A 57,671-nucleotide genomic window follows, 5' to 3' on the forward strand; every position below is an offset into this window, starting at 1 on the left:
AGTGGTAATGAGGAAGTAAACAGCAACCATATTACAAATATTCAGTTTCAGCTTCAATATCTTTTAGCAAAAAAGAATTGATTTTAAAGAATGTGGAAATCTTTTAATTATGATAAGAGATTGATTTTTAGTAGATTGATAACTTGAAATTAATTAGTGTTAAAATAATGTTAACCAATTATAGCTTAGCATTTGTTTTTTTTCTACCTTGGGGATGTCAACCAAAATCTAAATCTAAAACTGAATCTAACTTAATGTTTGGTATACCTGTTTTTGGATGAAAAGACTATAATCTGAGGGGGAAGCTAACTTATGAGAAACTCAACTGGAGTTAAATTTAGAGCAATAGCAAATCATTTATTGGCCACTTTTTAGGAAATCAATTGCAAGATTATCATCTGACTTTTCATAACTTTTTTTCTTTTTCAACCACTATCTGACCGTGCACGGGTGCATTTAAGGTCTGGCGATCAGGAACAATTTTTGTTCTGATACTGTTACCTGATTAAATTGCTATTTTAAAAAAGAGGACTTGTTTTAAGTCCTCTTTTCTATTTTTGTACGGCTAAATCATACAATATGGAAAATCAGCACGAAGAACAGCATCAGCTTAATATAGAGTTGAATGAAGAAATTGCAGAAGGGCAATATGCTAACCTGGCTATTATCACTCATTCTAATGCAGAATTTGTGGTAGATTTTGTAAACGTTATGCCTGGTTTACCAAAGGCTAAAGTTAAATCCCGCATTATTCTTACTCCGCAGCATGCTAAGCGCTTTATGAAGGCAATGCTCGATAATATCAAGAAGTTCGAAGCAATACATGGTCCGATACAGGATCAGGACCAGGTTTCAATGCCTCTGAATTTTGGTGGCCCTACTGCTCAAGCTTAATCCTTTTTTCAATGGAAACGATATATTCTTATCATCACCTGCGGGAGTTTACTCACGAAGTATTTATCCGCATGGGTTGTAGTTTGGATCATGCTACATTGGCAACAGAAGTATTGCTCTCTGCAGATTTAAGAGGGATCGACTCACATGGAATAGCCCGATTGTCGGGCTATGTTCGTTTATGGGAGGCTAAGCGAATTAATGCTAAACCGGATATAAAAATTGTACACGAAACGCCAAGTACTGCCGTTATTGATGGTGATGGTGGCTTAGGGCTTGTTGTAGCACCATTTGCAATGGAAGTAGCAATGAAAAAGGCTGCTGAAGTAGGCACCGGTTGGGTAAGTGTCAAAAATTCGAATCACTTCGGGATTGCAGGTTATCATGCAATGATGGCTTTGGATAGAGATATGATTGGTATGGCAATGACAAATGCCAGTCCACTTGTTGCACCCACTTTCGCCACCGAGCGAATGTTGGGTACTAATCCAATTGCAGTTGCCATTCCTGCAAAAGAACAGCCGGCATTTGTAGCAGATTTTGCTACCACCACAGCCGCTAACGGAAAATTGGAGATTTTACAGCGAAAAGGGGAGGAAGCGCCTGTTGGATGGATCCAGGACAAAAATGGGAACCCAAGTACCGATCCGCACGAACTCAAGAGTGGCGGGGCTTTGCTACCTTTGGGAGGCGATCGGGAACACGGAAGTCACAAAGGGTATTGTTTGGGAGCAATTGTTGATATATTTTCGGCCGTTCTTTCGGGCGCAAATTATGGACCTTGGGCTCCTCCTTTTGTAAGTTTTCTACCTTTAGCCCCCGATCCGGTGGGTGAAGGACTGGGCCACTTTTTAGGAGCAATGAGAGTAGATGCTTTCAGACCAGCTGATGAGTTTAAAGCCAACATGGATACCTGGATCAGCCGGTTCCGAGCTGCTAAGGCCGTTCCTGGTAAGGAAGTGCTTATTCCGGGCGATCCGGAAAGAGAAACATATCACCGCCGGCTGGAAGATGGAATTCCGGTAGTAGATTCTGTAGTGAAAGACTTACAGGAGCTGGCAGTGAAATTTGATTTGAACTTTTAAACCACAACATTCATAAAAAATACCAGGAAAAGAGCCAGCGCTTAATTTCGGGTTTGCTAAAAGTAAAAACAGATATATTCAGATGAAAGTCTTAAAATTTGGTGGAACCTCTGTGGGAAAACCAGAGCGTATGCAGTCAATTGGCCAACTAATCACTGCTGATAATGATCAGAAAATAGTGGTATTGTCTGCACTCTCAGGCACAACAAACTCCCTTGTTGAAATCAGCCAGTCGCTGTCTGAGGGTAAGAGGGATCAGGCAAAACAGCAGATAGATAAGCTGGAGCAACATTATCGTTCTTTTTGCCTCGATTTAGTGAAGCAGGATTCCGGTCGTGCCAAGACTAAGGCAATCGTGGATGAACATTTTGAGTTCCTGAATATCATTCTAAAAATCTCTTTCAACGAAGCGCTGAATAAAGATATTCTTGCACAAGGAGAATTACTTTCTACCCGCCTTTTCTGCGTTTACCTGGAAGAAGCAGGCATTTCTGCAGTTTTACTTCCGGCATTGGATTTCATGAGCATCGACGAGTTCGAAGAGCCTGAAATTCCAAAGATTAAAATCAAATTGAGTAACCTGATTAATCAACATAGCAACGAGAAAATCTTCGTTACTCAAGGTTACATCTGCCGCAATGCTAAAGGAGAAGTAGATAACCTGAAACGTGGGGGTAGCGATTATTCTGCATCTCTGATCGGTGCCGCAATCCAGGCTTCTGAAGTGCAAATCTGGACAGACATCGATGGTATGCACAATAACGATCCTCGTGTTGTGAAGAAAACCTTCCCTATTGTACAATTATCATTTGATGAAGCTGCCGAATTAGCTTACTTCGGTGCTAAGATCCTTCACCCGGCTTCTATCTGGCCTGCACAGCATTTCAACATTCCTGTGAAATTGCTGAACACTATGCAACCAGAGGCTAAAGGTACTATCATCACAGAATTGCCTAATGGTAATGGTGCTAAAGCGATAGCGGCCAAAGACGGTATCATTGCTATTAAGATTAAATCCAGCCGTATGTTGCTGGCTTATGGATTCTTACGTAAGATCTTCGAAGTGTTTGAAAAATACCGTACTCCGATCGATATGATCACTACTTCCGAAGTAGCTGTTTCTTTAACTATCGATAGCTCTCAGTATCTCGATCAAATCCTGAAAGAACTGCAACCATTCGGATCTGTAGAACTGGATCACCACCAGACTATTGTTTCTATTGTGGGTAATGAAGTTGCTGCTACGCCTTCTATCATCACCAAATTATTCGATTCTTTGGAAGAAATTCCATTGAGAATGATTTCTTATGGAGGTAGCCGCCACAATATTTCTATTCTCATCAATGGCCAATACAAGGAAAAAACTCTTCAGGCTCTGAATAAAGGATTATTCGGATTGGAATAGTTGCAGATAAACGTAAATTGAAAAGAGGCTGTTTCTTTTACAGGAAACAGCCTCTTTTTCGTATATATGCAGCATTCATAACTTACTTCCTCGAAATATTTTTCTCTCCAGGCAGCAACCGCTGATCAAATACAAAGGGTTGTGTATTCTTTATGGTAATCTGCTCTGCATCGGGATGTAGTGGATTGATAAGGTAATTATGTTCTTCTGCAATAATTACTGAAGGAACTCTAAGTACAGCATATTTTGCGGTTTCGGACCATTCATCTCCAATGTCTTGAAGAAAAGGGGCAGGGGTAAGAGATTGCCAGCCTTTGGGAAGATCTTCTTTCGTTAATACCTTGATAGCAATAGTATCGGGAATATGAATGCTGGCAATACAGAAATCCTGTATAATATTCTTTAATGGTATATGCACCAGTACTTCCAATGCGGCAAGTGCACGGCTTCCTGCTGTATATACGATAGCATGACCCGGACTATTCCAACGCCCGCCATAAAGCCTGGCGCCTGTTCCGGCAAGATCGTCTATATACGCGCATTTGCTAATCCTGTATACTTCCATGCAGTTGTTTTAAGCAAAGATGCCATGTTCGATACGACCTAATTCGTCCTGAATTAATTGGAAGCCGAATGTTGTATCAAGTAATGAAATAGGTGTTTGATAGTTAAAGGCTGGTAGTGGAGTTCTCATCCACTCTTTAAAATCGGCCAGGTGGCCAAATACTTCGGTGCCTCTTTGGTATAATTGCGATAATAAAATAGCTCTTTCAGAGGTATCTGCAGAAAGCTTGGCATCATCCGAATAACGTTGCAAAGTCCTTTCTGATACATGCAATACCTGAGATAATTCGGCCAGGGAGAAAGAAATCTGCTTCCCCAGATTGATCAGTGCCCTTTTAATTATTCCACTTCTGGAAAGTTGTATGAAATCAAAGTAGCCATTCCCCACCACATAGGTGCCTGATGGATCTTCTACGATCATCAACGCATTCTCCTGTACACTATATCCTTTGAGATGTTTCATATACTCTGACATTTGTCACAAAAATACAACATTTTGTCGTAATTAGGAAGTCTGACCTTCAAAATATCCAATCTTCTGCATCTTATTGATATCTAATGATAAAACATCATAATCCGAGATGACTTTGCCTTCCAGGATATAAAAACCACTCTTTTGAAGGGGGTATTTCTTCAGGCTATCCGGAAAATGAACAGTGTCTATATATGAGCCTTCTCTATCTAAAAAAGTACCAAAACACATAGGTTCACCTTTATTGCTACGGAGATATTTGATAGTCACCAGGTATCCAAGCGTGATAATGGGTTTGTTGATATACTGATGAAATAACCGGGCCGGTATATATTGTTCCTGTTCGTGTTGCAGCACCTCGAAAGGTGATTGAAGGGGAAATCCTAATAAATCTATTTCATCAAATGCATCTTCATGTGAGTGATACGCGAGTTTTGGCAGATCACAATTTACAGTTGGGGTACCAAACAGGGGTAGAGTATGTGTTGGGATGGCTTCCCGGTTTCGGACCAGCAAACTGCTTTTCCATAGTAATTCTTTCTTGGTAAAACCTGTGAATTTAAAACAACCGATACGTATAAGAATTTCGAGTTGCTCAGGGCCGGGAGCAATTCGACTGGTAAAATCTTCCAGGTGCAGAAAAGGTCCATTCTGTTCCCTGTTTGATAAAATACTTGCAGCTAATGCTTCTTCCAGTCCTTCTATATGTATCATTCCTACGAATACATCATTGCCTTTAATATTCGTATAGTAATCACTGTTATTAATACAGGGGGGATGAATATCTACTCCGGTTTTTTTCAACTCCCTGAAATAAAGTTCACGGCTATAGAATCCACCGAAATTATTGATTACAGCCACCATAAATTCAGCAGGGAAGTAGGTTTTCAGATACAGACTTTGATAGCTCTCTACGGCAAAACTTGCAGAATGGGCTTTGGAAAAGGAATAGTTGGCGAAACTGGCGATCTGTCGCCATAACTCTGCAGAAACGTCCTGTGGGCGCCCCAGGCGTTTACAGTTATCAAAGAACTGGTCTTCAATTTTTTTTAAATTATTTGCTCCTCTGTATTTCCCTGCCATAGCCCGGCGGAGGGTATCAGCATCTGCAAGCGGGAGATCTGCAAAGTAGTGAGCTACTTTAATTACGTCTTCCTGGTAAACCATGATTCCGAATGTTTCATGCAGTAGCTCCTCAATAACGGGATGCAGATATGTTACCTGGTCGGGGTTTCGAAAGCGATGTATATATTGTTTCATCATGCCCGATTGAGCAACACCTGGTCTTATAATTGAGCTGGCAGCCACCAGCGACAGGTAGTCGCTGCAGCGGAGTTTCAGCAGCAACTGGCGCATAGCTGGCGATTCGATATAAAAACAGCCAATAGTATTCACTGTTTCCAGGTTCTTCTTTACTCTGCTATCTAATTGAAATGCTTTTACATTGTGAATATCTATATCTATATGTTTATTTTTTTTGATGATTTCGATAGCATCCTTGATATGTCCTAATCCTCTTTGAGACAGGATATCGAACTTATACAGACCAATTTTCTCGGCCTGCCACATATCCATCTGTGCAGTAATAAAACCTTTGGGAGGGAGGTAAGTAGTACAGCAATAATGAATAGGATTTTCACTGATGAGAATACCACCGGCATGTATACTCATGTGATTGGGATACGATTTTTCTGTAGCCATCATCTGGCTGTAATAGATGATTTTCCGATGAATGCTGTCATTCTCCAATTGCAGCTTGAAACCATTTTCCAGGATAGTATCAATTTCTTTTTTCGGCAAGCCATATACTTTGCCTAATTCCCTGATGATGGCATTGGTTTGAAAAGTGGTAACTGTTCCCAATAAGGCTGTATGTTCTTTCCCATATTTGTTGAAGATGTATTCGATGATAGTGTCGCGGTCGCGCCAGGAGAAATCCAGATCAAAGTCGGGCGGTGAACTGCGATAGGGGTTGAGAAACCGTTCGAAGTAAAGATCGAGCTCAATGGGGTCTACATCCGTAATAGCCAGACAATAGGCTACTATTGAGTTGGCGCCGCTACCTCTTCCTACATAGAAGAAGCCTTGTTGCCGGGCATAGCGTATTATATCCCAGGTAATGAGGAAATAGGATTCAAAATCCAGTTGTGTAATAATGGCGAGTTCTTTTTCAATTCTTGCCAGTGCAACGGTATTATCTTCGCCATATCTGTATTGCATGCCTTCAAGAGCCAGCCCTCTTAGTTTTTTTTGGTCTTCTTCTTTGCTGCCGGCAAAAAATAGTTTGTTTCTGGGAACATTAAAATCGATCTCTATTCCGCATGCTTCCATGATTTTTAATGTATTTCTGACAATATGCGGATAGTTGGCGTATCGTTCTATCAGTTGGGCGGGAGAAACGAATTGTTCATCCGTTCTGGCTGTGGTGTCGGGCGATAATTGAGTGATGAGAATATTTTGATCGATGGCCCGAAGCAGGCGATGTAATTCGAAGTGTTCATTATCCTGAAAGGTAACGGGATGAAGAATAACCAGTTTATGTTGCAGGGCAATAGTATCTGTTCTGAATAATTTATTCAGTTCCCAGTATTTGACGCCTATTAGTTCATTAGGCAGAAGTTGAGCAGGGGCAATACTTCCCCAGTTATATATCGCGAATGTATGGGGAAGTACAGGAGCCCGATCGGGGAAGGAAGTTGCTTCTTCAAGATGTGTAGATAGGAAATGGTTGATATGGTACCAGCCTTCAATATTTTTTGCGAGCAGGATGTATTTGAGATCATTATTGTTACGGCATTCGATGCCGAGGATAGGTTTTATATCTTTTTGCTGGCAGTAATCAACAAATTCCCAGGCGTCGGCAGTCAGGTTGATATTGGTAAGCGCGAGGGTGCGAATACCTAGCTCAAAGGCTTTATCAACCAATGTGGCTACGGGCATGGTGCCGTATCTGAGGCTGAAGAATGTTTTACAATTCAGGAACATCAGTTATAAATTTCTTTGGGAAGATTCCGGTATTCTTTTGAGTTTTATTTAGATAGATCATCATCGGTTATAAATTTCTTTGGGAAGATTCCGGTATTCTTTTGAATTTTTATATAGATAGATCATCACCCATTATAAATTTCCTTCGAAAGAATCTGTATGCCCCTGAAGTGTTTTAGATAGATTATCATCTGTTATACATTTTTCTTTCAGGTGGAGTTACATTAGTTCCTTTCATGAGATATTGCCAGCCGAAGCGATTTTTTATATGATCGATGGCCTGGTAGAGTGCAATCATTTCCTGGCTGTCGTCGAATAGATTAATCTGATAGTTACCCTGAACGAGGTGACTAAACCGTACTCCGATTAATCTGACTAATAAGCGGCGATCATAAAGTTTCTGAAAGAGGTCTTTTACTTTTTCGAGTAATACATGATCTGAGCAACTATAGGGGATGGTAGCTTGTTTGGTAACGGTTTGAAAATCGGAGTACCTGATTTTTACGGTAATGCAACCGGTAAGTTTATTTTGTTGGCGTAGCTCAAATGCAATTTTTTCTGTCATGCGTACTAGTTCGGCGTGTAATAGTGCGATATCAATAGTATCGGCAGGAAAAGTATTTTCTGTGGAGATAGATTTTTGTTCGTAGTAAGGCACCACTGGTGATTCATCTATACCATTGGCTTTTTTCCAAAGGGCAATTCCGTTTTTTCCCATCCATGCTTCCAGCAGGGAGATAGGCACTTCGCTGAGTGTTTTCACGGTTTCTACGCCACGGCGCCTCAGTTGGGCACCGGTTTCACGGCCAACCATAGGTATTTTTTCTACGGCCAGTGGTGCCAGGAAAGATTTTTCTTCTCCAAAGTGGATTTCCAGTTGTCCGTTAGGTTTAGCTTCATCTGTAGCTACTTTGGATACTAGTTTATTAGATGCTAATCCGAAAGAAATGGGTAATCCTGATTCTTTGATAATCTTTTTCCGAAGTTCTGTTGTCCATTTTAATGACCCGAAAAATTTATCCATTCCTGAAATATCCAGGTAGAATTCATCGATGGATGATTTCTCATACAGGGGGGCCTGATCGGCAATAACAGCCGTTACTTCCCTCGATTTTTCACTGTAACGTTCTATATCCCCACTTCTTACGATAGCGTGCGGACATAAGCGTAATGCTGTTTTCATGGGCATGGCAGAATGAATACCAAATTTTCTGGCTTCATAACTACAGGCCGATACAACAGCCCGATCGCTACTTCCGCCGATCAGCAGCGGTTTACCGCGTAAGCTATCATCCTGCAAACACTCTACGGATACAAAAAAACAATCCAGATCAAAATGCACAATAGTACGTTGTTGTAAGGCGATCATTTTAATACAGTTAAAGGGTAAATAAAAAAGGACAGAACAAGTTAACAACCTGAATAAAAAGCGATACGGATGGCGGACCGGGCAGAGGGGAAGATAGTAGTGCAACTGGCCTGCCAGCCGGAATCACTTTTTCTGGTTTCAGGACTGCTAAGTTACTAAATATTTTAGTAATGCTAAATAATTTAGTAAAAAAATATTAAGATTTTTCTAAGAAGCATTTTTCGTAACTTTAGTATGTACATAACTGAGAGCCAATAGATAACAAGTAATCAGATAAACGAAAGGAGCACAAGCAACGCAGATAGTTTTACCTTTAAACTTATCTTCATGAAACCCAAGGATCTTCCTAAAGAATTACTTATCCTGGCTTTGTTATTATTACCGATGGTTTACCTCGCCATCATCTGGAATCATTTACCTCAGAATATTCCCAGCAGTTTTAATCCTTCGGGTGAGGGTGGAAAAAGCGATTTCCTGCTTTTAATGATCTTTCTGTTTTTTACCAATGGATTGATTTATATTCTATTCAGGTATTTGCCAGATACAAATACAATGACTACCACTGTGGCGGAGCATAAGGAGTACTATAGGATTCGCTTTATTATTCATATTTATCAGTCAATATTTACCTGCCTCATTATTTTCATGGTAAGTCAGGGGCAACCATTCATAATGGAAAGATGGGTATTCGTGGGAGATGGAGTGCTGATTACCGGAATTGGTATTTACCTGCGGAAGCTGAAACCCAATTATTATGTGGGAGTAAGAACAGCTTATACTTTAAAAAGCCCTGAGATTTGGAACCAGACTCACCGTATGGCCAGTACGTTGTGGATAACTGCGGGGATAGTGATTATTATTTCAGGTTTCTTCCTGTCATTAATCACAGGCGTGTTCATTATTTTCTTCGTGGCGCTTGTGCTGGCTGCATTGCCTTATATTTATTCGTTCAGACTGTATTATAAGGATAAGGGCTAATTACAATTATCTGAAAACTATAAAAAAATAAAGCGGGTAATTTACCCGCTTTATTTTTTAGAACCAACCTTTACCTAAAGCCTCACGGAAAGGCCATGGGATCAGTGCCAATATCAGAATGAAGGCCAGACCGAAAAAGATAAGACCTAATTTATGTTTTTGAGCATCTGTTGCTGCTTTCTTAATTTTTGATTTGCCAATATGTACTAATGCAATAGCAACAATGGCCAAAATTTCGTGTTCTACAGTAAAGAAACGCAATACAGGGTCTTTCATCGCAGCGCCCATATCAGCCAATCCGGCTTTGGAAAGTGGACTTACAAAGAAATACAGGATCAGGCCTACCAGCAATTGAAGATCACAAGCAATCATAAAGAAGAGCCCAGCCTTCTTATCTGCAGGTGTAAACGGCGTTTTGCCGGTAACACCTTTTAATGAACGGATAACAGCCCAGAGTCCGGCCAGCACTATCGCCCATCGTAAAAATGAGTGTAGATGTAACATATCTGATTGAATTTTACCGGACAAAAATAAGAGAAGCACTCGAATATATTTGGTTATTTATAAAAATATTTGCTAATTTTGTTAGCATGGTACTAAATTATTTAGATTATGTCCATCGTCTGCCGCAACTTAAAATACCTGCGTAAACAAAAATCCTGGACGCAGCAGGAGTTTGCCGATAAGCTTGGCATCAAACGTTCCTTATTGGGTGCTTACGAAGAAGAACGTGCAGAGCCCCGCACAGAAGTACTGGAACAAGTGAGTGATATGTTTCGTGTATCCATCGATGATCTGTTACGTCGCGATCTTGGCTCCCAGAAAGATAACTTCCTGGAAAAACGCCGGCAGCTTAAGCTGGGGAATTCCAGACAGGCTATCCAGTTTGTGCCGGTTAAAGCTGCTGCAGGTTATCTCGCCGGCTATAATGATGAAGAATTCATCGAAGAACTGAATACCTTCACATTGCCGATGTTAGGTGCTGGTGATTACAGAGCTTTTGAAATTGCAGGGGATTCCATGCTTCCTGTTACCTCAGGATCCGTAATCGTTTGTCATAAGGTGGATGGCTGGGAAGAAATTAAAAATAATGAAACCTATGTGGTCATCACCGCAAGGGAAGGAATTGTTTTTAAACGTATTCTTAAAAGCAACCGATCCAAATCAAAAATTACCCTGGCTTCAGATAATCCGCAATTCGAGCCTTATGGCGTAGAAATGGAAGATGTACTGGAACTCTGGCAATCGGATGCCGTAATAAGCAAAGCCGGTCAGCAAAGCAGAATGAGCGTAAATCACCTGGCCGATATGGTAAATCACCTCCAGGATCAGGTTAGCTTGCTGAAAAAGAAGTTGAAAGACTAATTCTCAGAATTTTATTACCTTTAACTACGTTAATCCCTGATTCACTGCGGTTTTCAGGCAGCTTTAACTGCTTAAACCACTGGAAACAAGGAATTTCATAACAATTTTGTTTTTTCTGAAATCTTATTGTATCTTTGCGTTCCTAAAAATAATGAGGCAAAATTATGTTGATAATTGATTCTAAAGACTGCGAAAACATAGACAAGGCGCTTAAAAAATATAAGAAAAAATTTGAGAAAGCACGCATCCTGCTGCAACTCAGAACACGCCAGTCTTTCACCAAACCATCTGTTAAACGTCGTAACGAAGTGCTGAAGGCAGTTTACAAACAACAGTTGGCTTCTGGTAAATTCGACGCTTAATTTATTATTGTATCAGTGCTGAACTGATTACAACTCAAAATATTTGATGATTGTGAGGTTATTTTAATAACTTTACAATCATCAATCTTTTTGTGTTGAACGAAGCCTTACAATCCATATCAGAGCGGTTCTTATCCTACATTGCGCTCGAAAAGCGATACTCGGCACATACAGCCACCGCCTATCGCAACGATTTACTTCAATTATTCGATTATATAACTATTCACTACGGAGAAACATCCGTAGAAGATATTAGTCATGTTATGATCCGAAGCTGGCTGGCTCAACTCATGGAAGACGCCATTACCGCCAGAAGTGTAAATCGCAAAATCTCTACTCTCAAATCATTTTTTAAATACTGTATACGCCAGGGAATGCTCAAGCAGTCTCCGATGACTAAAGTAATTGCTCCTAAAGTCAGGAAGCGATTACCCGGTTATATCGAAGAAAAGGGGATGAGGGCGCTGGAAGATAACGTTAGCCCGGTTTCCGTTACCAGTTTACATATCTTCTCAGACGATCTGGAAGGACATACTCACCAGCTGATATTTGAAATATTTTATCAGACAGGCATTCGTTTGTCGGAATTAATAGGATTAGAGGAGTTTAAAGTCGATAAAGGGAATCAGACTATCAAAGTATTGGGGAAGGGGAATAAAGAGCGGATAATACCCGTAAGTGAGCGGTTATTGCAGCAGATAGCAGCTTATATGGATGAAAAGCGGGGAGCTTTAGAATATATAGAGCCTTTGGTATTATTGGTACATCCTGTAACAGGGAAGAAATTATATCCCAAATACGTTTACCTGATGGTTAGGAAGTATTTGACAGAGCATCAGATTACTACATTAAAGAAAAAAAGTCCCCATGTATTACGACATACGTTTGCAACACATCTAACGAATAACGGAGCAAAACTAAATGCGGTGAAAGAGTTGTTAGGGCATGCAAACCTTTCAGCGACGCAGGTTTATACGCATAATAGCATTGAGAAATTAAAGAAGGTTTACAATCAGGCGCACCCGAAAGCATAACGGTTTAACAAAAAATTATGCGATATATCTGCATTTCTATTTAAAAGTGATTATATTAGTAGTAGTTCTTTCACACTTAAAAGAGAATGCCTATGACCATAGTTTACTAACTAGAATCTAGATTGTTAAATATTTAAAAAATTAGTGCTATGAACGTACAAATTCAAACTGTGCATTTTGATGCTGACTCAAAATTAATTGACCATGTGAACAAGAAGATTCAAAAATTGAACACTTTTTACGATCGAATTGTGAGTGTGGATGTTTTTCTTAAGTTGGATAATTTTGCTCATCAAATTAAAGATAAGACCGCTGAGATTAGAGTACGAATACCGCGCCAGGACTTGTTTGTCAAGCACGAGTCCAAGTCTTTCGAAGAGTCATTTGATCTAGCATTTGACTCCCTTGTAAACCAGGTAAAAAGGAAAAAGGAAAAGAAATTTCAATAATTTTCTAAAATAATTTTGGAAATATTAATCTCTTTGCTACCTTTGCCATCCCGATTCAAAAAAGAGGGTTGGGAAAGGTAGCAAAGTTCTTTATAGCAGGGCGTTTTCAGGGAAGTAGATAAATTTTTAAATATTTATAAGAAACTGAAAAAAAGATTTTGAGAATTGAAAAAAACTCTTAATTTTGCGCTCTCTTTCAACGAGTTACCAACTACTTGAAAGAATGTTTTTTGAAAGATGCCAGCATAGCTCAGTTGGCCAGAGCTACTGATTTGTAATCAGTGGGTCGGGGGTTCGAATCCCTCTGCTGGCTCATCGATTTGAATTTTTAATGTCAGATTTTAGATTTCTTTTCGGATTTAAATTCAGGTTTAAAAATTACAAACAAGAAAAATGTTAGGGCAGGTTCCAGAGCGGCCAAATGGGGCGGACTGTAAATCCGCTGACTACGTCTTCATAGGTTCGAATCCTATCCTGCCCACTACAACAGCGTATTCCGCTTTTGCCCTTCGCAGAGGCGGAATTTAGTTGTGGATGTAGATGAGTAATTCTGACGAAAAGGACTATTCACTTGATACACCCGGTTACAACAGCTTAAAAGCTCTTTTTTTATATTCTATAATTCTTTAAGTGGAAAGTTGCAATGTAGTTTTCCGAATGCTTAGTGAATTAAAAATGCGGGAGTAGCTCAGTTGGTAGAGCGACAGCCTTCCAAGCTGTAGGTCGCGGGTTCGAGCCTCGTCTCCCGCTCGTATTTTTTGATGCAATTTTCAAGCTGTTGTAGCTCAGGGGTAGAGCACTTCCTTGGTAAGGAAGAGGTCGAGAGTTCAATTCTCTTCAACAGCTCATTGAATTTTAGAAGAAGAGTTGTAGTGACTTTTTAATCGCCTCAACAGACTCCATAAAATTCGAATTTCGGGATTCGAATTTATAAATTCCCACTCCGAAATTAAAACTTAGCGTTGTAGCTCAATGGAAGAGCAACCCATTATTATTTAAGGGAAGGCCATGAGTTCAATTCTCATCAACGGTACAAGTTTGTAAAACCGTTTTTGTTAAAAACAACTATCAATACAATCTTTACAAACCATCTAAAAAGAAAATACAATGGCAAAAGAAACCTTCAAGCGGGATAAACCCCACGTAAACATTGGTACCATCGGCCACGTGGATCATGGTAAAACTACTTTGACTGCTGCCATTACCACAATTTTGGCAAACAAAGGTCTGGCAGAGAAGAGAGGTTATGATGAGATCGATGCTGCTCCTGAAGAAAAAGAAAGAGGTATTACTATCAATACAGCTCACGTTGAGTATCAAACAACTGCTCGTCACTATGCGCACGTTGACTGTCCAGGTCACGCTGACTATGTGAAGAACATGATTACCGGTGCGGCTCAAATGGACGGTGCTATCCTCGTGGTGGCAGCTACAGATGGTCCTATGCCTCAAACAAGAGAGCACATCCTCCTGGCTCGTCAGGTAGGTGTTCCTCGTATCGTTGTGTTCATGAATAAGGTTGATCTGGTTGATGACGCTGAGTTATTAGAACTGGTTGAAATCGAAATTCGTGATCTGTTATCTTCTAACGGTTTCGATGGTGATAACGTTCCTGTTATCCAAGGTTCTGCTACTGGCGCTTTAGCTGGTGATGCTAACTGGGTAGCTAAGATCGAAGAACTGATGGATGCAGTAGATTCTTACATTCCTCTGCCTCCACGTCCAGTTGACCAACCATTCCTGATGTCAGTTGAAGACGTATTCTCTATCACCGGTCGTGGTACTGTTGCTACTGGTCGTATCGAAAGAGGTCGTATCAAAGTTGGCGAAAACGTGGAAATCGTAGGTCTGCAAGAAGAACCACTGAAATCTACTTGTACTGGCGTTGAAATGTTCAAAAAATTATTGGACGAAGGTGAAGCTGGTGACAACGCAGGTCTGTTACTCCGCGGTATTGAGAAAACTCAAATCCGTCGTGGTATGGTTATCTGCCAACCTGGTACCATCACTCCACACACCGAATTCAAATGCGAAGTTTACGTACTGAGCAAAGAAGAAGGTGGCCGTCACACTCCGTTCTTCAACAAATACCGCCCTCAGTTCTACTTCCGTACTACTGACGTAACCGGTGAAGTTGAATTACCTGCAGGTGTTGAAATGGTTATGCCTGGTGATAACGTTAGCCTGACTGTAAAACTGATCCAACCAATCGCGATGGACAAAGGTCTGAAATTCGCGATCCGTGAAGGTGGTCGTACAGTAGGTGCTGGTCAGGTTACTGAAATCCTGAAGTAATCACTGAAAAATATCAAAAAGCCATTAGCTTTGGCTTAAAAATCAACTTTTATTATTATATTTGTTGATACCTAAAGCTAAGCTAATGGCTTTATACACGGGTATGGTGCAACGGTAGCATACGGGTCTCCAAAACCTTTGATCTGGGTTCGAATCCTAGTACCCGTGCAGACTAATAAAAATATTTAAATGGTTGAATTGTTATTATTCAAAATATGACAAGTCAACCATTTTTTAGGCTTTAATCAATTGTCCTTAATTCGTTAACTTTATATAATGAATAAGATCAGAAATTATTTCCGCGAGTCTTATCATGAATTGGTTTATAAAGTGTCTTGGCCTACTTGGCAAGAGCTCCAATCCTCTACCATGATCGTTTTGATCGCAACTATTTTCGTTACCGCTATGGTATGGGGTATGGACGCCGCTTCCAATTTTGTGTTAACTCACTATTATGAAATTTTCAAAAGATAATTAAATGGATGCAGCCAATATTCCTGCTCAGGAAACAAAGTGGTATGTACTCCGCGTTGTTAGTGGCAAGGAAAAAAAAGTGAAGGAATACCTGGATATTGAAGTACGCCGCTCCGATTGGGGTAACGTTATCACCCAGATCTTCCTCCCGGTAGAAAAAGTTTATAAAGTGCAGGCCGGTAAAAAGGTGATGCGCGAAAAAAACTTCTACCCAGGTTATGTGATGATCGAAGCTGTGGACGGTAAAATGACCGATGAGGTTATCCAAGCCATCCGCAACGTATCTGGCGTTATTCATTTTCTCGGAAAAGAAAAACCTATCGCTCTCCGTAAAGCCGAAGTAAACAAAATGTTAGGTAAAGTCGATGAACTCAGCGACCAAGGCCTGACAATGAGTGAACCTTTCATCGTAGGAGAAACTATCAAAATCATCGATGGTCCGTTCAACGACTTCAATGGTGTTATCGAAGAAGTAATCGAAGACAAAAAGAAACTAAAAGTAACTGTGAAAATCTTCGGTCGCGCTACCCCTGTAGAACTCAATTTCATGCAGGTAGAAAAATTAGCTTAATTCAACTTCTTTATATCTGAAACCGTCTCTACCCCGTAGAGACGGTTTTTTTTTACCCAAATCAACTATGCATCGCTTATTCCTGATCCTTTTCTGCTGCTGTAGCCTGTCGGCTCTCGCTCAACAACCTACAACAGGGAACTTCGACCCAATACCCGATAGCGTTACCTCTTCCCCTTCCTCAATCGCCAAATGGCTGGTAAACCACCATCAGGGAAATCAAACTAACATCCTTAAATCAATATATGGCTGGATGGCAGGTAATGTTAAATACGATATGGTCAATACCTTCCTGCCCGATTACTACAAGGATACCTCCGATGCTATCAATAAAACCTTAAAAACCCGGATCGCCGTCTGCCAGGGATACGCCGCCCTCTTCATGGAAATCGCCCGCCAGGCCCACATCCCCGCTCAGATAATTGCCGGCTACACGTTTACTCAGGGCAAACAGGATAATAGCAGCCATGCATGGACTGCCGTATACGTAAATAATTCCTGGAAATTAGTTGATCCAACCTGGGGTAGCGGTGGAATTATAAATGGTAAATACACTCAACAACTGAATTGGAACTACTTCCTCGTAGAGCCGGAGAAATTTATTAAAACTCATGTGCCCTTCGATCCGCTCTTCCAATTCCTCGACATCCCCTGGAGTCATCCCGATATTGCTAACGGCACCAGAACAGATAAACCGGTTTTCAAATACCAGGATACACTCGCTAAGTACAATAGATTTTCTGCCTATGAAAAAGCCGAAAATGCAGCAACACGAATAGCTGATTATGGTGTTACTAATCAGTTAATTGGAGTGGAATTGCAACATTTACGAAATGTTATAGCTGTTGGAAAGCAAAATGTGTTAGTTGATGAACATAATCTGCAAGTAAATAAAGTCAATAAACTTGGCAGTCAATATAACGAAGTAGTAGCATCATTCAACGAATATGTAGAGTTTAAAAATCATCAATTCACTCCTTCTAAACCTGATCAGGAAATCAAAGACTGGATCGATGGCCTTTATACTAAACTAACCGAACAGCAGCAACAATTAGCCGCTATTCAACCTGCCAACAATACCATTGCTACAAACATCGGAGAACTGAAAGCTGCTGTTACTGAATTAAGAAAGAAAGTAATTGAAGAACAAGCTTTTGTAACTAAGTATATTAAGACTTCTAAGTTATTCAGGAAAACAATGTTTTATAAGATTGGAAGATAAATTGAAGTGATGAGGCTTAGCAACAGAGACTTTCAAAATCGAATACTATGTACCAATAAAAAAATGATGAGTAAGTGCCTCAATATTGAGAGCAAGGATGTTTCCCGGATATAAGGTGATAATGGAATGATTTTGTAAAAAAATACCTGCAAACACCGGAAGCATTCAGAAAGAATTTCTTTTCAAAATAGCTATAGTATAAACGAAGAGGATTTTTTATATTTAGATAGAGTTAGCACAGTTGATTATTTCCCTATATCTTAATTAATAATGAAACGATTGTTTTCCTTAGTAGCAGGAGTATTATTTTTCTTTGAATCTGTTGGTCAGACTACTATTCCACAAATACCGGCAAGCGAAGCTACTTCAGCTGCCTCTATGGCAAAGTGGTTAAAAGCGCATACCACAAATAGCACGGCTTTTCAGAAAGCATTATTTAGCTGGATAGCTAATAATATCGAATATGATGCGCCTAATATGAACAGGCCGAATAGTTATAAGGATACCACAGCGGCCATTGCACGGACTTTGCAAACCAAGCTGGGGTTATGTACCGATTATGCAGTTTTGTATGCGCAGGTCTGTAAAGCGGCCGGAATTAATGCTATTGTTGTTACGGGGTATACTATTCAGGAAAAAACCATGCTTCCGATAGGGTCGCATGATTGGATAGTGGTACCGGATGCAGGAAAATGGACGATAGTAGATCCTACCTGGGGAGCAGGAGTGGTGGAAAATGGAAAATTTACGAAACGACTTAATTGGAAATGGTTTCAAATCTATCCGTATGAGGCAAATAAAACCCATGTACCATATGATCCTATTTGGCAGCTATCTACCGCTCCGATGGGGCATGATGATATAGTAGAATTATCTAAAATAATCAGGTCAAATAAGGGGGCTGTGGATATAGCATCTAAAGGAAAGCCATTTGCATTTAATGATAGTATCAGGGTTTGGATGAAGCAAACGAGGATACAGCGGTTACGGTCTTCAGCCTCCAGGATCAGAAGTTATGGAGGAGCGGCCAATCCGTTTATTATGAGTGAGTTGGATTGGATGGACCAGACAATTAAGGTATTGGCAGCGAACCAGGAGGTAGAGCAGGATAATCGTCAGATTGATGCCTTTAATGCAATTAACAGGGATTATACGGAAGTGGTGAAGATGTATAATGAGTATGTAAGGTTTAAGAATAGCCAGTTTACTCCGGAAATGGCAGATGCGGGGATTAAGAAGATGATGGATGGAATTGTGGCTAAATTGGGAGGAGTGAAGAAGTCTTTATCCGGGATGATGGCGATAGAAAGTATTAAACAAAATGCTAATGAATTGAATGATGCGGTGGTTGAGATGGATGGAAGGGTAAAAACGGAGCAGTTATTTGTGAATAAATATATAAAGACGGTGAAGGGGAAGCGGCGGGAATTATTTTTTGAATAAGAAGTTGTACTTTTGCGGCTTCGAATTATAAGGAATATTTTTCTGGAATGCAATAGTTTTGTAAAAAAAATCCTTTTCCTTGCAAAAAGGATGCCCAAATTCAAATACTTTTGGACAATTTCATATTAATATATACCTTTGCATCCCCTTTAAAAGGTTTTTTTTAGTTCCTTTTAGTTTTGGGAGCACTCCGAAAATCGGGGCGCGTTAAACCAAATTAAATCAATAAACATGGCAAAAGAGATTTCAACGTATGTGAAATTGCAGGTGAAAGGCGGCCAGGCCAATCCTGCACCTCCAATTGGACCTGCACTGGGTTCCAAAGGTGTGAACATCATGGAGTTCTGCAAACAATTCAATGCTCGTACCCAGGATAAAATGGGTAAAGTATTGCCTGTGTTGCTGACAGTTTACACTGACAAATCTTTCGACTTCGTAATTAAGACTCCTCCGGCTCCGGTTCAGCTGTTGGAAGCTGCCAAAATTCAAGGTGGTTCTAAAGAGCCTAACCGTAATAAGGTTGGTAAAGTTACCTGGGCTCAGGTTGAAGCAATTGCACAGGATAAAATGCCTGATCTGAACTGCTTCACGCTGCAAAGTGCAATGAGCATGGTTGCTGGTACTGCACGTAGCATGGGTATTACTGTAGAAGGTAAAGCTCCTTGGGAAAACTAATCTTGTTTCACCCTGTTAAGGCAGGATCTTAAAATCATTTTGACAAATGGCAACTAAAAAGAGAAAAGTAGCTGATACGAAGGTTGACAAAAACAAGTCATACAGCCTGAAAGAGGCGTCTACTTTGGTTAAAGACATTAACTGTACTAAATTCGACAGCTCTGTCGATTTACATATCCGCTTAGGCGTTGATCCTAAGAAAGCAGACCAGGCAATCCGTGGTTCCGTTACGCTTCCTCACGGTACTGGTAAAACTAAGAAGGTTTTGGTGCTTTGCACCCCTGATAAAGAAGCTGCTGCTAAAGAAGCAGGTGCTGACTTCGTAGGTTTGGATGAGTTCATTCAAAAGATCGAAGCTGGTTGGACTGACGTAGATGTAATCGTAGCTACTCCTGCTGTAATGCCGAAAATCGGTAAACTGGGTAAGATTTTAGGTCCTCGTAACCTGATGCCTAACCCTAAGACCGGTACTGTTACAAACGACGTTGCAGCCGCTGTAAACGATGTTAAAGGTGGTAAAATTACCTTTAAGGTAGATAAAGCTGGTATTATCCATGCTTCTATCGGTCGTGTATCTTTTGCTGCTGATAAAATTGAGCAGAACTCTCAGGAGCTGATCAACGCTATCATTAAGCTGAAACCAGCTACTGCTAAAGGTACTTACCTGAAAGGTTTGTCTATGGCAAGCACTATGAGTCCTGGTATTGTTATCGATACTAAATCTGTTCAAAACTAATTGATCACGAGTGTGTAGCCATTATCTGAAAGGATGGAGGCTTGCTACAAACGTTTAAACATGAATAAAGATCAAAAACAAGAAGTGATCGAACTGCTGAAAGGTAAGTTCTCTCAATACAGCAACTTTTACGTTACCAACACTGAGTCTCTGACTGTAGATCAGGTGAATAAACTGAGGAAGACTTGCTTCGATAAGCAAGTGGAAATGAAGGTAGCTAAAAACACATTGATTCGTAAGGCTTTAGAATCATTAGATAGCGAAAAATATGCACCGGTTTTCGATAGCCTGCATGGAGTAACTGCTTTGATGTTCTCTGACAGCCCTAAAGAACCAGCTGTTATTATTTCTTCTTTCCGTAAAGCTAACGGTAAATTAGAAAAACCAGTATTGAAAGCTGCTTTCGTAGGTGATGAACTGTATGTTGGCGATAACCAATTGGATACGTTAACTAAGATCAAAACCAAAAACGAACTCATCGGCGACGTTATTGGTCTGTTGCAATCTCCTGCAAAGCGCGTTATCGCTGCTTTACTGGAAAAAGGCAAGAAAGAAGGTGCTGCAGTGGAAGAAGCTCCGGCAGCAGAATAATTGGAATAACTGGTTTATTCCATATAAAATTGGCTTCCAAGTCACAATATAGATTTAACAACACATTACAAAAATTTATTAAAACATAATAAAATGGCAGACGTAAAAGCATTAGCTGAACAATTAGTAGGTTTAACTGTTAAGGAAGTTCAGGAATTAGCAGATGTATTGAAAAATGAATACGGTATCGAACCAGCTGCTGCTGCTGTAGTAGTTGCTTCTAACGACGGTGGCGCTGCTGCTGCTGAAGAAAAAACTGCATTCAACGTTATCCTGAAATCTGCAGGTGCTTCTAAACTGAACGTTGTTAAGGTTGTAAAAGACCTGACTGGCCTTGGTCTGAAAGAAGCGAAAGAACTGGTTGACGGCGCTCCAAAATCCTTGAAAGAAGGAGTAAGCAAAGCTGAGGCTGAAGACCTGAAAGCTAAGCTGACTGAAGCTGGAGCTGAAGTTGAAATTCAGTAATTCTTTGCTTAAGTATACATCTTTTAAGGTCAAAAGTGCCAAAATGCACTTTTGGCCTTATTCCCTTTGGGAAAGTGTCTTTTTCAGAGAGTCAAAATAGGGAATCACTAAGAAGTGACTTTGACAATGTGCAGAAGGCAAAAATATTAGGATGGTATTTGACAAAGAAAGTCTTAATTTCCCTAATTCTTACAAGTCATATAACTGCTAACTTCGAATATGTCTCTAAAAAAAGCCCAAACAAACGAAAGAGTAAATTTTGGAAAGATCAAACAAATTACTGAGACACCGGATCTGTTGGCTATCCAAATCCAATCTTTCAAGGATTTCTTCCAATTAGAAACCACACCAGACAAGCGAAACAATGAAGGACTCTTTAAGGTATTTAAAGAGAACTTCCCGATTACTGATACCAGAAATATCTTTAATCTGGAGTTCCTCGACTACTTTGTGGACCCCCCACGGTACACGATTGAGGAATGTATTGAGCGTGGGCTTACCTATTCGGTTCCGTTAAAGGCGAAACTTCGTCTGAGCTGTAACGATGAGGAGCACGTGGATTTCCAGACCATCGTTCAGGATGTATTCCTCGGAAACATCCCGTACATGACTCCGAGAGGAACTTTCGTTATCAATGGTGCCGAGCGCGTTGTGGTTTCCCAACTACATCGTTCTCCTGGTGTTTTCTTTGGTCAATCCGTACATCCGAACGGTACTAAGATCTACTCGGCAAGAGTAATCCCGTTCAAGGGCGCGTGGATGGAGTTTGCAACCGACATCAACAACGTGATGTACGCGTACATCGACCGTAAGAAGAAATTCCCGGTTACCACCCTGTTGCGTGCTATTGGGTACGAAACAGATAAGGATATTCTTCAGCTGTTCGGAATGGCTGATGAAGTAAAAGCAGACAAAAAGAGTCTGGATAAATATGCCGGTAAAAAGCTGGCTGCCCGCGTTTTAAGAAGCTGGGTGGAAGACTTTGTGGATGAAGATACCGGTGAGGTGGTAAGTATCGAGCGTAACGAAATCATGCTCGAACGTGATAGCATCCTGGATGAAGCAAACATCGAAACCATAGTTGATATGGGTCTGAAGAGTGTTTTCGTTCAGAAGGAAGAGGTAAGTGGTGACTTCTCCATCATCTACAATACATTAAATAAGGATACATCTAACTCCGAACTGGAAGCCGTTCAGCACATCTACCGCCAATTACGCGGTGCCGATGCGCCAGACGATGAAACAGCAAGGGGTATCATTGATAAATTATTCTTCTCCGATAAACGTTACGATCTCGGAGATGTTGGTCGTTATAAGATCAACAGAAAATTAGGCCTGACTACACCTTTAGATATGAAGGTGTTGACTAAGGACGATATCATTTCTATCATCAAGTACCTGGTACAACTGACTAACGCTAAAGCGGAGATCGATGATATCGATCACCTCTCTAACCGTCGTGTTCGTACCGTAGGTGAGCAGCTATATGCTCAATTTGGTGTAGGTCTTGCTCGTATGGCTCGTACCATCCGTGAAAGAATGAACGTTCGTGATAATGAGGTATTTACCCCGGTAGATCTGATCAACGCCAGAACCCTGTCGTCTGTAATCAACTCCTTCTTCGGTACTTCCCAGTTATCTCAGTTCCTGGATCAGACTAACCCACTGTCTGAAATCACACACAAACGTCGTATCTCCGCCCTCGGACCCGGTGGTCTTAGCCGTGAAAGAGCAGGCTTCGAGGTACGTGACGTTCACTATAGCCACTATGGCCGTTTGTGTACTATCGAAACACCAGAAGGTCCGAACATCGGTCTGATCTCTACTCTTTGCGTTCACGCGAAAGTAAATGAGATGGGCTTTATCGAAACTCCATACCGCAAAGTGGAAGATGGAAAAGTAGATATGAATAAAGTGAAATTCCTCAGTGCTGAAGAAGAAGATTCTGTGAAAATCGCACAGGCGAATGCTCCACTCGATGAAAAAGGACATTTCGTAAATGATAAAGTTAAATCACGCGAAACCGGTGACTTCCCGATTCTCGACAGAGAAGAGGTAGAATACATGGACGTAGCACCTAACCAGATCGTAGGTTTGAGCGCCTCTCTGATTCCGTTCCTGGAACATGATGATGCCAACCGTGCGTTGATGGGATCAAACATGCAACGTCAGGCCGTGCCACTGCTAAATCCGGAAGTACCTATCGTAGGTACCGGTCTGGAAGGCAAGGCAGCCCGCGACTCTCGTCTGCAAATCACTGCTAACGGAAACGGAGTAGTTGAATTCGTAGATGCTAACGAAATCCATGTTCGTTATGAGCGCGATGAAATGCAAAAACTGGTGAGCTTTGAAGACGATTTGATGGTGTATACACTCACCAAATTCGTTAAAACCAACCAAAGCACCTGTATTAACCTCAGACCTTGCGTTAAGAAAGGTCAACGCGTTGTGGATGGCGACTTCCTGACCGAAGGTTATGCAACCCGCGGTGGTGAACTGGCTCTCGGACGTAACCTGAAAGTTGCGTTCATGCCTTGGAAAGGTTACAACTTTGAGGATGCGATCGTGATCTCTGAACGTGTTGCACGTGAAGATTTGTTCACTTCTATCCACATCGATGAATATGAATTGGAAGTTCGTGATACTAAACTGGGTGAAGAAGAACTGACTCCAGATATTCCTAACGTAAGTGAAGAGGCAACTAAAGACCTCGACCAAAACGGTATTATCCGCGTTGGTGCTCACATTAAAGAAGGTGATATCCTGATCGGTAAAATTACTCCTCGTGGTGAATCCGATCCTTCTCCTGAAGAAAAACTCCTGAGAGCTATCTTTGGTGATAAGGCTTCCGATGCGAAAGACGCTTCTCTGAAAGCACCTCCATCAACTGAAGGTGTGGTTATTGACAAGAAGTTGTTCAGCCGCGCGAAAAAAGATAAAAACTCTAAGACTCGCGAAAAAGCAGCGATTGAGAAACTGGAAAAAATTCACCAGAAGAACGCTGAAGACCTGTTGGAAGTGCTGATGAGCAAATTATTGGTATTACTGAAAGATAAAACTTCTCAGGGCGTTACCAATACATACGGTGAAGTATTGATCTCCAAAGGCTCTAAGTTCTCTCAAAAGAACCTGGTGAATATTGATTTCATGAACGTAAATCCACTCGGCTGGACTACAGACGAGCAGACAAACGATCAGATCAATACGCTGTTGCACAACTATAACATCAAGTTCAACGAAGAGCTTGGCCGTTACAAACGTGAGAAATTCAATATCTCTATTGGTGATGAATTACCAGCAGGTGTATTGAAACTGGCGAAAGTTTACCTGGCTAGCAAACGTAAGTTGAAAGTTGGTGATAAGATGGCGGGTCGTCACGGTAATAAGGGTATTGTTGCGAAGATTGTAAGAGATGAAGACATGCCATTCTTACCAGACGGAACTCCACTGGATATCGTGTTGAACCCACTTGGGGTACCTTCACGTATGAACCTCGGACAGATCTACGAAACCGTATTAGGTTGGGCAGGTCTGAAATTGGGAGTACGTTTTGCAACACCGATCTTCGATGGTGCTACTACTGAAGAAATTGCTTCTTATATCGATGAAGCTGGTTTACCAAGCTTTGGTCACGCTTACTTACATGACGGTGAAACCGGCGAACGTTTCCACCAGAAAGCAACCGTAGGTGTTATCTATATGCTGAAACTTAGCCACATGGTGGATGATAAGATGCACGCCCGTTCTATCGGACCGTACAGCCTCATTACCCAACAACCATTGGGTGGTAAAGCACAGTTTGGTGGTCAGCGTTTTGGTGAGATGGAGGTATGGGCATTGGAAGCATACGGTGCATCCAACATCCTGCAAGAGCTGCTTACAATTAAATCCGATGATATCGTGGGTCGTGCCAAAGCATATGAATCAATTGTGAAGGGAGATAATATACCGAAAGCCGGTGTACCTGAATCCTTCAACGTATTGATCCATGAATTGCGTGGTCTGGGTCTGGATCTGAAATTTGATTAATTTATTTGCTATCCGTTCCTTAAGGAGCGGATAGCTTACTCAATTTTCAGTAAACCAATTTTGCCACTAGCTAACAACTAACGGCTAACCGCTTAAAGCTAATTACAGATGGCTATCAAAAAAGAAAATCGTCCTAAATCAAATTTTAACAGCATTACCATTAGTCTGGCCTCTCCTGATACCATTCTGGAGCGTTCATACGGTGAGGTGCTGAAACCTGAAACTATCAACTACCGTACTTACAAACCGGAACGCGATGGTTTGTTCTGCGAAAGAATTTTTGGTCCTGTTAAGGATTACGAATGCTATTGCGGAAAATACAAACGTATCCGTTATAAAGGCATTGTGTGCGATCGTTGCGGTGTTGAAGTAACAGAAAAGAAAGTACGTCGTGAAAGAATGGGCCACATTCGTTTAGTGGTTCCTGTTGTTCACATCTGGTACTTTAAATCACTCCCTAACAAAATTGGTTACTTACTTGGTATGTCTTCCAAGAAATTGGAAACAATCATCTACTACGAAAGATATGTAGTGATCCAACCAGGTATGAAACAGGAGAAAGGGTTGAACTACGGTGACCTGCTCACTGAAGAAGAATACCTGGATATCCTGGATACTTTACCAAAAGACAATCAACTGTTACCGGATGAAGATCCTAACAAGTTCATTGCCAGAATGGGTGCTGAAGCAGTTGAAATGATGCTGGCTCGTATTGATCTTGACAGTCTTTCTTATCAACTGCGTAACCAGGCTGCTACTGAAACTTCCCAACAACGTAAAGCTGAAGCGTTGAAACGTTTGAGCGTTGTGGAAGCTTTCCGTGAAGCTAATGGCCGCGTAGAAAACCGTCCTGAATGGATGGTTATGCAATATATCCCTGTTGTTCCACCAGAACTGCGTCCGTTGGTTCCTTTGGATGGTGGTCGTTTTGCTTCTTCTGATCTGAACGATCTTTACCGCAGGGTGATTATCCGTAACAACCGTCTGAAACGTCTGATCGAAATTAAGGCGCCTGAGGTGATCCTCCGTAACGAAAAACGTATGTTACAGGAAGCGGTGGATTCATTGTTCGACAACTCCCGTAAATCTAACGCTGTTAAAGCGGAAGGTGGTCGTGCATTGAAATCGCTCTCAGATGTACTGAAAGGTAAACAAGGACGTTTCCGTCAAAACCTCCTCGGTAAACGTGTTGACTATTCTGGTCGTTCTGTTATCGTGGTAGGTCCTGAACTGAAATTACACGAATGTGGTTTGCCAAAAGATATGGCTGCAGAGCTGTTCAAACCATTTATCATTCGTAAACTGATAGAAAGAGGTATCGTTAAAACTGTAAAATCAGCTAAGAAACTGGTTGATCGTAAAGAAGCAGTTGTTTGGGATATCCTTGAAAACGTATTGAAAGGTCACCCGGTTATGTTAAACCGTGCTCCGACCCTTCACCGTTTGTCTATCCAGGCTTTCCAACCTAAACTGGTAGAAGGTAAAGCGATTCAGTTGCACCCTCTCGTATGTTCTGCGTTCAACGCGGATTTCGATGGTGACCAGATGGCGGTACACGTGCCTTTGAGCAACGCTGCAATTCTGGAAGCCCAACTGTTGATGCTGTCTTCTCACAACATTCTTAACCCACAAAATGGTACACCTATTACCCTTCCTTCACAGGACATGGTACTCGGTCTGTATTATATCACCAAGGGTAGAAAAACTCAGGGAGATGTGGTAGTAAGAGGAGAAGGTAAAGCTTTCTATTCTGCTGAGGAAGTAACAATCGCACTGAATGAAGATCGTATCGATCTGCATGCTCACATCCGTGTTAAAACCAATGTGCGTAATGCAAACGGTCAGTTAGAATCCAAACTGATTGAAACTACCGTAGGTCGCGTATTGTTCAACCAATTCGTACCAAAAGAAGCCGGTTATGTAAACGCATTGCTGACTAAAAAGTCACTTCGTGAAATCATCGGTGATATCATTAAATATACTGACATCCCTAAAACTGCGAAGTTCCTGGATGACATCAAACAATTAGGTTTCCGCATGGCGTTCCGCGGTGGTCTGTCGTTCAACATCAACGACCTGATCATCCCAGAAGTTAAGCAGGAAATGATTGATGCAGCAGCTGGTGAAGTTGATGAGGTTTGGGATAACTATAACATGGGTCTGATCACCAACAACGAACGTTATAACCAGATTATCGATATCTGGAGCCGCGTGGATACTAAGGTGACAGAAACATTGATTCGTGAACTGGCAGCCGATAAACAAGGGTTCAACTCTGTATACATGATGTTGGATTCCGGTGCGCGTGGTTCCAAACAACAGATCAAACAGCTGGCTGGTATCAGAGGTCTGATGGCTAAGCCTCGTAAGAGTGGATCTACTGGTTCTGAGATCATTGAGAACCCGGTATTGTCTAACTTTAAGGATGGTCTGAACGTATTGGAGTACTTCATTTCTACGCACGGTGCCCGTAAAGGTCTTGCGGATACGGCGTTGAAAACTGCGGATGCGGGTTATCTGACTCGTAGGCTCGTAGACGTTGCCCAGGACGTTGTTATCAATGAAGAAGATTGTGGTACACTCCGTGGTATTGCAACATCTGCATTGAAAGATAATGAAGAAGTGATTGAAACACTGTACGACAGAATTCTCGGCCGTACTTCTCTGCACGATGTATTTGATCCTCAAACGGATGAACTGCTCGTGTCTGCTGGTGAAGAAATCAACGAAGATATTGCTCACAGAATCGAAAACAGCGCTATTGAAACCGTTGAAATCCGTTCTGTATTGACTTGCGAAAGCCGTAGAGGTGTGTGCGTGAAATGTTATGGTAAAAACCTGGCGAGCGGTTACACTGCTCAAAGAGGTGATGCTGTAGGTATTATCGCTGCACAGTCGATCGGTGAGCCTGGTACACAGTTGACATTGCGTACCTTCCACGTGGGTGGTGTTGCCGGTTCTACTTCAGTTGAGTCTGGCCTCGCTGCTAAATTCGATGGTACTGTTCAATTCGATGGCTTACGTACAACTACCTACGAAAACAACGAAGGTGAGAAAGTACAGGTGGTTATCGGACGTACCGGTGAATTACGTATCATGGATGTGAAAAATGACCGCTTACTGGTTACTAACAACATCCCTTACGGTTCTACCTTGCTGGTGAAAGACGGACAAAAGGTTGCGAAAGGCGAAATGCTCTGCACATGGGATCCATTCAACGCCGTTATCGTATCTGAAATCCCTGGTTCTATCCGGTTCGATAGCATCATTGAAGGTATCACCTTCCGTGAAGAAGCGGATGAGCAAACCGGTCACCGCGAGAAAGTGGTTATCGAAACAAAAGATAAAAACAAGATCCCGTCTATTTATGTAGATGGTAATAAAGAGGTTAAATCTTACAACTTACCAGTAGGTTCTCACATCGTTATCTCTGAAGGTGATAATGTAAGAGCTGGTCAGGTTATCGTTAAGATCCCTCGCGTTATCGGTAAGCTCCGAGATATCACGGGTGGTTTGCCACGTGTAACTGAGCTCTTTGAAGCACGTAACCCAAGCAACCCTGCTATCGTTTCGGAAATCGACGGTGTGGTAGCATTTGGTAACATCAAACGTGGTAACCGCGAAATCATTATCGAAAGCCGCGAAGGTCAGATTAAGAAATACCTGGTGCCGTTGACACGTCACATCCTGGTTCAGGACGGTGACTTCGTGAAAGCTGGTACTGCCCTTTCCGATGGTTCTACTACTCCTGCAGATATCCTCTCTATTAAAGGACCATTTGCAGTTCAGGAATACCTGGTAAATGAAATTCAGGAAGTATACCGTTTACAGGGTGTAAAAATCAACGACAAACACATCGAGGTGATTGTTCGTCAGATGATGCGCAAAGTAAACATCGAAGATCCTGGAGATACCCGCTTCCTGGAAGGAGATACCGAAGACAGGTTCGACTTCTTTGAAGAAAACGATATGATCTTCGATAAGAAGGTTGTAACAGAAGCAGGTGAATCTACTAACCTGAAAGCTGGTCAGATCGTGACCCTGCGTCAGGTGCGTGAAGAAAACTCCCTGTTACGTCGTGCCGATAAGAAATTGGTTGAATTCCGCGATGCACAACCGGCTACTTCAAGCCCGTTACTGCAAGGTATCACCAAAGCATCTTTGGGTACTCGTAGCTGGATCTCTGCCGCTTCGTTCCAGGAAACCACTAAAGTACTTTCGCAAGCCGCTATCAACGGTAAAACCGATGATATGATGGGTCTGAAGGAGAATGTGATCACAGGTCATCTGATCCCTGCAGGTACTGGCTTACGTGAGTTCGAAAACATGATCGTAGGTTCGAAAGAAGAATACGACATCCTGGCTTCTTCTAAAGAAGTATTCCAATTCGACGAGGAAGAATAGTTGCTCGCAAAGAAGTAAGGTTGAACAAAGAACTTTTGATCGAAGCGGAATTGCTCGCAAAGCGGCATAAGAAGCAAAGGCGCAAAGTTTTTTGATCATAATAAATATTAAGAAGCGAAGATTGTATTAAAGGCTTTGAACTTTAATATAGTCTTCGCTTCTTGTTTTTTGGGCTTTCAATTATGTAACTTTTTACACATAGTCCTATTAAACAACCTTTGCATTTTATATCAACTTCGCTTTAATCAACGTTTGTTTGTTTTTTACAATATACATTAGTTATACCCCCTTTGCTTCTCCTGCCTCTTATTTCCAACTTCGCTTTAATCAACGTACTACATCAGTTATACCCCCTTTGTTTCTCCTGCCTCTTATTACCAACTTCGCTTTAATCAACGTACTACATCAGTTAAACCCCCTTTGCTTCTCCTGCCACTTATTTCCAACTTCGCTTTAATCAATGTACCACATCAGTCGCTTTAATCAACATACCACATCAGTTATCCCCCCTTTGCGCCTTTGCTTCTTATGCCTCTTTGCGAGCAACTCATAAAAAACTTATCTCCTTTGCACAACTTTGCATCTTTGCGAGAAACCAGTACATTTGATCCCGTAAAACGTTTGGATTCATGAAGTATCTGCTAATTCCTGTAGTAATAATATTTGTTTTCCTGGGCGCTTGTAAGAAAGACAGTGATGGTGCAGTACCAGATACGCATGGCCATTTCATGTTTGTCAATGCAGTACCGGGTTCAGAGATATTTTCGGTAAGGTTGGATAGTTTGCCTATCGGATCATTAGCTTACGGAGAAAATAGTGGCTACAAGACTTACCGTGCACAGAAATATAATGTAATCATTACAGCCAATTCCAATCCTAACGTCATTCTTTATAATCAGGAACTTTTCCTCAGAAATAACAGGTTCTATTCTGCCTACCTTGGCGCCGACAGTACGAATAGGGGTTTATGGATGTTTTTAATGGAAGATGATCTGACACCTGCACCCGACGGACAAGCTAAGTTTAGAGTAATGGATTTCAGTCAGGCTTTTAACGCAAACAGAACATCTTTAGGTATTGATGTTTACTCAGATACCTCACGTTTCTTCAGAGGGCTCACAGCTCCTTCATTTTCAGGTTTTGCACCTTTATTCCAGGACAGCATCTACCAGCTCAATTTCAGGCCAATGGATTCTTCCAGAATATTAAAGACAATCAGTTTCCCAACCCAGACTGGTAAAATTTATACCTTGATAACTACAGGATATCCGTTGGATCCGGCGAGATTTAATACTATTACAGTCCAACATAATTAATATCTTCACAGCCCACTTTGATAGTAAACCATAATACTGTTTTCTGAATCTTTTCAAGAATTCAGCCCTATTTACCATTAAACGTAGCTAAATGAACAATTGTAAAAAAATGTTCCTGGCATCCGGATTCACGTTGCTGGGAGCCACTTCTCTGCATGCGCAACAAGCAGCAGCACCTTATCTTGATGCCTACACTGTGCCATTAAATCAGAAAAATGCATTGATCAGTAAAGTATATGATAAAAACGGAAATGCCGCGAAAACCGTTATACTTGAAGATGCGTCAGGGTTGTTTACTATCTCAAAGAATGCCTTAAAACTTAAGAAGAAAGCCAGTTTATCGGCAGAAGATCGTTTTGCTTATCCGATTCGTGTACAGGTAGGTAACGAAACTGTTTCCTGGACATTAGTTGCAGATCACTTTATTAAAAATAAAGTAGTTGCACATCGTGGAGCCTGGAAAAACAATGCCGGCAGCCAGAATAGCATTACATCGCTGAAAGATGCCATCAGAATAGGATGCGAAGGATCTGAATTTGATGTATGGCTTTCAGCTGATGGATATCCGGTTATCTCACATGATCCTACTATTGGAGGTAAAAAAGTAGAAACCACTACACTGGCTGAATTACAAACTGTTCAGCTGAAAAATAATGATAGGGTTCCAACGCTGGAAGAATATATCAACACAATAACCGAACAGCCGAAAACCAGATTGGTATTGGAATTAAAACCATCGGCAACAGGAAGGGCAGAGGAGCTGGCAAGAAAATGTGTAGAAATGGTACATGCTAAAAAAGCACAGGCCTGGATGTATTATATCAGTTTCGACTACAACATTTGCAAGAAAGTAAAGGAACTGGATCCAACAGCTAAAATTGCATATCTGACAGGCGATAAAACTCCGGAACAACTGCAAGCAGATGGAATCTGGGGATTGGATTATCACTTTGGTGAGTTCTCTAAAAAACCAACATTAACCAGGGATGCAAAGCAACAAGGGATTACAGTGAATGTATGGACAGTGAATAATGCACCGGCGATGGACGACTTTTTAAAACAGGATGTAGATTATATCACAACCGATGAACCAGAGCTACTTTTAGAGAAAGTAAAGCGCTAGATTAGTTAAATCCTAGCTAAAAAAAACTGCTACTATTTGGAAATCCGCTAAAAACCTTATTTTAGCCGTTCCATTTAATTAAATGTACTAAAAGAAGCTAATCCATCTATTAACATGCGCACTCGTAAACAAATAGTGACAACAGGATTTTTAGCGGTAACCGCTGCCGGATTATTGATGTCTTGCCAAGGGAATAAAACCGGAGGTAGTACAACAGCTCCTACTTCTAATGCAACCAACAATGCGTCTGCCCAAGGCGGTTTTAAAATTGCGTACGTTGATCTGGATTCACTGGAAGCACATTTTGAGTATTTCAAAGAAAAAAGAGCTATTCTTGAGCAGAAGCAACAGCAGATGGACAACCAACTGAAAAGTAAAGGTCGTGCATTGCAAAATGAATATGAAGATTTACAGCGTAAAGCGCAAGCAAATATGCTGACCCAGGAACAAGGGGAAGCAGCTCAGCGCAGCCTGATGACCAAACAACAACAGTTGGAACAGGAAGCTCAAAATCTTCGTGCTGTTTATACTGAACAGGAAACCAAGTTTAATGAGGAGTTACAGAAAAAGCTTGACGATTTTCTGAAATCATTTAATTCGGACAAACGTTTTGCATACATTTTCTCTTATCGTACAGCTGCCAGCAACATCTTGTATAAAGATGAATCTTATGATATAACAGCTGATGTTATTAAGGGAATGAACAACAGTGGTACAAGTACTGCTAAATAACCAGTAAAAGCATCAAAAAAATTCTCTATCTTATAGTCCCGGTTCCTTGAACCGGGATTTTTTGTAAAACCACTATATGGATATCAACCAAACTAATTCGATTAAACCAGCTTCGGGCAGGTTGGAAGATCAGGGTCCGGCCACCAATTCATTTAAACCGTCACTGGGTTTATTAGATGCGACTATGATCGTATCGGGCTCAATGATTGGTTCAGGTATTTTTATTGTGACAGCCGAAATTGCGCGTAGTGTAGGCGGAGCTGGTTGGATAACACTTATGTGGGTATTAGCCGGCGCAGTAACACTCATCGCTGCACTTAGCTATGGAGAACTCTCAGGAATGTATCCTAAAGCAGGCGGACAATATGTATACCTGCGGGAAGCTTATAATCCATTTATTGCATTTTTGTTTGGATGGACACAATTCGGAGTTATACAAACGGGTACTATAGCAGCAGTGGCTGTAGCTTTCGCGAAGTTTACCGCCTATCTGATTCCTGGTTTTAGTGAGAAGAATATTTTGTTTGAGATTGGAAGTTCATTTAGTATATCAGCTGCCCAGATTGTTGCAATAATTTCGATTATTCTGTTAACAATGATCAATACCCGGGGAGTACATAGAGGTAAGATTATTCAGACCGTTTTTACATTAGCAAAATTACTATCCTTGTTTGGTCTCATCATCTTTGGATTTTTACTGGGAGCAAAGCAGGAAATCTGGTCGGCCAACTGGCAAAATGCCTGGGTAGCTAATTCTATAAGTTTAAATAATGGTGAAGTCATCACCGCTGCATTAAGCGGAATGGCTTTGTTGGGAGCAATAGCTGTATCGATGAAAGGATCATTGTTTAGCAGTGATGCCTGGAATAATGTAACCTTTATTGCAGGAGAGATTAAAAATCCGGCAAAGAATATAGGCAGGTCATTGTTTTTGGGAACATTGATAGTAACAATAATATATGTAAGCTGTAATCTGATGTATCTGGCAGTATTACCAATACATGATATTGCTTTTGCAGCAAATGACAGGGTTGGAGTGGCAGCAGCAGCCAATATTTTTGGACCTGCAGGTGCCATTATTATTGCGGTAATGATTATGATCTCCACCTTTGGGTGTAATAATGGATTGATATTATCCGGAGCGCGTATTTACTATACAATGGCTCAGGATGGACTGTTTTTCAAGGGAGCCGGTCAGTTGAATAAGCATCATGTACCGGAAAAGGGATTGTGGATTCAATGCGCCTGGGCATCTTTATTATGTCTGACAGGCCGGTATAACGATTTACTGGCACTTGTAATATTTGGGGTGTTGATATTCTATGTATTAACTATTGCAGGGATTTTTATTTTAAGGAAAAAGAGACCGGATATTGAACGTCCATATAAGGCATTCGGATACCCGTTGATGCCAATACTGTATATCGTAGTGGCATTGGGGTTAGCCTTATTGTTACTGATATTTGAGCGCGATTATACAGTACCGGGATTGGGGATTATATTACTTGGAGTTCCGCTGTATTATTTGGCTATGTCGAGCGCTCGTAAGGCTAAAAAATAGCCCACTGGACAAGAAGGAAGTAATTTTACCACAAACGTTGTATAAAAAAATATGCCCACTGCTAACTATATTGCAGTGGGCATATTTAATTTGCATCAAGACGCCGTTAGAAAGAAAACGTCTGAAACATTTTAAACCCTGATTTTAGAAAACCCGGTATTGATTTATTAAAAAGGTATTGTCAACGTTAGCTAAGGAGTCCCATTACACTGCAGAAGTGGCGAGAGGCCACGTAATGCAAGAATAATAAACGTCTGTGATTTGGCCCTGTAATTAATTGTGACCTTGGAATTGTTAACGATTACAGTTTATTACAAACCCTCAATTACGTTAGCCATTAGAGTAAATGAAGATATACTGCATAAAGGTTATAGGACATTCAAACTAAAATTATCATAATCAACATAAAGATATTTATTGCCAACAATTGGTGTGTATGCATCATTTTAGGGTAAAAAGGACTTAGGTGGTATTACCTTGATGGAATTTCAAGCCCAAGATAACCATTAAAAGCCTTCACGATTTGCATTCTCGAACATTCACATGACAATCTTTTACAATAAGCGTATGGTTTCTACCATACGCTTTTTTATTACTTTTGCGGGATGTTTACACAATTGTGCAATAAAATATTCAGCGAAAGTATAGCAGATTATCATCAGTATGATGATGTGAACCGGGCTATTACTAATCCTTATGAAAAGAGCAGTATTGAGCATCTGCTTTACCTGAAAAACTGGATTGATACCGTGCAGTGGCACCTAGAAGATATAATCCGTAATCCACAGATCGATCCGGTAGAAGCACTGGGCATTAAGCGTTGGATTGATAAATCTAACCAGGAGCGTACGGATGTTGTAGAATACATCGATAGTTATTTTCTGGATAAATATAAAGAGGTGGTTGCATTACCTGAAGCTTCGATTAATACAGAAAGTCCGGCATGGGCGATTGATCGTTTATCGATTCTGGCATTGAAAATTTATCATATGCAGGAAGAGGCTAACAGGAAAGAGGCCAGCGAAGAACACAGACAGACCTGCGGCCGTAAACTGAATGTATTGTTGGAACAACAGCGAGATCTTAGTACCGCAATTGAAGAATTACTGGCAGATATTGCAGCAGGTAAAAAATTTATGAAGGTTTATAAACAAATGAAAATGTATAATGATCCTTCATTGAATCCTGTTTTATATAAAAACGAGCAATAAAACTCTATTCCTTGGCTACTCCCACCACGATCTTAGTAACCCGGCTATCGGCAATGGGTGATGTTGCAATGACTATACCCGTTATGAAACAGGTATTGGCAGACAATCCTGATGTTGAAATCGTTTTTGTTACAAATAAAAACTGGGGTGCTTTATGCGCCGATATTCCCAGGCTCACCTTCTATCCGGCAGATGTAAAAGGAAAGCATAAAGGAGTGCCAGGATTGTTTCGTTTATTCAGAGAACTTAAAGCAACCTATACTATTTCAGCAGTAGCTGATTTGCATAATGTTCTGAGATCAAAAATCGTCCGTACTTTTTTCAGGCTAACAGGAACTCCGGTTGCTTTTATTGATAAAGGCCGGGATGAGAAAAAAGCACTTACACGAAAGGAGAATAAAATCTTACAACCACTTACTTCCACCATAGAGCGATATGGCATTGTTTTCAGGCAGTTGGGGTTGCGTTGTGAGATGGATAATAACCAGGTTTTTAAGCCTCGTAGTTTGCCTGAATCTGTAGTGAAGAACTTAGGTGCCAGAGGTGATAAAAAGTGGGTAGGATTGGCTCCTTTTGCCACATATGAAGAGAAGATGTATCCATTAGATAAAATGGAAGCAGTATTGGCATCACTTGTGCAGCAGCCGGAGGCAGACGTACTCTTATTTGGAGGAGGTAAGGAAGAAGTGGAAAAACTAAATGCTTTGGCGTCGAAATACCCAGGCGTTAAAGTAGTAGCCGGGCGTTTTTCCCTGGCGGAGGAATTGGCGGTTATTAGTCAGCTTACTGTGATGGTGAGTATGGATTCTGCCAATATGCATATGGCATCACTATTTGGCGTACCGGTAGTTTCGGTTTGGGGGGCAACTCACCCATATGCCGGATTTATGGGGTATGGGCAATCCATGGAGCTGTCAGTACAGATTTCAGACCTGGAATGCCGGCCATGTTCGGTATTTGGAAACAAACCATGCTTCAGAGGAGATCATGCCTGTATGAATTGGATATTGCCGTTACAGATTACAGAAAAAGTAAATAAAGTCCTGGGATAGCTGATTTTCAAGGTTTTTTCAAAAAAAGCGATGAATTTTTTTGTAGAAATAAAAAAAGTTATACCTTTGCAATCCCAATCGACAAATGGTTGATTTGTGATTGCCTGATAGTATAAGGGTAGTACGACAGATTTTGGTTCTGTATGTCTTGGTTCGAATCCAGGTCGGGCAACAAAAAAACCGCTAGAGCTTAAGCTTTAGCGGTTTTTTTTATTAGTAAGCTTATTAGCTATTTATTTCTTTTGAGCGGCCTTTAACTCTTCAATTTCTTTTTCCTGTTTTTCTATTCGTTTATTTTGTTCAATAACATATAACGAAAGCTCTTCTATTTTTTGCAATAATATAGCTTGATTATTACCTAAGTCAATACCATCTTTTTCCACTTCCTTAGCAGAAGGAACACCTGGAAGATGTTTATGTTCTTTAATAAATTGTTCTAATTCCTGTAATGTTGGTAATGCATAATTACAATCAAAAACGAAATCGGCCCATCCGGTTTGAGTTACTTTTACTTTTTGTGCAAGAATATCTCCTTTGACAGCCAGTTTAGCTTGTGGAGCGAGCGTTCCTATTCCAACGTTTCCATTGGTTGAAGCAAATAAAGAACCGTTTCCTAAATAAGTATCACATAGTACTCTGAACTCAGTAGGTACAACATAGGCACTCGCTGGTTCTGTTGTAATTGTTGCATTATGAGTCCAGGAGACACTACTGCCACCAGTAACAGTATACAAACTTTTACCAACATAAGATCCTGTGCCTACGTAGATATCATATGTAGTAGCATTTGCACCTGAAGAATTAGGAACTATTTTCACTAAGTTTATAAAGCCTAAATGATAACCAAAACGTACTGCAAATGCAGAAAAACCATAACCATTGGCATCAACAACAGAACCATTACTTGTTCTGAAAAATAATTCGGTGTAAGCATTTTGGCTATTTAAGGCATTGAAACCCGCTCCGCCATAAAATTTGAAACTTACAGTTTCCCCTCCCTGGGGAGCAGTAAGTGTACCAAGCTTTATCCATATTGATCCAGCTACCGCATTATTAATATTATAGATTGCATTTAACTGGGCATAAGACGAAATGCTGACATTGGAAATAACAAAAAGGAGAATAACAATTCTAAATATTTTCTTTTTCATTTGAATAAGGATAATTTAATTTTTTTTATTGATTTCGTGACTATTAATATAGGTGTTGGTTAACATTATTGAAGTTAGTTAAAAACCATTATACTCTGATTCTTTTACTGTAAATTTATCCTTCAACCTATCATTCAATGCAACACTTGCTGACATTCGACTCGCTAATGAGCTTGTTGACACTTACTGTACTGGAAATCGTTCTGGGAATCGACAACATTATTTTTATTTCAATTCAGGCAGATAAATTGCCGGGCCATCAACAAAAAAGAGCCAGGTTAGTAGGGCTGGGTCTGGCCATGTTTGTTAGAGTATTACTACTCTTAAGTATTAGCTGGATTATGTCGTTGACCCAACCCCTTTTTAATTTGGGCAACTTAGTTGGACTTACAGATCCTGAATGGCTGGAGAAGACTGCTATTTCCGGAAGAGATCTTATTTTATTGCTGGGAGGATTATTCCTGATTTATAAAAGTACCGCAGAAATTCATGATAAATTAGAGGGGGATGAACATGAAAATACAGGAAGAAAAACAGCAGGTTTCTGGCAGGTAATCGTACAGATATTACTGTTAGATATAGTTTTTTCATTAGACTCTGTAATTACAGCGGTAGGAATGGCAGATCATGTAGAGATAATGATTGCGGCTGTGATTATTGCGGTTGCCGTAATGATGGTAGCAGCAGAACCAATAAGCAATTTTGTGAATAAACATCCTACAGTGAAGATGCTGGCATTATCCTTCTTATTATTAATTGGTGTTTCATTGATTGCAGAAAGTTTTGATCAGCATATACCTAAAGGTTACATTTATTTTGCGATGGCATTCTCTGTATTCATCGAATTACTTAACCTGAAAGTAAGGTCTAAACAGAAGCCGGTACAATTACATGATGAGCCTCATTTACCTGAGAAACATAAGAAAGATTAATTTTGTATCAGATCAATACTAGATTGTCATGAATTTTTACACGCGAAAATGGGTAAAGCCAGAAGATCTGAATGCTCATGGAACTTTATTCGGAGGAAGTTTATTGAGGTGGATTGATGAAGAAGCCGCCATTTATTCCATTATTCAGCTAGGAACAAACCGCTGTGTAACCAAATATATGTCGGAGATTAATTTTATTAATTCTGCCCGGCAGGGAGATATTGTAGAGCTGGGAATAAAGGCAATACAGTTTGGTAGAACTTCCTTAACCTTAACCTGTCAGGTTAGAAATAAGATCACTCAACGCACTATACTAACGATAGATAAACTTGTTTTTGTAAGTGTAGATGAGCATGGAAAACCTGTGCCACACGGTAAAACTGAAATTACCTATACAGATGAAAGATTAAGGGAAGAGTAGCTGTTGGGATTGTTTGCTATCGGCATAATGATTGTGATGCGTTTGATATGAGCAAGAAAGATGTATCCCCATTAAGCAGAACAATCGGTTTAGGTGTTGTTACCGGTATGCGAAGTGCTTTCGGTCCTGCTTTTGCGAGCTATTATGTGAATAAGCATCCATCAGAATCACTAAAGCATACCCCTTTGAACTGGATGCAGAATGAATCGTCGATGCGTTACCTTCAAACCCTGGCAGCCGGAGAACTAATTGTAGACAAAGCAGCCTGGGTTGGTAACCGTACGGCGATACCTGGTTTAACAGGGCGATTATTGGCTGGCGCACTTGCAGGAGCAACTATTTATAAATCCAAAGGCCGTAAAAGTTGGCAGGGCGCCCTGATAGGAGCAGCTGCAGCTACTGCAGCAACTTTTCTCTTTTATTATTTGAGACAGTTGGTTGATAGAAAACTTCCAATAAAAGATAGTGCCGTAGGTGGATTTGAAGATGCACTGGCTGTAGGTATTGCAGCGTTTTCGACACGAAAATAGAGGTCGCCATTTTCATGATTTATATAAGTCTTCCAATGTCACTTCCTGGTGTACTAGTGTTGATTTATATTGATTATCTTTTACACCGAAGGTTGTAATCATTGTTAGAAATAGGGTCTTTGTGGTAGCAGTGCTGTTTTGAAAACTAGTGAGTTTGCGTTGAAGTTCTGCAGCATAGGATTTATCAATGATAAATTCCGAGTTCGAGAATTTCATTTCGCAGATGTTGATACAATTATCCTGTCGGTCTATCAGTAAATTTATCTGTGCAGATTTAGATCGCCAGGTAGATTCTTCAGAGTAAATTCCACTAATTCCCATAGCAAGTTTAATCTGATGGGAATGTTTCATACAAATATTTTCAAAGGCCATACCGCTCCAACTTTTCCAGGATTGAGATGTAGATTTTTTGATCCATGTACCATTTCCGGTGGCTCTGGAATTCTCAATAAATTTGAGGTAGAATAAACTGTATTCATCTGCTAATTTATAATTGAGATCTTTTGTATTCTTACCAAATGGGAGATAGGTATTAACAAAACCTGATTGCACAAGTTCTTCAAGTAGCTTAGTGGTAGTTCCACCTGTTTGGAGCCCTGTTTCTTCAATAATTTCGTTTCTGGTAAGACCGGATGGCTTGTTAGCTATTGCCTTTACTACTAAAATATGGCGATCTGCCGTTTCAAACAAGGAATTATAAAGATTATTGAATTCACCTAGTAGGAGCCCATCTTTAGTGAAACATAGGCGATCGATTACCTGGGTGGCACTTTCTCCTTTTCTTACTTCCTTCAAGTATTGTGGGATTCCACCCATTGCCATATAGATTTGCAATATCTGATAATGGTCCAGGTTGATAGATCTACTTTTCAGATAAGTAGCAGTTTCATGTAACGTGAATGGCAAGAGGCGTATTTTCCTGGTAATTCGGTTATGAAGGCCCCCTTTATTGTTGACTACCCTTTGAATCATCCATGATGCTGCAGAACCACAAATAGCAATTATCAAATTAGATTGCTTTGTTCCCCATGAATTCCAGAAATATTCAAAAGCCGGCAGAAAACCAGATTTTTTGGAACTTAACCATGGAAATTCATCGAAGAAGACTACTACTTTTTGTTTTTGGAGTTGGGGAGTAATTAATTGTATTAACCACAGAAATGCTTCATTCCAGTTTTGCGGTATGGCTGGTAGGATGGGAGAATTCAATGTAAGCGCAATCGTATTACGGAAATTCTCCAATTGCTGTTTCACCGGAGCATTATGGACACCAGAAAACTCATACAGCACCTGATCCTGATATACTTGTCGGATCAGGAAGGTTTTACCAACTCTTCTTCTTCCGTAAACGGCTATTAGTTCTGCTTCTTTGGAAGAAAGGGCTTCCCGTAATATCTTTTTTTCAAGCTCTCTACCAATCAATTTTTCCATAGTTGCATATTTAAAAATGGTAGTTTTGGCTGGCTATCAAAATCGATACGCAGCCAAAACTATATAAAAATACATGGTTTTGGCTGCGTATCTATTAAAATCCGCCAGGAATAAGGGTTTACATGCCCATGATTTTAAGTCATAAAAAGGAGGGCGTCTTTTCTGAATAGAGGCGACCTCCTTTTTTTATGATTTCACTGGTATTTCCTGCAATGTCCTTGTCAGCAATTTATAGAATCGTTCTACAGAGGAGATCTGAACCTTTTCATCCGGAGAGTGCGCATCCAGAATGGTAGGCCCAAAGGAAATCATATCCATCCCTGGTAAATGAGAACCCAGGATACCACATTCGAGACCCGCATGTACGGCACCTACTTCTGGTTCCTGGTTGTATTGCTCTTTAAACAGGCTAGTCATAATATGCAGTATAGCCGAATCCTTATTAGGTTTCCAGCCAGGGTAACCACCTTCCTGGATAATCTGGCAACCTATATTTTCGAGTCCGGCTCTTACGGCAAAAGCCACATCTTCTTTACTGCTATCAACACTGCTACGCTGAAGAGATTGGGTGGTAAATACTCCATCTCTGGCAATTACACGGGCCAGGTTGGTAGAAGTTTCCACAAGTCCGGGTATTTCAGGGCTCATGCGGAAAACGCCATTAGGGAGTGCGTATAGTGCCCTGGTGAGCTTAGCAAAGAAAGCTGGTTCCATCATGATTCCGGGATGGGTGGCTGCTGTGTATTCCACAGCCAGCTTTGGCTCTATGTGTTTGTATTCTTCTTTTATTTCAGTTTCATAATTACGAACGAACTGGAGAAAATCAGTTTCTTCTGATTTAGAAATCAGTACTTGTGCGGTAGATTCGCGGGGAATCGCATTACGTAGACTACCACCATCCAATGTCACCAGCTGTATATCAAAGTTTTGTTGTGCTTTGTAAAGTAGCCGGTTCATTAATTTGTTGGCATTGCCACGCCCTTTATGGATATCCATACCGGAATGGCCTCCTTGTAAGCCTTTTACTTTCAGGATATAAGCTAAAAATCCATCTCCTGCAGCTACTTCCTTATAAGTTGCGCTGGTATTGGTATCCAGGCCTCCGGCACAACCAATGGTAAAGGCATGTTCTTCTTCCGTATCCAGATTCAGAAGTATAGAGCCACTGAGATTGGAAGGCTCCAGACTAATAGCGCCGGTCATACCAGTTTCTTCATCGATGGTAAACAGAGCTTCAATTGGAGGGTGAACCAGACTCCTGTCTTCAAGTATGGCCATGATAGCTGCTACTCCGATACCGTTATCAGCACCGAGGGTAGTACCTTTAGCTTTAACCCAGTCTCCGTCAATGTACATATTGATTCCTTGTGTGTCAAAATCGAAATCGGTATCAGCATTTTTTTGATGAACCATATCGAGATGCGACTGAAGAACTACTGTTTGTCTGTTTTCCATACCTGGACTGGCAGGTTTCTTTATAACGACATTTCCAGTTGCATCTTTGATGACTGGCAGACCGATTTTTTCGCCGAATTTCATAACAAAGTCAATCACCGCAGCTTCTTTTTTAGAAGCTCTGGGAATTGCATTTAAATTGGCGAAGTTAAGCCACAGTGACTGTGGTTGAAGTGCTTTCCATTCCATTGTTGTAACGTTTTTATCCCAGTTTCCTTAAGGAAATAGGCATGTCCAATTTAATAAATAATGACACGGTTTAGCATATATTTTTTTTGATATAGTTTAGGTGCTCAATCTCAATCCTACCAGTTAGTATGTTGTTGTGTATCTTTGTATTGTTGAATTGAAGAAGTAGGGATTGTTTTAATAACGGAGTGTTGCTTTTATTGAACGGTATCGTATAGAACCTGTGTAACACGATTTTATAGAATTAATTTTTCCTACTTTGCTTAAAGAATATTGAACAGTACCTAATATGAAAAAAGCTGAAGCTACACGCCTGAATATTCTTCAAAAATCCTTTGAGTTTATTTATGCCAGGGGATATCAGAACACCAGCATTGACGATATATTGGCTACTACACAGGTTACCAAAGGAGCGTTTTACTATCATTTCAAAAATAAAGATGAAATGGGATTGGCTATCATCAATGAATTGATGAAGCCGGCACTGACCAAAAGTTTTATTGAACCTTTACAAAACATAAAAAATCCATTAGATGCAATTTATAACCTAATACATCTTCTTTTAATGGAAAACGATTTTCTGAAGGTGGAGTATGGTTGTCCTGCCGCTAACTTTACGCAAGAAATGACGCCTTGGAATAAAGATTTTAGTGAAGCATTAGGTGAAATAATACAGGAATGGATGAAGGTTATGACTAACGTTATTGAAAATGGAAAAAAATCGGGGTATATCCATAAAGATGTCAAGGCAAAACAGGTGGCCTTTTTCGTAATTTCGGGTTATTGGGGTATTCGCAATTTCGGAAAATTAGAGAATAGCAAGAAAGTGTATGTGCCTTATTTAAAAGAACTTAAAAATTATCTAAATACCCTAAAATAATTTTGATACAGGAAGTATAATTCAAAAATCAGGAAGCAATCCTGTTTCGATCCTTAACCCCCAAGCCATGCTCTTACAGAAGCCCGTTATTTCAGAAAACTGCTTATCAATGATCGCCGGTAAAGGGTATTAGCCGGTTGAGGTTTCTCTTTGTTTTAATATTTGATATTCACCTAAGTACATTTAAAAATTTCATTCGAATAAAAAACATACTAACTAGTATGTTTTTTATATATTTGCAGAAGTTGATTGACTTTGAAGAATTATAATTGTTTTCTGAATAAATCTTTATAAATGCAAGGACGCAAGTTTTACAATAAATATTTCAATAATGAGCGTATTGTAAATCGCCATTGACTAACATAAAGCCAGTTATTATTGAATATTTTTTTGCACAAAAAACATACTAAATAGTATGTTTTTATTTAAAGACAATATATGTATCAGCTACTCACATTTTACCACAACTTTATGAGATGGGTTGTATTAGCAAGTTTGCTATTAGCTATTTATCGGGCTTACAAAGGTTACTTTTCGAAATCAGAATTTTCAAAGTTTGATAATACAGTACGGCATTGGACAGCAACTATTGCTCATATACAACTACTGATAGGAATGATTCTATATTTTCAAAGTCCTCTTATTAAATATCTATTTACCAATTTCAAAACAGCAGCACAGGATTTCAATATGTTGTTTTTTGGATTAATACATAGTTCCTTAATGTTGACTTCTATTGTACTAATTACAATTGGCTCAGCTTCTGCCAAAAGAAAAACAACCGATAACGAAAAATTCAAAACGATGATGATTTGGTTCACTGTGGCATTATTGATCATTTGTATAGCCATTCCCTGGCCATTTTCACCCTTCGCAAACAGACCATATTTCAGATAATAATAATTGGGATCAATATTAATAGAACAAAATTGAAAACAATGATTTTAAAGGTTTTAAAAACAAAAGTAGGAAGACTCAGAATTATGGGCTTTTTGGAAGGAGTTTCGCTCATCATTTTAGTATTTATTGCTGTACCAATGAAGTATTGGCTCGAAGATGAATCATTAACAAAAATGATGGGGCCTGTTCATGGAGCACTTTTTTTATTGTTTGTGTTAAATACAATCAGTGCAGGTATCGAACAAAAATGGAAAGCTAAAACTACAGGGATAATATTGGCATCTTGTTTTATTCCATTTGGCACTTTTTACGTGGATTACAAATTCTTAAAAAATATAGACAAAGAATGAAATATATATTGATTGCCACTGTTGGCACTTTGCTCCTTTATCTGGTATACAGATCCTATCGATATGTAAACTTAGCAGAGGGCCTTGATAAAAAGATTGAAAATGGAGCTATTATTTTGGATGTTAGAACCGCAGAAGAATATGCGACAGGTCATATAGATGGCTCCATTAATATTTCGTTAGGTGAAATCAGAAAAAGATATATAGAGCTCGACCCTTCCAAAACATATATAACCACTTGCTCTCACGGATTAAGAAGCGTAAAAGCCGAAAATCTACTGAAAGAGCGTGGATTTAAAAATGTCTATAATGGCGGAGCATGGGCCGATCTCGAAAAAATAATAAAGAAGAAGTAAGAAAACCACTACCACTAATTAGTGGTTACCGGCAGCTCCATTATAAATGACCTTTACTTTTTCTACTGATTTTAATAAAAAAATTTGTGACCTCTTGTTTTTTTTAAAAAATATCCTACTTTTGCGGTCCGCTGACGATAAATCAACGGATGCTAATAGCTAGCATTGCCTGATAGTATAAGGGTAGTACGACAGATTTTGGTTCTGTATGTCTTGGTTCGAATCCAGGTCGGGCAACTACAAAAACCGCTACTTTATTATAAAGTAGCGGTTTTTTTGTTCTAGTATCTCTCTTCAATTAAGCTCATTTATCATTAGTTTTAGAAGCCAGATTCCCCCCGGGTTTCAAACTCACTCTCCATTTATCACCAGGTTAAAATTTATTTGCGCATAGAGAAAATGATCCATTCGTCAATGCTACTAAACTGCTGGTTTTTATGCTTCAGGCAATTTGTATAAACAATATCCTGTAAGTAGTAATAGTCCAATATTCACAGAAGTAGCCACCTGGTATGCAGGTATATAACCAGTTTGCTGAATGATGTAAAAAAATAGTCCTCCCGGGATGCAGACACCTAATGCGATTGCAGTTTGCTGCAAGGTTGTGAATACCCCCGATGCTGTACCTGCATTTCCTACCGGAATACTTTTTAATGTCATAGTTAGTAAAGACGGTAAAACGGAGCCACAACCAGTACCGTAAGCAAACAGAATGATCGATAGCATTGTAAAGGAATTAGTATTAAGGGTGAAGAAAAATATATGGGCAATAAGAGTGATCACCATAATACCGATACCGGTTTGCAGTACACGTTTTCCATAAATAGGCACCAGCCTGATAGACCAGATAGAAGCTATAACATAGCCAATTCCCTGAAAAACAAATAAAATTCCGGCGGCTGAAGAGCTATATCCAAGGCCGGTTTGCATCAGTATTGCATTGATAAGAAAATAGGAATCCTGTACCATGAAGTAAAATAACACAGCTAACAAGCCTATTTTAAAATCTTTAAACCGAAACAATCGCATATCTATTAAGGCATCTGCAGATTTTTTCAGTTGCTGTTTAACGAATATGAAAAGGAATACTATACTGGCTACCAGTAGTAATTGTGTCCATGCTGGCCATCCCAGTTCCCTTCCATAAACCAGCGGAAATATCAGGAAGCAAAGTGTGATAGTAAGTATAAAAACACCCATCCAATCGAATTTTTTATCCTTTTCGGGGTTGGTTTCCGGCAACATTTTCCATGCAGCTATAATAGCAGTAATGCCAATGGGTAGGTTGATGAGGAAGATCAACCGCCAACCAGCTATTGGAGTATGCAAATCGGGAAGTATACCTCCCAATAACTGACCGATGATAGAGGCTGTACCAGCAATACTGCCATAGATGCCCAATGCCTTGATGCGTTGCTGAGGATCAGGAAATAGTAGTTGTATATAGGTGATGCTTTGCGGAAGCATTAATGCGGCACCGGTACCCTGTAAAAATCGAGCTGCATTCATTTGGAGTGGGGTATTGGCAAACCCGCAATAGCAGGAACTTATTACGAATAACGTCATGCCAATGATAAACATACGCTTGCGTCCGTAATAGTCGCCAAGCCTGCCAGCGGTAACAAGGAATATGGCATGGCCTAACAGATATAAAGCAATGATCAGCTGTAAATCGGCATCCGATCCATGTAAGCCTGTTTTGATGGAAGGCAATGCTACATTAACAATAAAGATATCTAATACCGATAAAAAAACTGCGGTGGAAACAATTATCAGCGAGAGCAGAGCTGAATTTCTTTGAGTCAAATACGATGCTTTCAACATTTCAGTACCTTTATGTAGCGCAAAGTTGAACTTGTGCAATTGCTTTATCAAGTAGTTCAATGAAAGATACCTGGTATGAAAAAAGATACTATTATTGATTTACAGAGAGTTGAAAATGAGTCATTTGAAGGAAATAACTGTCCTATGACAAATGCCTTGAAAATAATAGGTGGCAAATGGAAACTGCAATTGCTAAACAGCATCCGAAAAGAATGCCCTTTACGTTTCGGAGAGTTGAAAAGAAAGATGCAGGATATTACACAGGCTACACTTACTTTACAGCTGCGTGAACTTGAACGAGATGGTATTATTGAAAGGAAAATTTATGCAGAAACACCTCCGAGAGTAGAGTATAAACTTACTGAGTTAGGAAAAAAATTGATCCCTGCAATTGAGGCCCTGTGCACCTTTGGAGACGCATATTGTGCTGCCAGACCAAACAATTAATACAAAGCTCAACCTTGTTGTTTGATACATCTGACTACAATAAAAATTTCGGATTCGCAGTTTGGTAATTCTTCAAGACCTGATTAGCTACCGGCCCATAATGCCGGCCTATTGGTATCATATCTTTATTGATTTCAATTGTATTACTATTGAACTTTTCAATCTTCGGAATGGATACTATGAAAGAGCGATGAATTCTTAGAAAAATCGACTCCGGTAATTTCTCTTCCATCTCTGAAATAGAGCAATAAGTTTTAAAAGCCCCTTTCATAGTATTGATGAGCAAATAGTTTTTTTGTGATTCGAAATAGAGTATATCATCAAGATAGATTTTTACCATTTTCTTGTCACATCTTATGAAAATAAATGGAGGCTCTTTTTCGACCTGTGTTTTTTTATCTTCTGATTCTAATAACTGTTTGTCGAGCTGTATGAAACGATTCACTGCTTTCAAAAAACGCTCAAACAAAATTGGCTTCAACAGAAAATCGACTGCATTTAAATCGAAGCCATCTACTGCATACTCGGCATGTGCAGTTGTAAATATTACATTAGGGGCAGATGTTAAGGAACGGATAAAATCCAACCCATTGATCCCTGGTAAATTGATGTCTGTAAAAATCAGGTCTATTCTGCTACCGGTAAGGCTACGCATGGCTTGAGTACCACTTGTAAATGTACCCACAAGATTTAATAATTCAACCCGGCTTATATAAAGCTCCAGAAGGTTTGAAGCAGGCTTTTCATCTTCAATTATAATACAATTAATACTATTTGCCATACAACTCAAGTTTAAGTTTCAGATACACAAAATAGCAGTCATCATTCTGCGTAATTTTCAATGTATGATCTTCCCCGTAAATCAGATTTAATCTACGCCTAACATTTGATAGTCCTACACCTCCGTCAGAATATAAGGAATGCCCGGAGTACGATGGTACGGCGCTATTCTCTATCCTTGCAGTCAGCCATTCCTGTTGTACTGAAATGGTTATTGTAATCCAGCTTTCTCCATCTTCGGCCGGCATGCAGTGTTTGAAGGCATTTTCAACAAATGTCATCAAAATAAAAGGCTCTATTAATTTATCATCAGCTTCTCCTTCTACATAAAAACTAATTTGTTGATGTGCATCAAATCTCGCTTTTTGTAATGCTATATAATCTTCTAGATATTTTATTTCCTTGTCCAGGGAAATACTGCGCTCATTGATCTCATAAATAGAAAAACGAAGAAGTGACGACATCCTGGAAACCATTTCGGCCGATTCGGGAGAGACTACCAGGGTTTTTGCATATAGTGTATTTAATACATTGAAGATGAAGTGTGGATGAAATTGATTTCGTAGAATTACTAATTCTGCCTGGGCTTTTTCTTCAGATATTTCGGTTGCTCTATGCTGCTCCTGGATCCAGTTATAGAATAGTTTTACAGAAATAGGGATAGTAACTACAAATTGCAACTTAATTACGCTATAAATAAATGGTGATACACTAAACAGTGGTTCTTTTTGCCAATGAGTAAGGAAGTATTGCAATATAAGCGCATTATCGAGCCACCGTTGAATAACGGCAAAAAGAAGTATTAATGGAAAATAGAGCAATATAAAAAGCCAGCCTTTCTTCCTGAACAAAAGCTTTTCTACCATTATTTCCAGTACAATTGCTACAAACAATGCTCGCATAGGGAGACTTATGAGTTCAGAGGCAAAGGCGTTTTTATAATCGTGGCGTGGCCCGGCTTGTACAAAGCCAAAAAGTAATATATAAAACCCCCAATAGATGGCATAAACACTACCTTTTTTTAAGCCCAAACGTGGTATGTCTATCATAACAAGTGGAAAAATCAATTTAAGCTATTAAATATTTACGAATGAATTGCTTTTTTATACAAACGACTAATATTCTTATATCAAATACAATAAAACGGTGCTAAAGTTTTTATGTAGCGAAAAGGCTGCTGTAGAAATAGGCAGTCATTTATTCGGCTTATTCCTTCTATAATTTAGCTTTCCCAAACATGAATTCCACTTATGATTAAAAAATTAGTCGTTGGATTGCTGATAGGCATTTCCACTTTCAAGGCCTATGCAAACCAGCCCGTCGTTTATCCGGTAAACTGGTGGGTTGGAATGAAAACAAATAAGCTACAGCTATTATTTAAAAGTACAGATACCACATTTAGTAAAGGAACGATAAGCACTAAGTATCCAGGAGTTAGCGTGCTTGGTTCTCAGACCTTCGAAAATGGTAAATACCTGGCAGTAGATATTGAAATTGAGAGCCATACTCAACCTGGAAATGTAGATTTTATATATAGCAGAGATAATGCGCAGTCGCATATTTCATGGCTGTTAAAAACCAGAAAGAGTATTCCGGGTAAAGACTTCGCCCAGGGAATTTCGACCGCCGATTTAGTGTATCTGATTTTACCTGACCGCTTTAGTAATGGAGATACGACGAATGACAGAGTATCAGGGATGAGAGATCAATCGCTCAACCGGGCCGATTATTATGCCAGACATGGAGGCGATTTTAAAGGTGTAATAAAGCATTTGGATTATCTGCAGGATCTGGGGGTTTCTGCACTTTGGATGACACCAGTGATGGAAAATGATATGCCTAATCGTACAGAGCATGGGTATGCAATTACGAACCACTATAAGATTGATGCCCGGTATGGAGGAAATGATGGATATAGAGCATTGAGTGATTCACTTCATCGTAGAAATATGAAACTGGTACAGGATGCAGTGTATAATCATACAGGAACCTGGCATGTGTTGGTTCAGGATTTACCTGCAAAAGACTGGTTGAACCAATGGCCCGAATATACCAGTACCAGCGCCAGAGAACAGGCATTGTTTGATCCTTACGCTTCGCAGATCGATAAAAAACGAATGAGTAGCGGTTGGTTTGTTAAAGAAATGCCCGACTGGAATCAGCGTAATGCCAATGTTGCAAATTTTATTATTGAAAATGCTATCTGGTATATCGAAGAATTTGGTGTAGATGCCATCAGGCTGGATACTTATATGTATAACGATCTTGAATTTGGCAATAAGTGTAATGCAGCCATAATGAATGAATACCCACAGATCAGCCTTTTTGGTGAAATGATGGTACAGCAAACTCCTAATCAGGCATTTTTTGTACAGAATAATATTAATAATGCTTTCACCAGTAATTTGCCGGGAGCTGTAGATTTTGTTACTCTCTTCAATGGTCTTATTCCTTCACTCACCCAGGAGCAAGGATGGGGTACCGGCATAATACATCTCTACAATGTACTGAGCCAGGATTTTTTATATAAAGATCCAACCAGGAATGTGGTGTTATTGGATAACCACGATCTTAATCGTTTTTTCTCAGTAGTAAAAGGTGATCTGGCCAAGCAAAAAATAGCCTATACCTGGTTATTAACAACCCGTGGTATTCCGCAGTTATATTATGGTTCAGAAGTATTAATGGCAGGTGAAATTAAGCCGGATGGACTCGTACGCCTCGATTTCCCGGGAGGCTGGAATAATGACAGCAAGAACGCCTTTACCGGCAAAGGTATGTCGGCAGATGAGGTAGCTATGCAGCAGCTGGTGAAAAAACTGGGAACCTATAGAAAGAATTCTTCTGCATTGAAGTCAGGTAAACTAATGCAGTTTACGCCTAAAGATGGTCTTTATGTGTATTTCAGATACAATGACCAGCAAACCATCATGTGTGTGTTGAATGCCTCAGATAAGCCCCGGAAATTGGATTTCTCTTATTTCAATGAGCGCACTAATGGATTTTCCAGAGCAAAAAACATAATTGAAGGTACAGACATCCGTTTCAATGATGCTACCGAAATCCCCGCCCATCAGGAATGGGTACTAGAACTATACAAGTAATACCAGGAATTAAGACAGCTTTTTTTATCATCCAAATTCTAACATCGTTATGAAAAAATTCTATCATCGGCAGTTAACATCTTTGTTACTATTGCTGTTGTGTGCATTTTCTGTACAAGCCCAGGTACAGGTCAGTGGAACCGTCACTGATGCTACAAGCCTGGAATCGCTACCGGGAGTAAGCATCCAGATTAAAGGAACCCAATATGGTACAAAAACAAACGAAAAGGGTTTTTATTCTCTCAGTATCAATACTCCTTCCCCGGTTTTGATATTTACATTTATTGGCAAACAGACAAAGGAAGTAGTTGTGGGTAATCTACATACCATTAATGTTGCTTTAACAGACGACAAACGCAATCTTCAGGAAGCTGTGGTTATTGGTTATGGAACAACACAGAAACAGGAAGTAACCGGCAGTATTTCTGCTATCTCATCGAAAGACTTTCAGAAAGGAAACATTCAAACCCCCGAACAACTGATTGTAGGAAAAATAGCCGGCGTTTCAATTACCTCCAATAGCGGTCAGCCTGGTGTTGGTAGCACCATTCGTATACGCGGTGGCTCATCTCTCAATGCCAGTAATGATCCGTTGATTGTTATTGATGGGATGCCTTTTAGTGGTACGGGTATCAATGGTGCGCCTAACCCTTTGGCGCTGATCAACCCAAATGATATAGAAAGTATGACTGTATTGAAAGATGCTGCTGCTACAGCTATTTATGGTTCGAGAGCTTCTAATGGCGTTATCATGATTACCACCAAAAAAGGAAGTAGCGGTAGCTTAAAATTCAATTTCAGTACTAATCTTTCAGTCAGCTCTATTTATAGAAAGATAGATATAATGACACCAGAGTTTTTCAGGAAGTACGTAGATTCTCTTGGTACCCCTAAACAAAAAGCATTAATGGGAAATGCAAATACCAACTGGCAGAATGAAATCTATCGTAATGCGGTGAGTAATGAGCATAATTTAAGCATCAGCGGCTCCACTAAAAATATGCCTTACCGTATTTCGGCGGCATTTTCGAACCAGTCGGGATTATTGATCACAGATAATCTTAAAAGATCCTTTGTAGGCATCAACCTAAATCCTAATTTTTTTAATAATCACTTAAAAATAAATTTAAGTGCAAGAGGATCACTTACCAAGGCTCATTACGCCAATCAACAGGCTATAATCAATGCTGTGCAGTTTGATCCTACCCAACCTGTTTATGATACCGCTAGTCCGTTTGCCGGCTATTTTGAGTGGTACTCAAAAGATCCTTCTTCCGGAGAGATTACGCTTAACGGGAACGCTCCGAGAAATCCTGTTTCCCTGATCAGGATGCAGAATAATAATACAACTGTACAAAGGAGCTATGGAAATGTGGAAATCGATTATAAGTTCCATTTCTTACCTGAACTAAGAGCCAATGCTAATCTGGGTTGGGATATTTCCAAAGGAGACGGATTGAACTATGTAGCAGCAGACGCAGGGCAGGCATTTAATACAAGTGGACAAAACAATAAATTCCTCCAAAAAATAAATAACAAAGTAGGTGAATTTTATCTGAACTATGTAAAGGCGATTCCCGGTATTAGGTCGAATATCAATGTACTGGCTGGTTATGGCTATTACGATAATGCTACTACGAATTACAATTTCGCCAACTTCAATGCCAAAGGCGACACAATTAAAGGAAGTGTTCCAAATTTTCCATTCGATAAACCCCGTAATACACTTATTTCTTATTTCGGACGACTGATCTATACATTCAATGACAGGTACATACTGGCAGCGTCATTACGTACCGATGGTTCTTCCCGTTTTGCTCCTGAAAACCGCTGGGGTGTTTTTCCATCCGCAGCGCTCACCTGGAGAGTAAACAGAGAAGCATGGCTTAAAGATTCTAAGGTACTAAGCGATCTTAAATTGCGGTTAAGCTATGGCATTACCGGAAATCAGGACGGAATTGCTAATTATTCCTATATGGCAATTTATTCGGTAAGCACCAATGCCAGTATGTACCAATTTGGGAACAATTATTACAATATGCAGTCGCCCGCTGCCTATGATAATGGTATTAAATGGGAACAAACCGCAACCTGGAACGGAGGACTCGATTTCGGATGGTTGGAGAATCGTCTGAGAGGTAGTGTGGATGTTTATTTTAAGAAAACAAGCAACCTGCTTAATACCGTTCCTATTCCAATTGGTTCTAATTTCAGTAATCAGATTCTTACCAATGTTGGAAATATTGAAAATAAGGGTATTGAATTAAATCTTGGTGCTACACCAGTTCAAAATAATAAATGGACCTGGGATGTTAACTTCAATCTAACCTATAACAATAATAAAATTACAAACCTTACTGCTGTTACCGATTCCAGCTTCGTTGGTAACCTCACAGGCGGAATTACCGGCGGTACCGGCCAATCGGTCCAGATTCATTCCGTTGGGTACAACACTTTTTCCTTCTATGTATATAAGCAGGTTTACGATGCAAACGGCAAACCACTCGAAGGGGTATACGAAGATTTGAACAAAGACGGGATCATCAACCAGAAGGATATGTACCGTTATAAGTCGCCGGCCCCGCGTTTATTTCTCGGGTTTAGTACACAGGTCAGCTATGCACGGTGGACGTTGGGCACCAGCCTGAGAGCGAATTTAGGGAACTATGTGTATAATAATGTTGCTTCCAATTTTGGAGTAAGAAGAAGTATTCTTAATCCTCTGGATATATTGAATAATAGTTCTACTGATGCTTTCAAAACTAATTTCTATAACAATCAATATCAATCAGACTACTACATCACTAATGCCTCATTCCTGAAAATGGATAACCTTAATCTGGGTTATGATGTAGGAGCATTATTCAGAAATAAGGCTAAGCTACGGGTAAATGCAACCTGTCAGAATGTTTTTGTGCTTACAAAATATAAAGGACTGGATCCTGAAGTGAATGGGGGGATTGATTACAACCTGTATCCAAGACCCAGAATATTTGTATTGGGTGCTAACCTGGAGTTTTAATTCTAAAACATTAAATGATGAAAAGAATTTTTCTTAAAATATTTGTACTCACACTAGCAGTAAGTTCCTGTACCAAAGATTTGAACAGAGTACCTACCAATTCCTCAACAGCCAATGTTACCTACTCAACATTGGAAGGGTATAAACAAGTATTGGCAAAGGTTTATGGCAGCTTTGCATTGGCGGGAAATAATGGAATCAATGCTTCTGATCTTGCAGGTATTGACCCAGGGCAGGCCGATTTTTTACGTTTATTCTGGAATGCCCAGGAGCTACCAACAGAAGAAGCAGCCTGCGTTTGGAACGATCCGGGAATTCCGGATTTTCACAACATGAATTGGACAAGCAATAATGTTTTATTAGCTGCATTATATAATCGTAGCTTGTTTCATGTAACCGTTGCAAATGAATTCCTGCGTGAATCGGGAGATGATAAAATAGCTGCCAGAGGATTTTCGGGGAAAGAGGCCGATGATATAAAAACATTCAGAGCAGAAGCCCGCTTTCTGCGCGCATTTCAATATTGGGTGTTGATGGATCTTTTCGCTAATCCTCCCTTTGTAACAGAAAAAGATCCTATTGGGAAATTTATCCCACCGCAAACCGATAGAACTACCCTCTTTAAGTTTGTAGAATCTGAACTTCTGGCAATAGAATCAGTAGTGGCAAAACCTAAACTAAACGAATATGCGAGAGTAGATCAGGCCGCTGTTTGGGCATTACTTGCCCGGATTTATCTGAATGCAGAAGTTTATCTGGGTAAAGGAAATGCAAAATATACTGAAGCGATAACTTATTCTTCAAAGGTTATTGGTGCAGGGTATGCGCTGAAGACCAGTTATCAGGGTTTGTTTCTGGCAGATAATGATGTGGATAACCCTGAAATCATTTTACCAATTGCTTATGATGGCGAAAAAACGCAGAATAACGGAGGCACTACCTTTATTATCAATGCTTCTGTAAATCCTGCAATGAATGCCGCGCAATATGGAGTACAAAGCGGTTGGGGAGGAAACAGAAGTACTAAAGCACTCCCCGAATTATTTGGTGATTACAGCGGGGCAACAGACAAGCGTGCCTTTTTCTTCGGTGATAAACCAGAAATAGATAATCCGGCGGAATTTACAGATGGATTAAGAGTTATTAAATTCAGAAATAAAACCTCAGCCGGTCAGACACCTCCGTCTCCAGGTAATGCTTTCTGTTCTGTAGATTTCCCATTATTCAGACTTGCGGAGCAGTATCTTATTTATGCAGAAGCAGTAAAACGTGGCGGCGCTGGCGGTAATGACGCTACTGCTCTTGGTTATCTCAATGCCTTGAGAGAGCGGGCATATGGTAATAAGAATGGAAATATTTCGTCTTATAACCTTGACTACATTCTAGATGAAAGAGGTAGGGAACTTTATTGGGAAGCATTTCGCCGTACCGATTTAATCCGTTTCGAGAAGTTTACATCCAGTAATTATGTTTGGCCCTGGAAAGGAGGTGTGAAAAGTGGGAAAGGAGTGGAGGACTTCAGAACACTATATCCGCTGCCGGCAACAGATCTTACTGCCAATCCAACACTTAAGCAAAATAAAGGCTACTAAAGTTTAAAACTCTCTCAGATGAAAATGTTTTTCTCAAGATACCTTATTTCAGGTCTGTTGATTTTATTACTATGGGCCTGTAAGAAAGATGAAGTTAAAGTGATTGCTAAGCCAGGTTCTGCACCTTCGCTTGCAGCAACACTGGATACGGTTATACTTCTAAAGCAGTATGCAGATGATCAGGCAATTGCATTCAAAAGAGGTACCTCTGATTTTGGTTACAATGCCGTGGTTAAATACGAACTGCAATTTGCAAGGAAAGGAACCAATTTTGCAGACAAGGCTGTAGTACCTGCTGATTCGATAACTACAGCGATTACTGTTAGAATGTTAAATACAATTGCCAATCAACTGGAGTTGGAATACGGTGTTTATGCTGATATAGAAGTAAGAATAAGTGCAACTATTTCAGATAACTATCCACCAACCTACTCTAATGCAAAGGCCCTGGTTGTTTCGTCGTACCAGGATTTGGTTGAATATCCATCTATGTATGTAGCGGGCGATTTCCAGGCATGGACGCCGGCAACAGGGCCTAAATTAGCATCGTTTAAATCAGATAAAAACTACGAAGGCTATGTATGGTTTCCATCGGGTTCTACTTTATTTAAAATCACTTCACTGCCTTCATGGGATGGTACAAATTATGGAGGCACCAGCACAAATAATGGTGGTGTATTGTCTGGTACTGGCGATAATCTGAAAGTTACAGGAGCGGGTTATTACTTTATTACTGTGAATCTTGATGATAAATCCTGGCAAGCTACCCGCACAACCTGGTCGATGATTGGTGATGCAGTTGGAAGCTGGGATACAGATGTGGACCTGACTTTTGATGAAGCAAAAGGTACATGGACAGGCACTGTACAAATGAATGCCGGAGCTTTTAAATTCAGAGCCAATCATTCTTATGATATCAACTACGGCGATAATAAGCCTTCAGACCCTATCCTGAATAAAGGAGGCGATAATATTAAAGTAGCAGCGGCGGGTACTTATGAAGTGACGTTGAGTTTAAGTATTGCTGGTAATTATACTTATTTAGTCAAAAAGAAGTAAAAGTATCAGATAGTGAAAGGAGCAGATTTCTACTAATTAGATCTGCTCCTTTCTGTATATAGAGAGGGGAAGGAAGGAATAATCAGGAAGCAGGTTTAGCCTCTTGTAAATTCTTTTCAATTAAAAACAAAATGAACGTAATCATTAAAATATAAACTGGTATCTGGTATCTAAAAACTACAGGAGAAGCAACGATACTAAATGCTGCATTAATAATAAAGAAAGCCAGCGCAATGAAAATGGATTTGTTAATAAGTTGATTTTGTTTATTCTTTTTTCTCCTGTTGTTAATATAAAACTGCAAGGCTTCTTTAATTAGTAATAAATGTAATGCAGGAAACAGGTAGGGGAATATATATAGTATGTATTCCTGGGCTTTCACTGCA

Annotated in this window: 50 protein-coding genes and 8 tRNA genes (2 of these 58 running past the window's edge); 46 read left to right on the forward strand and 12 right to left on the reverse strand. The window is 40.1% G+C overall.

Annotated elements, in window-relative coordinates:
• The 4 genes from DVR12_RS16790 to DVR12_RS16805 form a co-directional block, all read left to right on the forward strand.
• Positions 1-81, forward strand: partial view of a ComEA family DNA-binding protein gene (locus tag DVR12_RS16790; protein WP_116976956.1) — the 3' end only. Its footprint begins 1,962 nt before the window's first position; 81 of the gene's 2,043 nt are visible here — the last part of the coding sequence; its start codon lies off the left edge, out of view; the stop codon is at positions 79-81.
• Between the two features lie 498 nt (positions 82-579).
• Positions 580-894, forward strand: coding sequence for a DUF3467 domain-containing protein (locus DVR12_RS16795; protein ID WP_116976957.1), 315 nt, complete (start codon positions 580-582; stop codon positions 892-894).
• Positions 895-905: 11 nt separating this feature from the next.
• The gene (locus tag DVR12_RS16800) at positions 906-1,979 is read left to right on the forward strand and encodes an Ldh family oxidoreductase (protein ID WP_116976958.1); all 1,074 of its coding nucleotides are present in this window, start codon (positions 906-908) and stop codon (positions 1,977-1,979) included.
• An 82-nt stretch (positions 1,980-2,061) separates the two neighbouring features.
• The gene (locus tag DVR12_RS16805) at positions 2,062-3,384 is read left to right on the forward strand and encodes an aspartate kinase (protein WP_116976959.1); all 1,323 of its coding nucleotides are present in this window, start codon (positions 2,062-2,064) and stop codon (positions 3,382-3,384) included.
• Positions 3,385-3,466: 82 nt separating this feature from the next.
• Here the strand turns inward: DVR12_RS16805 and DVR12_RS16810 are convergent, their stop codons facing one another.
• The 4 genes from DVR12_RS16810 to dinB form a co-directional block, all read right to left on the reverse strand.
• On the reverse strand, positions 3,467-3,949 hold the full coding sequence (locus tag DVR12_RS16810) for an RES family NAD+ phosphorylase (protein WP_116976960.1): 483 nt from the start codon (positions 3,947-3,949) through the stop codon (positions 3,467-3,469).
• Positions 3,950-3,958: 9 nt separating this feature from the next.
• The gene (gene parS / locus DVR12_RS16815) at positions 3,959-4,411 is read right to left on the reverse strand and encodes a type II RES/Xre toxin-antitoxin system antitoxin (RefSeq protein WP_158563291.1); all 453 of its coding nucleotides are present in this window, start codon (positions 4,409-4,411) and stop codon (positions 3,959-3,961) included.
• Positions 4,412-4,453: 42 nt separating this feature from the next.
• Positions 4,454-7,405 carry a DNA polymerase III subunit alpha gene (locus DVR12_RS16820; protein ID WP_116976962.1) on the reverse strand — a complete coding sequence of 984 codons (2,952 nt, stop codon included), beginning with the start codon at positions 7,403-7,405 and terminating at the stop codon, positions 4,454-4,456.
• Between the two features lie 187 nt (positions 7,406-7,592).
• Entirely contained in the window at positions 7,593-8,774 is a 1,182-nt protein-coding gene (dinB, locus tag DVR12_RS16825) for a DNA polymerase IV (RefSeq protein WP_116976963.1), read from the reverse strand.
• A gap of 327 nt (positions 8,775-9,101) precedes the next feature.
• On the opposite strand from dinB, the gene DVR12_RS16830 reads away from it, so the two are divergent.
• Complete coding sequence (locus DVR12_RS16830) at positions 9,102-9,752, forward strand: SdpI family protein (RefSeq protein WP_116976964.1); 651 nt, start codon at positions 9,102-9,104, stop codon at positions 9,750-9,752.
• 57 nt (positions 9,753-9,809) lie between these two features.
• Here DVR12_RS16830 and DVR12_RS16835 read toward each other — a convergent pair whose 3' ends face one another.
• Positions 9,810-10,256 carry a hypothetical protein gene (locus tag DVR12_RS16835; RefSeq protein ID WP_233522415.1) on the reverse strand — a complete coding sequence of 149 codons (447 nt, stop codon included), beginning with the start codon at positions 10,254-10,256 and terminating at the stop codon, positions 9,810-9,812.
• Positions 10,257-10,364: 108 nt separating this feature from the next.
• Between DVR12_RS16835 and DVR12_RS16840 the strand changes: the two genes are divergently transcribed.
• The 28 genes from DVR12_RS16840 (at position 10,365) to DVR12_RS16975 (ending at position 37,034) form a co-directional block, all read left to right on the forward strand.
• On the forward strand, positions 10,365-11,117 hold the full coding sequence (locus DVR12_RS16840; protein ID WP_116976965.1) for an XRE family transcriptional regulator: 753 nt from the start codon (positions 10,365-10,367) through the stop codon (positions 11,115-11,117).
• A gap of 164 nt (positions 11,118-11,281) precedes the next feature.
• Positions 11,282-11,479, forward strand: coding sequence for a 30S ribosomal protein S21 (gene rpsU, locus DVR12_RS16845; RefSeq protein ID WP_116976966.1), 198 nt, complete (start codon positions 11,282-11,284; stop codon positions 11,477-11,479).
• A gap of 92 nt (positions 11,480-11,571) precedes the next feature.
• Positions 11,572-12,513, forward strand: coding sequence for a tyrosine-type recombinase/integrase (locus DVR12_RS16850; RefSeq protein WP_394337598.1), 942 nt, complete (start codon positions 11,572-11,574; stop codon positions 12,511-12,513).
• 149 nt (positions 12,514-12,662) lie between these two features.
• On the forward strand, positions 12,663-12,962 hold the full coding sequence (gene hpf, locus DVR12_RS16855; protein WP_116976968.1) for a ribosome hibernation-promoting factor, HPF/YfiA family: 300 nt from the start codon (positions 12,663-12,665) through the stop codon (positions 12,960-12,962).
• A 239-nt stretch (positions 12,963-13,201) separates the two neighbouring features.
• Positions 13,202-13,275 (forward strand) — tRNA-Thr (locus tag DVR12_RS16860).
• Positions 13,276-13,361: 86 nt separating this feature from the next.
• Positions 13,362-13,443, forward strand: a tRNA-Tyr gene (locus DVR12_RS16865).
• Positions 13,444-13,639: 196 nt separating this feature from the next.
• A tRNA-Gly gene (locus DVR12_RS16870) sits at positions 13,640-13,712 on the forward strand.
• 24 nt (positions 13,713-13,736) lie between these two features.
• Positions 13,737-13,808, forward strand: a tRNA-Thr gene (locus tag DVR12_RS16875).
• A 112-nt stretch (positions 13,809-13,920) separates the two neighbouring features.
• A tRNA-Asn gene (locus DVR12_RS16880) sits at positions 13,921-13,995 on the forward strand.
• Between the two features lie 74 nt (positions 13,996-14,069).
• Complete coding sequence (tuf, locus tag DVR12_RS16885) at positions 14,070-15,257, forward strand: elongation factor Tu (RefSeq protein WP_116976969.1); 1,188 nt, start codon at positions 14,070-14,072, stop codon at positions 15,255-15,257.
• A 97-nt stretch (positions 15,258-15,354) separates the two neighbouring features.
• Positions 15,355-15,425, forward strand: a tRNA-Trp gene (locus DVR12_RS16890).
• A gap of 108 nt (positions 15,426-15,533) precedes the next feature.
• Positions 15,534-15,731 (forward strand): preprotein translocase subunit SecE, encoded by a 198-nt coding sequence (gene secE / locus DVR12_RS16895; protein ID WP_116976970.1) that lies wholly within the window; start codon positions 15,534-15,536, stop codon positions 15,729-15,731.
• A 4-nt stretch (positions 15,732-15,735) separates the two neighbouring features.
• Positions 15,736-16,302, forward strand: coding sequence for a transcription termination/antitermination protein NusG (gene nusG / locus DVR12_RS16900; RefSeq protein WP_089760150.1), 567 nt, complete (start codon positions 15,736-15,738; stop codon positions 16,300-16,302).
• Positions 16,303-16,369: 67 nt separating this feature from the next.
• On the forward strand, positions 16,370-17,524 hold the full coding sequence (locus DVR12_RS16905) for a transglutaminase domain-containing protein (RefSeq protein ID WP_116976971.1): 1,155 nt from the start codon (positions 16,370-16,372) through the stop codon (positions 17,522-17,524).
• Between the two features lie 270 nt (positions 17,525-17,794).
• The gene (locus tag DVR12_RS16910) at positions 17,795-18,967 is read left to right on the forward strand and encodes a transglutaminase domain-containing protein (RefSeq protein WP_116976972.1); all 1,173 of its coding nucleotides are present in this window, start codon (positions 17,795-17,797) and stop codon (positions 18,965-18,967) included.
• A gap of 231 nt (positions 18,968-19,198) precedes the next feature.
• The gene (gene rplK, locus DVR12_RS16915; RefSeq protein ID WP_116976973.1) at positions 19,199-19,642 is read left to right on the forward strand and encodes a 50S ribosomal protein L11; all 444 of its coding nucleotides are present in this window, start codon (positions 19,199-19,201) and stop codon (positions 19,640-19,642) included.
• 46 nt (positions 19,643-19,688) lie between these two features.
• Positions 19,689-20,378 carry a 50S ribosomal protein L1 gene (rplA, locus tag DVR12_RS16920; protein ID WP_116976974.1) on the forward strand — a complete coding sequence of 230 codons (690 nt, stop codon included), beginning with the start codon at positions 19,689-19,691 and terminating at the stop codon, positions 20,376-20,378.
• Positions 20,379-20,438: 60 nt separating this feature from the next.
• Positions 20,439-20,969, forward strand: coding sequence for a 50S ribosomal protein L10 (rplJ, locus tag DVR12_RS16925; protein ID WP_116976975.1), 531 nt, complete (start codon positions 20,439-20,441; stop codon positions 20,967-20,969).
• Positions 20,970-21,062: 93 nt separating this feature from the next.
• Entirely contained in the window at positions 21,063-21,434 is a 372-nt protein-coding gene (gene rplL, locus DVR12_RS16930) for a 50S ribosomal protein L7/L12 (protein ID WP_116976976.1), read from the forward strand.
• 219 nt (positions 21,435-21,653) lie between these two features.
• Complete coding sequence (rpoB, locus tag DVR12_RS16935; protein ID WP_116976977.1) at positions 21,654-25,463, forward strand: DNA-directed RNA polymerase subunit beta; 3,810 nt, start codon at positions 21,654-21,656, stop codon at positions 25,461-25,463.
• A 108-nt stretch (positions 25,464-25,571) separates the two neighbouring features.
• Positions 25,572-29,867, forward strand: coding sequence for a DNA-directed RNA polymerase subunit beta' (rpoC, locus tag DVR12_RS16940; protein WP_116976978.1), 4,296 nt, complete (start codon positions 25,572-25,574; stop codon positions 29,865-29,867).
• 629 nt (positions 29,868-30,496) lie between these two features.
• Positions 30,497-31,183, forward strand: coding sequence for a DUF4397 domain-containing protein (locus DVR12_RS16945; protein ID WP_116976979.1), 687 nt, complete (start codon positions 30,497-30,499; stop codon positions 31,181-31,183).
• A 91-nt stretch (positions 31,184-31,274) separates the two neighbouring features.
• The gene (locus tag DVR12_RS16950; RefSeq protein WP_116976980.1) at positions 31,275-32,306 is read left to right on the forward strand and encodes a glycerophosphodiester phosphodiesterase family protein; all 1,032 of its coding nucleotides are present in this window, start codon (positions 31,275-31,277) and stop codon (positions 32,304-32,306) included.
• A gap of 114 nt (positions 32,307-32,420) precedes the next feature.
• Positions 32,421-33,038 carry an OmpH family outer membrane protein gene (locus DVR12_RS16955; protein ID WP_116976981.1) on the forward strand — a complete coding sequence of 206 codons (618 nt, stop codon included), beginning with the start codon at positions 32,421-32,423 and terminating at the stop codon, positions 33,036-33,038.
• A 76-nt stretch (positions 33,039-33,114) separates the two neighbouring features.
• On the forward strand, positions 33,115-34,599 hold the full coding sequence (locus tag DVR12_RS16960; RefSeq protein ID WP_116976982.1) for an APC family permease: 1,485 nt from the start codon (positions 33,115-33,117) through the stop codon (positions 34,597-34,599).
• Between the two features lie 605 nt (positions 34,600-35,204).
• Positions 35,205-35,810: a DUF4254 domain-containing protein gene (locus tag DVR12_RS16965; protein ID WP_116976983.1), complete on the forward strand. Its 606-nt coding sequence runs from the start codon at positions 35,205-35,207 to the stop codon at positions 35,808-35,810.
• Between the two features lie 11 nt (positions 35,811-35,821).
• Positions 35,822-36,862, forward strand: coding sequence for a glycosyltransferase family 9 protein (locus DVR12_RS16970; RefSeq protein ID WP_199417133.1), 1,041 nt, complete (start codon positions 35,822-35,824; stop codon positions 36,860-36,862).
• Between the two features lie 101 nt (positions 36,863-36,963).
• A tRNA-Gln gene (locus tag DVR12_RS16975) sits at positions 36,964-37,034 on the forward strand.
• Positions 37,035-37,095: 61 nt separating this feature from the next.
• Here the strand turns inward: DVR12_RS16975 and DVR12_RS16980 are convergent.
• Positions 37,096-38,013, reverse strand: a complete 918-nt coding sequence (locus DVR12_RS16980; protein WP_116976985.1) for a hypothetical protein — start codon at positions 38,011-38,013, stop codon at positions 37,096-37,098.
• Between the two features lie 137 nt (positions 38,014-38,150).
• Between DVR12_RS16980 and DVR12_RS16985 the strand changes: the two genes are divergently transcribed.
• Genes DVR12_RS16985 through DVR12_RS16995 form a run of 3 tightly spaced genes read left to right on the forward strand, consistent with a single transcriptional unit; the run spans position 38,151 to position 39,896 of the window.
• Positions 38,151-38,945 (forward strand): TerC family protein, encoded by a 795-nt coding sequence (locus tag DVR12_RS16985; protein ID WP_116976986.1) that lies wholly within the window; start codon positions 38,151-38,153, stop codon positions 38,943-38,945.
• A gap of 28 nt (positions 38,946-38,973) precedes the next feature.
• Positions 38,974-39,366, forward strand: coding sequence for an acyl-CoA thioesterase (locus DVR12_RS16990; RefSeq protein WP_116976987.1), 393 nt, complete (start codon positions 38,974-38,976; stop codon positions 39,364-39,366).
• A 47-nt stretch (positions 39,367-39,413) separates the two neighbouring features.
• Entirely contained in the window at positions 39,414-39,896 is a 483-nt protein-coding gene (locus DVR12_RS16995; RefSeq protein ID WP_116976988.1) for a DUF4126 family protein, read from the forward strand.
• A gap of 12 nt (positions 39,897-39,908) precedes the next feature.
• Here DVR12_RS16995 and DVR12_RS17000 read toward each other — a convergent pair whose 3' ends face one another.
• Both DVR12_RS17000 and DVR12_RS17005 read right to left on the reverse strand, forming a co-directional pair.
• The gene (locus tag DVR12_RS17000) at positions 39,909-41,327 is read right to left on the reverse strand and encodes an AAA family ATPase (RefSeq protein ID WP_116976989.1); all 1,419 of its coding nucleotides are present in this window, start codon (positions 41,325-41,327) and stop codon (positions 39,909-39,911) included.
• Positions 41,328-41,513: 186 nt separating this feature from the next.
• Positions 41,514-42,971: an aminoacyl-histidine dipeptidase gene (locus DVR12_RS17005; RefSeq protein ID WP_116976990.1), complete on the reverse strand. Its 1,458-nt coding sequence runs from the start codon at positions 42,969-42,971 to the stop codon at positions 41,514-41,516.
• Positions 42,972-43,260: 289 nt separating this feature from the next.
• Between DVR12_RS17005 and DVR12_RS17010 the strand changes: the two genes are divergently transcribed.
• The 5 genes from DVR12_RS17010 (at position 43,261) to DVR12_RS17030 (ending at position 45,694) form a co-directional block, all read left to right on the forward strand.
• A complete protein-coding gene (locus DVR12_RS17010) occupies positions 43,261-43,851 on the forward strand; it encodes a TetR/AcrR family transcriptional regulator (protein WP_116976991.1) in 591 nt (196 codons plus the stop codon).
• A gap of 438 nt (positions 43,852-44,289) precedes the next feature.
• Positions 44,290-44,748, forward strand: a complete 459-nt coding sequence (locus DVR12_RS17015; protein ID WP_116976992.1) for a hypothetical protein — start codon at positions 44,290-44,292, stop codon at positions 44,746-44,748.
• A gap of 41 nt (positions 44,749-44,789) precedes the next feature.
• Positions 44,790-45,101: a DUF3817 domain-containing protein gene (locus DVR12_RS17020; RefSeq protein ID WP_199417134.1), complete on the forward strand. Its 312-nt coding sequence runs from the start codon at positions 44,790-44,792 to the stop codon at positions 45,099-45,101.
• Entirely contained in the window at positions 45,098-45,457 is a 360-nt protein-coding gene (locus DVR12_RS17025) for a rhodanese-like domain-containing protein (protein WP_116976993.1), read from the forward strand. The genes DVR12_RS17020 and DVR12_RS17025 overlap by 4 nt, the downstream gene beginning before the upstream one ends.
• Positions 45,458-45,623: 166 nt before the next feature.
• Positions 45,624-45,694, forward strand: a tRNA-Gln gene (locus DVR12_RS17030).
• A gap of 198 nt (positions 45,695-45,892) precedes the next feature.
• On the opposite strand, the gene DVR12_RS17035 is transcribed toward DVR12_RS17030, so the two are convergent.
• Complete coding sequence (locus tag DVR12_RS17035) at positions 45,893-47,281, reverse strand: MFS transporter (protein WP_116976994.1); 1,389 nt, start codon at positions 47,279-47,281, stop codon at positions 45,893-45,895.
• Positions 47,282-47,356: 75 nt separating this feature from the next.
• On the opposite strand from DVR12_RS17035, the gene DVR12_RS17040 reads away from it, so the two are divergent.
• A complete protein-coding gene (locus DVR12_RS17040; RefSeq protein ID WP_116976995.1) occupies positions 47,357-47,728 on the forward strand; it encodes a winged helix-turn-helix transcriptional regulator in 372 nt (123 codons plus the stop codon).
• 34 nt (positions 47,729-47,762) lie between these two features.
• Here the strand turns inward: DVR12_RS17040 and DVR12_RS17045 are convergent, their stop codons facing one another.
• Both DVR12_RS17045 and DVR12_RS17050 read right to left on the reverse strand, forming a co-directional pair.
• The gene (locus DVR12_RS17045) at positions 47,763-48,509 is read right to left on the reverse strand and encodes a LytR/AlgR family response regulator transcription factor (RefSeq protein WP_116976996.1); all 747 of its coding nucleotides are present in this window, start codon (positions 48,507-48,509) and stop codon (positions 47,763-47,765) included.
• The gene (locus DVR12_RS17050; RefSeq protein ID WP_116976997.1) at positions 48,499-49,557 is read right to left on the reverse strand and encodes a sensor histidine kinase; all 1,059 of its coding nucleotides are present in this window, start codon (positions 49,555-49,557) and stop codon (positions 48,499-48,501) included. Before DVR12_RS17050 ends, DVR12_RS17045 begins: the two co-directional genes overlap by 11 nt.
• 201 nt (positions 49,558-49,758) lie before the next feature.
• On the opposite strand from DVR12_RS17050, the gene DVR12_RS17055 reads away from it, so the two are divergent.
• Genes DVR12_RS17055 through DVR12_RS17070 form a run of 4 tightly spaced genes read left to right on the forward strand, consistent with a single transcriptional unit; the run spans position 49,759 to position 57,285 of the window.
• A complete protein-coding gene (locus DVR12_RS17055) occupies positions 49,759-51,612 on the forward strand; it encodes an alpha-amylase family glycosyl hydrolase (protein ID WP_116976998.1) in 1,854 nt (617 codons plus the stop codon).
• Between the two features lie 49 nt (positions 51,613-51,661).
• Positions 51,662-54,634 (forward strand): SusC/RagA family TonB-linked outer membrane protein, encoded by a 2,973-nt coding sequence (locus tag DVR12_RS17060; RefSeq protein ID WP_116976999.1) that lies wholly within the window; start codon positions 51,662-51,664, stop codon positions 54,632-54,634.
• Between the two features lie 17 nt (positions 54,635-54,651).
• On the forward strand, positions 54,652-56,226 hold the full coding sequence (locus tag DVR12_RS17065) for a RagB/SusD family nutrient uptake outer membrane protein (RefSeq protein WP_116977000.1): 1,575 nt from the start codon (positions 54,652-54,654) through the stop codon (positions 56,224-56,226).
• Between the two features lie 18 nt (positions 56,227-56,244).
• A complete protein-coding gene (locus DVR12_RS17070) occupies positions 56,245-57,285 on the forward strand; it encodes a SusE domain-containing protein (protein ID WP_116977001.1) in 1,041 nt (346 codons plus the stop codon).
• An 82-nt stretch (positions 57,286-57,367) separates the two neighbouring features.
• On the opposite strand, the gene DVR12_RS17075 is transcribed toward DVR12_RS17070, so the two are convergent.
• Positions 57,368-57,671 carry the end of a hypothetical protein gene (locus tag DVR12_RS17075; protein ID WP_116977002.1) on the reverse strand. Its footprint extends 1,181 nt past the window's final position, so the window shows 304 of its 1,485 coding nt (coding positions 1,182-1,485); its start codon lies off the right edge, out of view; it ends in the stop codon at positions 57,368-57,370.

This window comes from Chitinophaga silvatica (assembly GCF_003419895.1).
GTDB lineage: Bacteria > Bacteroidota > Bacteroidia > Chitinophagales > Chitinophagaceae > Chitinophaga > Chitinophaga silvatica.

Excerpts from the sequence above, each read along its gene's own strand:
- DVR12_RS16810 (WP_116976960.1), bottom strand. The coding sequence starts at position 3,949 with ATGGAAGTATACAGGATTAGCAAATGCGCGTATATAGACGATCTTGCC.
- secE (WP_116976970.1), top strand. The coding sequence starts at position 15,534 with ATGAATAAGATCAGAAATTATTTCCGCGAGTCTTATCATGAATTGGTT.
- DVR12_RS16995 (WP_116976988.1), top strand. The coding sequence starts at position 39,414 with ATGAGCAAGAAAGATGTATCCCCATTAAGCAGAACAATCGGTTTAGGT.
- rplA (WP_116976974.1), top strand. The coding sequence starts at position 19,689 with ATGGCAACTAAAAAGAGAAAAGTAGCTGATACGAAGGTTGACAAAAAC.
- DVR12_RS17040 (WP_116976995.1), top strand. The coding sequence starts at position 47,357 with ATGAAAAAAGATACTATTATTGATTTACAGAGAGTTGAAAATGAGTCA.
- parS (WP_158563291.1), bottom strand. The coding sequence starts at position 4,411 with ATGAAACATCTCAAAGGATATAGTGTACAGGAGAATGCGTTGATGATC.
- rplL (WP_116976976.1), top strand. The coding sequence starts at position 21,063 with ATGGCAGACGTAAAAGCATTAGCTGAACAATTAGTAGGTTTAACTGTT.
- hpf (WP_116976968.1), top strand. The coding sequence starts at position 12,663 with ATGAACGTACAAATTCAAACTGTGCATTTTGATGCTGACTCAAAATTA.
- DVR12_RS16960 (WP_116976982.1), top strand. The coding sequence starts at position 33,115 with ATGGATATCAACCAAACTAATTCGATTAAACCAGCTTCGGGCAGGTTG.
- DVR12_RS16905 (WP_116976971.1), top strand. The coding sequence starts at position 16,370 with ATGCATCGCTTATTCCTGATCCTTTTCTGCTGCTGTAGCCTGTCGGCT.
- DVR12_RS17010 (WP_116976991.1), top strand. The coding sequence starts at position 43,261 with ATGAAAAAAGCTGAAGCTACACGCCTGAATATTCTTCAAAAATCCTTT.
- DVR12_RS17025 (WP_116976993.1), top strand. The coding sequence starts at position 45,098 with ATGAAATATATATTGATTGCCACTGTTGGCACTTTGCTCCTTTATCTG.
- DVR12_RS16820 (WP_116976962.1), bottom strand. The coding sequence starts at position 7,405 with ATGTTCCTGAATTGTAAAACATTCTTCAGCCTCAGATACGGCACCATG.
- DVR12_RS17005 (WP_116976990.1), bottom strand. The coding sequence starts at position 42,971 with ATGGAATGGAAAGCACTTCAACCACAGTCACTGTGGCTTAACTTCGCC.
- DVR12_RS16830 (WP_116976964.1), top strand. The coding sequence starts at position 9,102 with ATGAAACCCAAGGATCTTCCTAAAGAATTACTTATCCTGGCTTTGTTA.
- DVR12_RS16795 (WP_116976957.1), top strand. The coding sequence starts at position 580 with ATGGAAAATCAGCACGAAGAACAGCATCAGCTTAATATAGAGTTGAAT.
- DVR12_RS16950 (WP_116976980.1), top strand. The coding sequence starts at position 31,275 with ATGAACAATTGTAAAAAAATGTTCCTGGCATCCGGATTCACGTTGCTG.
- DVR12_RS16965 (WP_116976983.1), top strand. The coding sequence starts at position 35,205 with ATGTTTACACAATTGTGCAATAAAATATTCAGCGAAAGTATAGCAGAT.
- DVR12_RS16910 (WP_116976972.1), top strand. The coding sequence starts at position 17,795 with ATGAAACGATTGTTTTCCTTAGTAGCAGGAGTATTATTTTTCTTTGAA.
- DVR12_RS17070 (WP_116977001.1), top strand. The coding sequence starts at position 56,245 with ATGAAAATGTTTTTCTCAAGATACCTTATTTCAGGTCTGTTGATTTTA.
- DVR12_RS16980 (WP_116976985.1), bottom strand. The coding sequence starts at position 38,013 with ATGAAAAAGAAAATATTTAGAATTGTTATTCTCCTTTTTGTTATTTCC.
- rpoC (WP_116976978.1), top strand. The coding sequence starts at position 25,572 with ATGGCTATCAAAAAAGAAAATCGTCCTAAATCAAATTTTAACAGCATT.
- DVR12_RS17020 (WP_199417134.1), top strand. The coding sequence starts at position 44,790 with ATGATTTTAAAGGTTTTAAAAACAAAAGTAGGAAGACTCAGAATTATG.
- DVR12_RS16840 (WP_116976965.1), top strand. The coding sequence starts at position 10,365 with ATGTCCATCGTCTGCCGCAACTTAAAATACCTGCGTAAACAAAAATCC.
- DVR12_RS16805 (WP_116976959.1), top strand. The coding sequence starts at position 2,062 with ATGAAAGTCTTAAAATTTGGTGGAACCTCTGTGGGAAAACCAGAGCGT.
- rpoB (WP_116976977.1), top strand. The coding sequence starts at position 21,654 with ATGTCTCTAAAAAAAGCCCAAACAAACGAAAGAGTAAATTTTGGAAAG.
- DVR12_RS17015 (WP_116976992.1), top strand. The coding sequence starts at position 44,290 with ATGTATCAGCTACTCACATTTTACCACAACTTTATGAGATGGGTTGTA.
- tuf (WP_116976969.1), top strand. The coding sequence starts at position 14,070 with ATGGCAAAAGAAACCTTCAAGCGGGATAAACCCCACGTAAACATTGGT.
- rplJ (WP_116976975.1), top strand. The coding sequence starts at position 20,439 with ATGAATAAAGATCAAAAACAAGAAGTGATCGAACTGCTGAAAGGTAAG.
- DVR12_RS17055 (WP_116976998.1), top strand. The coding sequence starts at position 49,759 with ATGATTAAAAAATTAGTCGTTGGATTGCTGATAGGCATTTCCACTTTC.
- DVR12_RS17065 (WP_116977000.1), top strand. The coding sequence starts at position 54,652 with ATGAAAAGAATTTTTCTTAAAATATTTGTACTCACACTAGCAGTAAGT.
- rpsU (WP_116976966.1), top strand. The coding sequence starts at position 11,282 with ATGTTGATAATTGATTCTAAAGACTGCGAAAACATAGACAAGGCGCTT.
- DVR12_RS17000 (WP_116976989.1), bottom strand. The coding sequence starts at position 41,327 with ATGGAAAAATTGATTGGTAGAGAGCTTGAAAAAAAGATATTACGGGAA.
- DVR12_RS17050 (WP_116976997.1), bottom strand. The coding sequence starts at position 49,557 with ATGATAGACATACCACGTTTGGGCTTAAAAAAAGGTAGTGTTTATGCC.
- dinB (WP_116976963.1), bottom strand. The coding sequence starts at position 8,774 with ATGATCGCCTTACAACAACGTACTATTGTGCATTTTGATCTGGATTGT.
- DVR12_RS17035 (WP_116976994.1), bottom strand. The coding sequence starts at position 47,281 with ATGTTGAAAGCATCGTATTTGACTCAAAGAAATTCAGCTCTGCTCTCG.
- nusG (WP_089760150.1), top strand. The coding sequence starts at position 15,736 with ATGGATGCAGCCAATATTCCTGCTCAGGAAACAAAGTGGTATGTACTC.
- DVR12_RS16800 (WP_116976958.1), top strand. The coding sequence starts at position 906 with ATGGAAACGATATATTCTTATCATCACCTGCGGGAGTTTACTCACGAA.
- DVR12_RS16835 (WP_233522415.1), bottom strand. The coding sequence starts at position 10,256 with ATGTTACATCTACACTCATTTTTACGATGGGCGATAGTGCTGGCCGGA.
- DVR12_RS16990 (WP_116976987.1), top strand. The coding sequence starts at position 38,974 with ATGAATTTTTACACGCGAAAATGGGTAAAGCCAGAAGATCTGAATGCT.
- DVR12_RS17060 (WP_116976999.1), top strand. The coding sequence starts at position 51,662 with ATGAAAAAATTCTATCATCGGCAGTTAACATCTTTGTTACTATTGCTG.
- DVR12_RS16955 (WP_116976981.1), top strand. The coding sequence starts at position 32,421 with ATGCGCACTCGTAAACAAATAGTGACAACAGGATTTTTAGCGGTAACC.
- rplK (WP_116976973.1), top strand. The coding sequence starts at position 19,199 with ATGGCAAAAGAGATTTCAACGTATGTGAAATTGCAGGTGAAAGGCGGC.
- DVR12_RS17045 (WP_116976996.1), bottom strand. The coding sequence starts at position 48,509 with ATGGCAAATAGTATTAATTGTATTATAATTGAAGATGAAAAGCCTGCT.
- DVR12_RS16985 (WP_116976986.1), top strand. The coding sequence starts at position 38,151 with ATGCAACACTTGCTGACATTCGACTCGCTAATGAGCTTGTTGACACTT.
- DVR12_RS16945 (WP_116976979.1), top strand. The coding sequence starts at position 30,497 with ATGAAGTATCTGCTAATTCCTGTAGTAATAATATTTGTTTTCCTGGGC.